We start from the raw sequence: 57671 nt of genomic DNA, 5'->3' as shown, positions 1-57671 counted from the left end.
GTCACGAAGCCGATCGAGGGCGCGGGCGACCGCGCGCCGGAGATCGCCGGCGCCTACATGCGCGCGATCCGCGACATCGTGCGCGCGCTCAACATCTCGCACGCCCGCATGGAGCAGGGCAACATGCGCGCCGACGTCAACGTGTCGCTGCGCCGCGACCCGTCCGACCCCTTCGGCACGCGTTCCGAGACGAAGAACGTCAACTCGTTCCGCGGCATCGAACGCACGATCCAGTACGAGATCCGCCGTCAGGCCGCGATCCTCGAGGACGGCGGCGAGATCCTGCAGGAGACGCGCCACTGGGACGAGGCCTCGCAGTCGACGGCCGGCGGCCGCGTCAAGTCCGACGCCGACGACTACCGCTACTTCCCGGATCCGGACCTTGTCATGCTCCACATCACGCCGGAGCACGTCGAGGAGATCCGCAAGGTCATGCCGGAGATGCCGCGCGAGCGCCGCAACCGCCTCAAGGGCGAATGGAAGTTCTCCGACACCGAGATGCGCGACGTCATCAACGCCGACGCGCTCGACCTGATCGAGGAGACCGTCAAGCTCGGCGCGACGCCGTCGGGCGCGAAGAAGTGGTGGCTCGGCGAGCTCTCGCGCGAGGCGAACGCCAAGGGCGTCAGCCTCGAGGAGCTGCCGATCGACGCGCAGGCGGTCGCCGACGTCGAACAGCTCATCGCCGACGGCAAGCTCAACGACAAGCTCGCCAAGCAGACGGTGAGCCTCGTGCTCGCCGGCGAGGGCACGCCGGCCGAGATCGTCGAGAAGCACGGCTTCAAGGTCGTCTCCGACGACGGCGCGCTGCAGGCGGCCGTCCAGGAGGCGCTTGACGCGAATCCGGACGTCGTCGAGAAGCTCAAGGGCGGCAACATGAAGCCGATGGGCGCGATCATCGGCGCCGTCATGCGCGCGACGAAGGGCCAGGCCGACGCGAAGGCGGTCACGAAGATCGTCATGGAGAAGATCAAGGGCTGACCGGACCCACGGTCATCGGCGATACCGGGGCGGCGGACGCGCATCGACGCGTCCGCCGCCCCGGCTCGTATTTGGACGCGCCGGCGCCAAGGACGACGGCGTACACTACAATGGCAAGACTGGAGAGAATAGGGAGAACGCTCCAGTCGCCAAACAAAGAGGAACAACATGACGCACAGTGACGAACGTCGCGAGGAGGAACGGGAACGGCCGCGCGTGCTGCCCACGCGCATCACGATTCCCGATATTCTGGGGGAGATGGTGTATCTGCGGCCGGCCACATCGCAGGATCTGCCGCTGATGGACGAGCTTGACGCCTACGTGAACGCGTCGGGCATCACCGGCAAGGACCGCGTGGCGGAACGTGCGGCCGTGCACGCATGGGTGCGCCGCTCCGAGGCGTGGACGCAGGGCTCCGACGTCGGCGAGGGCGTCGACGACCCCGAGCGCCGCCGCACGATCGCATGGGCGCTGATGACGACGCCCGACGACAACGACGAATCCGTCAACGCGGACAACGCGACCGAGTTCCTCGGCATGATCTTCCTGATCGACATCGACGGATGGGCGCGTTCGGCGCGCATCCAGGTCGTGCTCGGCAAGGACTTCCGCGGCCGCGGCTATTCACGCGACGCGATGCCGCGCGTCATGACCTACGGCTTCGCCGACCAGCCGGAAGGGCTCGGGCTGCACCGCATCTGGGTGGCCGTTCCTGAGAAGAACACGCGCACCTTCTCCGTCTACCAGTCGCTCGGCTTCGTGCCGTCCGGCACATCGCGCGACGCGTTGTGGGACAACCGCCTCGGCAAGTACCAGGACCTCAACGTCCTTGACACGCTCGTCGACGAATTCGACCCGGTGCGCGCGATGGACGCCTTCGGCATGCACGTCATCACGTCGAACCCGGGCATGGAGAAGGCGATGTCGCTGCACCAGCATTCGATGGCGATCAAGAAGCAGGAGCTGCGCGAGGCCGGGCTGATGAAGGACCTCGACGACGAACGCCAGCGCGTCGCCGGCGCCGTGCGCCAGGCCGTGCAGGACGACGCGCAGGCGCCGACGCTCGGCGAGACATTGCACCGCGATGCCGAACGCATCGCCGGCGACGACGTCGACGCCGAGAACGCATGGCCGTACAACAACGCCGAACGCAACACGTCGAAGAAGGCGTGGTGGCGCACGTTGGGCAGCGACCGCAACCGCCACGGCGCGGCCGCGCGCGGCGACCAGTGAGCATGCGGACCACGGACACGAAGGACAGGAGCACAAGCGAGCAACCATGAGCGCCGAAGACCTCGACAACTATGAGACCGACGCCGAACTGGCGTTGTACAAGGAGTACCGCGACGTCATCAAACTGTTCACCTACGTCGTCGAGACGGAACGACGGTTCTATCTGGCGAACAAGGTGGACTTCAACGTCCGCTCGGCCGGGCAGGACGTCTACTTCGACGTGCGGCTCTCCGACGCGTGGGTGTGGGACGTCTACCGTTCGAACCGCTTCGTCAAGAACGTGCGCATCGTGACCTTCAAGGACGTCAACGTCGAAGAGGTGCAGAAGAGCGACATCGACATCCCCGACGGCATCTGACGGCGGGGAAGCGCGGTGCCCCCCGTGGCCGCTATGGCCATGGGGAGCATTAGACTTGCTGCGAAGTGCGACATATCAATGCGCACACCAATCCCATGTCCTGCGCGGTACCGGCGCGAGGATGCGCGATGCGAATGTTTCAGCAGCGATCGATCGGCAGAACCAGTGTTGAAGGAGAACGTGAACGTGTCTGACAAGGAAACCGTAGTCATCATCGGCGGCGGCCCCGCCGGTCTCACGGCCGCCTGGGAGCTCGTCAAGGACGGCGGCGCCGACCGGTACGACGTCACACTGCTCGAGGAGTCGCAGGAGTTCGGCGGCATCGCCCGCACCGTCAAGCACGACGGCAACCGCATGGACATCGGCGGCCACCGCTTCTTCTCGAAGGACGACCGCATCATGCGCTGGTGGGAGGAGACACTGCCGCTGCAGGGCGCCCCGTCCTACGACGACAAGAAGCTCGGCCGCGTGCACGAGCTCGAACCGGGCGGCCCCGATCCGGAGAAGACCGACAAGGTCATGCTCAAGCGCCACCGCGTCTCGCGCATCTTCTGGAACAAGCATTTCTTCGACTATCCGATTTCGCTGTCGATGAACACGTTGAAGGCGATGGGTCCGCGCCTCACCGTCGTGGCCGGCTGCTCGTACCTCAAGTCGGTGTTCCACAAGCTGCCCGAGGACAACCTCGAGAACTTCTACATCAACCGCTTCGGCCGCAAGCTGTATTCGATGTTCTTCGAAGGCTACACCGAGAAGCTCTGGGGCCGCCATCCGTCGGTCATCTCGGCCGACTGGGGATCGCAGCGCGTCAAGGGCCTGAGCATCATGGGCGTGCTCAAGAACGCGTTCCGCAAGCTGCTGCCGAAGAAGCGCGACGACGAGGAGGTCGAGACCTCGCTCATCGAGGAGTTCTGGTACCCGAAGCTCGGCCCCGGCCAGCTGTGGGAGACGGTCGCGAAGAACGCCGAGGACGCCGGCGCCACGATCATCAAGGGCGCGAAGGTCGTCGAACTCGACCAGCGCGACGGCAGGATCGCCTCGCTCGTCTACGAGGACGAGCACGGCGTGCGCACGACGATGGAGGCCGACGAGTTCATCTCGTCGATGCCGATCAAGGACCTCGTCGACGCGATCGACGACGGCACCGAGCGCGCGCCGAAGAACATCGTGCGCATCGCCGACGGCCTGCCGTACCGCGATTTCGTCACCGTCGGCCTGCTCGTCAAGCATCTCAAGCTCCGGAACACGACCGACGTCCCGACGCTTGGCAACCCGCCGATCGTGCCGGACTGCTGGATCTACGTGCAGGATCCGGGCTACAAGGTCGGCCGTCTGCAGATCTTCAACAACTGGAGCCCCTACCTCGTCCAGGACGTCGACGACACCGTCTGGATCGGCCTCGAGTACTTCTGCGAGGAAGGCGACGACTTCTGGAACATGACCGACGACGAGGCGACGCGCTTCGCGATCAGCGAGCTGACGCGCATGGGCGTCATCAACGGCTCGCACGAGGTGCTCGACTCGCACCGCGAACGCGTCAAGAAGGCGTATCCGGCGTACTTCGACACCTACGACGAGATGCCGAGCATCGTCGACTACCTCGACTCCTTCGGCAACCTGTACTGCGTCGGCCGCAACGGCCAGCACCGCTACAACAACATGGACCATTCGATGGCGACGGCAATCGAGGCCGTCGGCAACATCAAGTCCGGCAAGCCGACGAAGGAGAACATCTGGTCGGTCAACACCGACAAGTCCTATCACGAATCCAAGTGACGCCGACCGTTCCGGGCGGCTCCCATGCACGGCGCATGGGAGCCGCCCGGAACCATATCGGCTCTCCTCGCCGGCGCGGGAAGGGCGACGGAGACGCCGCCCGGCCGCCGTTGCGCATGGTTTCGTCGCGCACTTCGGCTAAGGTGTGTCCTGTCCGATATGAATTCGGACGTTTCCTTGCGCGAAGATATGACGCGACCTAGCTGCTTCGTATCCGTTCATATATTCGCAAAACCCTGTGTTAAGCCATCGTGCCGTATCTGGGCGCATGGCCGAAGAAAGGCACAACCAAGTGGTTACAACCTCGAAACTAGAAGACATGAAGCTTCCCGAGCTCAAGGAACTCGCCAAGCAGATGGGCCTGCGCGGCGTCTCGACGATGCGCAAGGGCGCATTGCTTGCAACGTTGCAGGCCGCGCGCAACGGCGAGGCCGCGCCGGCGGGGGTCACCGTGCGCGCGCCGAAGCCGGCCAAGCAGGACCGTGCGCAGGAGGCTCCGGCCGAATCCGCGGCGTCGTCCGCGGCGGCCGCACCGGCCGTGCCCGCCGTCGAGGAGCGCCCGAAGGCGCCGATCCGCGCCGTGCGCGTGCAGAGCGCGCCGCAGTCGTCGTCGTCGTCATCGATGAAGATCGTCATCGACGAGCCGAAGCCGGAAAGCAACATGGAGATGCATGTCACCGCGCGCCGCGTGCGCAAGCGCCACGACGAATCGCAGGCCGCGCAGCCCGAACAGCAGCAGTCCTCCTTCGACTTCGACAAGCAGCCGAAGCGCCGCACGCGCCGCGGCCATGACGAACAGCGCGGCGAGCAGCGCGGCGAACGCCGCCGCCGTATGCCGGCGCAGCCCACCGGCGAGAACGTCAACCTCGACGAGATCCTCGACGCGCTGCCGGGCGTGCCGTCGCACAGCCACGACGAGCCGCGCGAGACGCGCCGCGGACGCAGCGAGCGCGATCACAACGAACGCAACGATCGCAACGAACGCGGCAACCGCAATGATCGCAACGAGCGCGGCGGCCGCCGCGGACGCGGCCGCGACAACGAGAACCGCCACGACGAGTCGAATGCGCAGCGCGACGACCTCGTGCCGGTCGCCGGCATCGTCGACGTGCTCGACTCCTACGCGTTCATCCGCACCTCCGGTTATCTGCCGGGTCCGAACGACGTCTACGTGAGCATGGGCCAGGTCAAGAAGTACGGGCTGCGCAAGGGCGACGCCGTCAAGGGGTCGATCCGCGCGCCGCATGAGGGCGACCGCCGCAACCAGCGGCAGAAGTTCGTGCCGCTGCAGTCGATCGATTCGATTAATGGCATGAGCGTCGAGGAGGCCGCGCGCCGCCCGCAGTTCAGCAAGCTCACGCCGCTCTACCCGAACGAGCGCCTCAAGATGGAGACGACGGCGAACCGTCTGACCGGCCGTCTCATCGACATCGTCTCGCCGATCGGCAAGGGCCAGCGCGGCCTGATCGTCTCGCCGCCGAAGGCCGGCAAGACGATCACGCTGCAGAACATCGCGAACGCGATCGCGACGAACAACCCCGAGGTCTATCTGATGGTCGTGCTCGTCGACGAACGACCCGAAGAGGTCACCGACATGGAGCGCACCGTGCAGGGCGAGGTCATCTCGTCGACCTTCGACCGTCCCGCCTCCGACCACACGACCGTCGCCGAACTCGCGATCGAACGCGCGAAGCGCCTCGTCGAACTCGGCCAGGACGTCGTCGTGCTGCTCGATTCGATGACGCGACTGGCGCGCGCCTACAACATCGCCGCACCGGCGTCGGGACGCATCCTGTCCGGCGGCGTCGATGCGCAGGCGCTCTATCCGCCGAAGAAGTTCTTCGGCGCCGCGCGCAACATCGAGAACGGCGGCTCGCTGACGATCATCTCGTCGGCGCTCGTCGAGACCGGTTCGAAGATGGACGAGGTCATCTTCGAGGAGTTCAAGGGCACCGGCAACATGGAGCTGCGTCTGAGCCGCGAGCTCGCCGACAAGCGCATGTTCCCGGCCGTCGACATCAACGCATCCGGCACGCGCCGCGAGGAGCTCATCACCGATCCGCAGACGCTGCCGATCATCTACCGTCTGCGCCGTCTGCTCGGCGGACTCGAGCCGGAGCAGGCCTACCAGACGCTCGTGCCGCGCCTGAAGAAGACGATGACGAACCGCGACTTCTTCGCGGCGCTCGTGCAGCAGGGCGGCGGCTCGCTCAACGGCAACTGATCCGCGGCCCGCACGGGCTCGCAACGACCGCATATATGTTGGGCGGGGACGAACGGCACGACGCCGTCCGTCCCCGCCCAACGTCGTATTCATGGCCGTCACTGAGCGCCGCGCTAGCCACACCGCACGCTAAGGTGGAACCCATGACTACCACGGAGGATGGCTGGCGCGCCGACGCGCGCGAGGAGGCGACCGACATCGACGCCTTCGCACAATCGGACGACCCGCAGATGCAGCGCATCGTCGAACATATCGACGCGTTGCGCGCATCGATCGACAACATCGACATGGCGATCGTCGCGCTGCTCGCCGAACGCTTCAAGGCGACCGCGCAGGTGGGGGCGCTCAAGGCGCGCGCCGGATTCGCACCCGCCGACTACACGCGCGAGGAGCAGCAGATGCAGCGGCTGCGTCGCGTCGCGCAGGGCGCCGGGCTCGACGTCGAGATCGCCGAACAGTACCGCGAGTTCGTCGTGACCGAGGCGAAGCGGCGGCACCGCCGCATCGCCGAGGAGGACGGCGACGCCGGCGTCCTTGACGTCTTCGCCTGACGGTGCGCCGCTTCGCCGACGGAGGAGATTCCGCCGGGGCGGCGACTAGGGTGGAGACGGACGGCGGCGCACGACGGCGCCTCCAATCGGACTTTGCGGCGATCGGATGGACGATCAGGACGACGAAGGGAATGGGATGCGACGAGCGTGGATACAGCTGTGCGCGGCGGCGACGGTGGCGGCATGCACGGCGGCGCCGTGCGCCGTCGCGATCGCCGGAGCGGCCGAACAGGCCGCCGCCGGCATCGTCTCGGCCGCCGCGGCCGCGACGCGCTTCGCACGCCACGACGTGTTCACGATGGCCTCCGGCGCCGGCGCGCACCGCTACTATCTGATGACGCCCTCCGGCGGCGACGTGACGACGATGACGGCGCGCGGACGACTGCCGTGGACCGTCGACGTCGACTACGCGCTCAACGGCCCGAACGTCGACATGTCCGCGCTCGACGGCGCCGACGGCACCGTGCAGATCCATCTGCACATCGCGCCGGACCAGCAGGCCGACGGCGCCGCGCGCCGCTATGCGCGGCAGCTGCGCCTGTTCGCGGCGTTCACGATGCCGGCGAACGGCGCGAAGGACGTCAGCGCCGACGACGGCGCAGCCGTCGAGCGGCACGGCGACACGATCGTCGTCTCGTCGACGGCCGCGCCCGGCAAGCCGCTCGACATGCGCGTCTTCGTCGAGGCGACGAAGTTCTCGATGGGCGACATCGCCGTCGCCGCACTGTCCGCGGATTCGCCTGCCGCCTACGGCGACGGGCTGCGCGCGCTCGGCGCGCAGTCGGCGACGCTCACCGAGGCGGTCAACAAGGCCGGCCGATCCTCCGATGGCTCCGACGACGGCGCGAACGCCGCGTTCCTCGCGACGCTGACGCAGCTGCGCGATCAGGAGCGCACGCTCGCCAAGCAGCGGATCGCCGAACTCACGAAGGCGCATCAGCGGGCCTTCCACGACTACATGGCCGCCTACGTCGGCTCTTACACGAACCATCTGTCCGGCTCGATCGGCACGAAGACGCAGATGACGGCGCTGATGGGCACCGCCGGCGAACTCAAGGGGGACACGCCGCTCGCGCGCGCCGTCACCGGGCTCGCGACGGCCGTCAACAACGTCTCCGACGCTTACCAGCACGTCGGCGCCGCCGACGAGGTCGACCGCATCATCACGCGCATCCGCCAGCAGGGCACGAGCGGACTGACGGAGGACCTCAGACAAACGGCCGGCGAACAGGCGCGCATCGGCGCGCAGATGTACTCGGACGGGCAAGGTCAGCTGTCGCGCGCGATGATCCCGTATTCGATGGCGTACACCGATGTCTACACCTCCGAACTCAACGACCTGACCGGCGGCGACCTCGCGCGCGCCGGCGCGTGCAAGGCCGAGGCGATCGCGGCGACGAACGCGCGCAACGGCAGCGGCACGCTCGGCGACGACATGGCCGGCGTCGACGCGGCGATGGCGACGCTCGCCTCGGCGCGCGAGCACACCGGCGCGGCGAACGCGGCCGAACAGATCCTGCAGCGTTTCCCCGGCGAACTCGGCGGCGACGACGCCTCCGGTTCCGGCGCGGACATACGCATGCAGCTGCAGCCGGTGCTGCGCGACTCGCCGCTGATGCGCGCGGCCTATGAACAATGGTTGGACGACCCGCTTGGCGGGCAGGCGCGGGCGCGGCGCGCGGCGCGCATCGCCGACGCCGAGAAGCGGCAGCAGGCGGCGCACGGTCCGAAGGACATGTCGACGCTCGTGACGCCGTCGTCCAACGACGCGTCCGCCGAGATCTCGAAATACGCCGGATCGGTGACCAAATCGATCGGCGGGGGAGGATCGTCGGACGCCGAGGATTCCGGCAAATCCGGGAAAACCGGCGGCGACGCGCAGCGGCAGGTGTCGAAGGAGATCTCCGAGGACGGATGGATGGCGCTCGTCGATGCGAACCCCTGGGAGCGTGCGTTCATCGCCGCCGACACGCAGCCGTTCATCGACGAGGCGGTGCGCATCGCGTCGGCCAGGACGGCGCTCGATTTGACGGCCGACGGTCTGGCGAAGGGCGGTGCGCTCGCCGACGAGGTCGCGAAGGCGCCGATGCGCGCCGGCACCGGCGACGTCCTCGACACGCGTTTCCTGATCGTGCACGGCACGCGCTGAGCTCCGACCGTTTCGGGTGTGGATGGCGTCCGTCGCGGTCGCTGGAAACGGGACTTGCAATCATGTTCGGTGTCTATCGCACCGCTTGCGTTCGCAGAGGGGCATCCTTCCGACCGTTCTGGGTGCGGATGGCGGCCGGAACGGTCGCGGACGGTGCGGTTGGCGAACATTCCGGGTGCAGTGCGCGCTCGTAACGGTCGCATAAGGGGATGGCCCCCGGAACCGATTCGTGGTTCCGGGGGCCATCCCCTTACGCGACTGGGCGTTCGGCTCAGTGCTTCGGCTTCTTGGCCGGCGGCTCGCCGAGCTCGCTGTCGGCGACGACGATCGTCTCCTCCTCGGTCGCTTCGGCCGGGGCGGTCTCGTCGGAGTCGTCCTTCGGTCGGGCGTACTTCTCCATCAGGTCGCTCGCCTTGCGCAGCGTGATCCGGCCGGTCACGCGCGCCGCCTCGGCGATGTCGCCGAGCGCCGGCTTGAGCGCGTCGCGCATCTCGTCGCTGACGTTGAGCATGACGGACAGGATCGGCGTTTTCATCGAGACCTTCGCCTTCGACTTGATGCCGCGCAGCGCCGTGAGCGCATGGCCGGCCTGCGCGAGCAGATCCGGCGACGCCTTGAACGCGGCCGCCGCGTAGGTCAGCGGCTTCGGCCACGGCGCGCGGTGCACCGAGCCTTCGCCGGCGTGCATCCAGCTCCACACCTCTTCGGTCGTGTACGGCAGGAACGGCGCGAGCAGACGTGCGAAGGCGTCCAGGCCGAGGCCGAGCGTCGTGCGGGCCGACTTGACGGCCTGCGGGCTCGGCGCGGCGCCGGTCGATTCGGCGGTGCCGTAGGCGCGGTTCTTGACGAGTTCGATGTAGTCGTCGCAGAACTGCCAGAAGAAGTCCTCGATCGTCTCGAGCGCCTTCGAATGCTCGTAGTTCTCGAGCGATTCGGTCGCGTCCAGCACGACCTTCGCCATCTTCGCCATCGCGGCGCGGTCGAGCGGCTCTGTGACGTCCTTCGGATCCCACGTGGCGCTCGCCGGCTCGCCGACGTGATGGTTCTCGTCCTCACGGCCGATCGCGAGCGCGAACTTCGTCGCGTTGAGCAGCTTGATCGCGAGCCTGCGGCCGATCTTCATCTGGCCTTCGTCGTAGGTCGCGTCGAGGCCGAGGCGAGCCGAGGCGGCCCAGTAGCGCACCGCGTCGGCGCCGAACTTCTCGATCGGCTCGTTCGGGACGACGACATTGCCCTTCGACTTCGACATCTTCTTGTGGTCGGGGTCGAGGATCCAGCCGGAGAGCGTCGCGTTCGCCCACGGCAGGCAGTGGTTCTCGAGGTCGGCGCGGTCGATCGAGCTGAACAGCCACGTGCGGATGATGTCCTGTCCCTGCGGGCGCAGATCCATCGGGAACGTCGACTTGAAGAACTTTTCGTTCTCCTCGCCTGGCTCGGCCCACTTCGTGACAATCTGCGGCGTCAGCGACGACGTCGCCCACGTGTCCATGATGTCCGGCTCGGCCATGAAGCCGTTCGGCTGGTTGCGCTGATCCTCGGTGTAGCCTTCCGGCACGTCGATTGACGGGTCGATCGGCAGACGGTCCTCGCTCGGCGTCAGCGGGTTCGCGTAGTCCGGCTCGCCATGCTCGTCGAGCGCATACCACAGCGGGAACGGGACGCCGAAGAAGCGCTGGCGCGAGATCAGCCAGTCGCCGTTGAGGCCGTGCACCCAGTTCTCGTAGCGCACACGCATGAAGTCGGGGTAGAAGTTGAGCTCCTTGCCGCGCTCGATCAGCTCGGCGTTGAGGCGCTTGTTCGTGCCGCCGTTCTCGAGGTACCACTGGCGGGACGTGACGATCTCGAGCGGCTTGTCACCCTTCTCGTAGAAGTTCGTCATACGCATCGTCGGCTTCGGCTCGCCGTCCATCTCGCCGGCCGCCTGCAGCTGCTCGACGACCTCCTTGCGTGCCGAGAACGTCGTCTTGCCCTCGATCGCCTGGAAGTACTCGCGGCCCTGCCCATCATGGATCCAGTCCGGCGTGTCCATGATGATGCGGCCGTTGCGTTGGATGACCGGGCGGGTCGGCAGATGCAGGTCGCGCCACCATTCGACGTCGGTCATGTCGCCGAAGGTGCAGCACATCGCGATGCCGGCACCCTTGTCCATCTCGGCGGCCGGATGGGCGAGGACCGGGACTTCGACGTGATAGAGCGGCGACGTCACCATCTTGCCGAAGTACGGCTTGTAGCGTTCGTCGTCCGGATGCGCGATCAGCGCGACGCATGCGGAGAGCAGCTCGGGACGCGTCGTCTCGATGTAGATCGGCGTGCCGTCCTCGAAGCGGAACGCGATGCGGTGGTAGAAGCCCGGATATTCGCGCGATTCGAGCTCCGCCTGCGCGACGGCCGTCTGGAACGTGACGTCCCACAGGCCCGGCGCGTCCTTCTGATAGGCTTCGCCGCGCGCGAGGTTGCGCAGGAACGCCTTCTGCGCGACGCGGCGCGGATGCTCGCCGATCGTGTGGTAGGTCTGCGACCAGTCGATCGACAGGCCGAGACGGCGCCACAGGTTCTCGAAGAGCTTCTCGTCCTGCGCGGTCAGGCGCTCGCACAGCTCGATGAAGTTGCGACGCGAGCACGGCACCTGGTCCTTCGCCTGGATCTTCTTGCCTTCGGTGCCTTCGAACGGCGGCTTGAAGTCGGGGTCATAGGGCAGCGACGTGTCGACGCGCACGCCGTAGTAGTTCTGCACGCGGCGTTCGGTCGGCAGGCCGTTGTCGTCCCAGCCCATCGGGTAGAGGACCTCGAAGCCGTTCATGCGCTTGTAGCGCGCGATGATGTCGGTGTGCGTGTACGAGAACACGTGGCCGACGTGCAGATGGCCGGAGACGGTGGGCGGCGGCGTGTCGATCGAATAGACGGCGCTGCGCTCGCCGGGGTTGTGGAATGTGTAGGTGCCGTCTTCGTCCCAGACGCTGCGCCACTTGTCCTCGAGACCGTCCACGCCTACGCGGTCGGGGAGGGGGGTGAGATTGGCGCTGATGGAGATGTCTTCGCTATCAGTCATAACCGCCAGTCTAAAAAGCGTCTATGACATCATCGCCGCCGCGCACACGGCTCGCCGCGCGCGTTTCGCGGTGTGCTGAACCCGCGGCGCACGCCGCGTTTTCAGCTGCGCGGCGCGAGGCCTGCGAGACGCAGCCTCCACGACGAATTCTCGGCAGGCACGCCGCCGACCGACGTCTTCGTGACGACGAAGTCCTTGTTCTCGTACAGCCACGCGCTCGCCGCGTCCTGGCTGACGACGCGGTCGAAGTCGCGCATGCGCTCGCGGTATCCGTTGTAGTCGGGCTTGGCGAGCGCGTCCTCGTAGATGCGCTGCGCCTCGCCGTTCTGGTAGTGGAACATCGGCGATCCGTCGACGAATCGCCGGTAGTCGTCGACGCCTTCGAGCGTGACGAGCGCGCAGACGTAGTCGCCGTCGGCGACGCGCCTCGCCAGCTCGCGCGTGTCGACGACCTCGAGCGTCGCCGGCATCGACAGCACGTCGTTGAACGTCGTCGTGATCCGCTCGGCGACCGCGCGGTGCGTCTCGTCGGTGAGCACCGTGAACTCGTGGAAGTAGGCGTAGGGGAAGTAGGCGCGCATCGACGCCGCCTTCGCCTCGTCGTAGGGGAACAGGTCGTCGAGGTCGACGTAGCCCGGCTGCAGCCGTCCGATCGGCCCCGACAGCTGCGCCGCCGACTCCGGCTGCGTCTTCGCGATGCCGGCCGCGTCGATCGCGTAGCGCGTCAGCTGACGCACCTGCACGTCCGAGAACGGGCTCTCCTGCGCGTTGTTGAGCGCGAGCATCGTCTGGCGCATGCCGTCGCCGTCGCCGACATGCAGCCCGTCGTGCTTCGCGAGCCGCTGCGCCGTCGCCGCCTCGCGCGGCAGCGCCACGTCGAGGTCGCCGGCCTCGGCGGCGTCGGCGAGCGCCGCCTCGTCCTTGTAGTAGGCGAGGCGGATCCGTGAGGCCGCCGCCTTGCGCCCCCAGTAGTGGTCGTTGCGCGTGAGCGTGATCGACGAGCCGTCGCTGCCGGCGACGTCGAAGGGGCCCGAACCGTAGGTGTGGCGCGCGTAGTCGTCGCCGGCGCGCTGCGCCGCGGCGACGTTGTATATGATGCCGGCGCGGCCGGTGAGCGCCCACAGCAGCCGCGGGTTCGGCTTGCGCAACGTGATCGTGAACTGCGAGGCGTCGGTGTTGCGCACCTCGGCGACGTCGCCGAGCTCCTCGTAGCCGACGCGACGGTCGGTGATCGTGCGCTGCAGCGACGCGACGACGGCGCTCGCGTCGAGCGCGCTGCCGTCGGCGAAGGTCAGCCCGTCGCGCAATACGAAGGAGTAGCGCAGGCCGTCGGTCGACGGGATCCAGCGAGCGACGAGGTTCGCGGCGACCGAGACGTCGTCGCCGCTCGTCAGCAGCGTCTCGTAGACGTTGCCGACGAGCGCCTGCTCGACGCCGCGCTCGTCGTTCGTGCGGATGTCGAGCGACGTCGGCTGGTCGGTCAGGCCGACCGTGTATTCACGCGAACGGTCGCCGCCCCATGGCAGTTCGCCGTCATGTCCGCGCAGCAGCAGGAAGGCCGCGACGATCGCGGCGACGGCGACGATCGCGCCGAAGACGATCCATGGCGCGACGCGTGCGCCGCGAGATTCCTGGGTATGCATGACTGTGCAGTATACCGGCAGACGACTACCGTGCGCCGGTGCCGTCCGCGCGGATCTCGCGTCTACCGGGACGCCGATGCCGATGTCGATCGCTTCGCCGCCGTCGTCGATTTCGACGTCGTTTTCTTCGCCGTCGCCGTTTTCCCTGTCTTCGCCGATGCCGCCGTCCTGCGCGTCGCCGCCGCGCGCTTCGCCGGGTGGCGCGTGCCGGTGCGCGCCGACGGCAGGTCGAGGAAATCGCCGGCGCTCGGGCACGAGTCGGCCAGCGGGCACCATGCGCACTGCGGCGCGCGCGCCGTGCACAATGTGCGGCCGAAGATGATGAGGCGGTGCGACAGGTCGGTCCACTCCTCGGGCGGGAACGCGGCCGTCACGTCGTGTTCGATGTCCTCGGGGGCGATCTCGTCGGCGTCGCGCCAGCCGAGGCGCCCGGTGACGCGGATGACATGCGTGTCCACCGGGAATCCCGGAATGTGGAACGCGTTGCCGAGCACGACGTTCGCCGTCTTGCGTCCGACGCCGGGCAGCGACGTCAGCTCCGCCATCGTATGCGGCACGACGCCGCCGAAGCGCGTCGCGAGCGCCTGCGCGAGCTCGATGATGTGCTTGCTTTTCATCCGGTAGAAGCCGAGCGTGCGGATGATCGACTCGACGTCGCTGATGTTCGCCTTCGCGAGCGCGTCGGCGTTCGGATAGCAGGAGAACAGCTCGGGCGTGACGCCGTTGACGCGCCGGTCGGTCGTCTGCGCGCTGAGCACCGTTGCGACGATCAGTTCGAAGGGCGTGCGGTAGTCGAGCTGGCATTTCGTGACCGGGATGAATTCGCGCAGCCGATCGTATTCGCGGTGCATGCGTGTGACGCGCGCCCGCTTCGATTCCCGTTTCGCGGCCATCGCCGCACCTCCCATCCGTCATGCCGCCGTAGCGCGGTCGTCGGCTGCGACGCCGACATCCCCGAGTCTACTCCCGATGCCGGGTACGCGGGGAAGAAAAAAAGAGGAGAGGGGAACGTCAGTCCTTCTTCGGCTTCGCCTTGCCGGCGGCCTGCTGCGCCTGCGCGCGCTCCTCGTCCTCCTCGGGCGGGTCGAAGCGGTAGCCGACGTTGCGCACGGTGCCGATGACGTGCTCATATTCGCCGCCGAGCTTCGCGCGCAGGCGGCGGATGTGCACGTCGACGGTGCGCGTGCCGCCGTAGTAGTCGTATCCCCACACCTCCTGCAGCAGCTGCGCGCGCGTGAACACACGCCCCGGATGCTGCACGAGGTACTTGAGCAGCTCGAACTCCTTGTAGGCGAGATCGATCGGGATGCCGCGCAGGTTCGCCGTGTATCCGTTCGTGTCGACGACGAGGTCGCCGCAGCGGATCAGACCGTCCTCCTGCTCGTCGTTCGCCGGCGCGCCGGAGGAGGCGGCGACGACGTTCGCGGCGCCGCGCTCGGCGACGAGCCGCAGCCTGCCCTCGACCTCGGCGGGCGACGCGGAGGCGACGACGACGTCGGTGACGCCCCATTCGGCGTTGACGACGGTGAAGCCGCCCTCGGTCAGGACCAGCACGATCGGCGTCGACAGTCCGGAGGCGTGGATGAGGCGGCACAGCGTCTTCGCGGTGGCGAGGTCGTCGCGGCCATCGAGGAACAGAATCGTGTTCTCCGGCATCTTGACGAGGCTCGCGGCGTCCATCGGCAGCACGCGCACGCGGTGGGAGAGCAGCGCGAGCGAGGGCAATACGGAAGCCGGATCGTGGGAGAAGGTCATCAGTGTCAGATCCGTCACAATGTGCCCCTTTTCGGATGTCTCATGCGGTCGCGCGCATTCGGCGCTGCCTTATATTGTACCGACAAGCACGGTCCCGGCGACTGAAGCGTTCCAGTATGAGAGCGCCGGCCACGCGCGCCGGCGGCCGTATGGTACCTGCATCGTCGTGGGCGCGCACGGCCTTGCACGGCGCGAATGTGCGCGGCGGCGACTAGATTGGTCATCGACTGACGACAGATGCGAGCCCGTCGCGCCGAAGCGGACGCGGCGTGCGGACGAGACGACCCGAGGTGAATGCCATGACCGATATGAAGAACGCCGACGTCCCCGAAGGCGGCGCGCCGCTGATGCAGCCGTCGCGCTCCGTGACCCGGCCGCTGCTCGTGCAGATCGTCGCGTACGTCGTCCTCGTCGCGCTCGCCTGCATCCCCGGCAGCGCGAACGTCGGCGGCGTCGTCTACTCGCTGCTGCTGTCCGTCGTCGGCGTCCTCATCATGCTGTCCGCGTTCTTCACGCCGCTGCGCGACGGGCTGCCCGGCCGCATCACCGCGTGCGTGCTCGGCTTCTGCTCGATGATCTGCGCGGCGACGCCGTTCCTCGGCGAACTCGTCTTCGGCGTGCACCCCGACGGCGTCGAACGTTCGGAGTCGCTGTCCGTGTCCGCATGGCTCGCCGGCTGCGCGACGTTGCTCGTCATGCTGCTCGTCGTCTCCTTCGCCCGGCAGATGGCACGCAACCCGCGCACGGACATGATCGTGCAGATGTCGCATATGGTCATGGACGGCGTCAGCTGCATCGCCGCGGCCGGCTGGTGCTTCCTGCCGATGCTGATGCACGCCGACGGCGTGCGGCCCGTCGTGCGTGCGCTCACGCTCGCCGCCGTCGCGCTCGTCGCGCTTGCGCTCGCGGCGATGTCGTGCCTGTGGACGCGCGACGTGCGGCCGCTCGACGACGCGCGCTCGCCATGGATCGGCATGGGGATGATGCCGCTGATGCTCACCGGCGCCGCCGTTGGTATCGCGGTGTTGGTAATGTTGCTCGTGTGATGGCGGACAGGGCGCCGTCGCTCTCTCTAGAATTAGGAACGATGAACCCCCGCCATGACGGCGGGGGTTCATCGTTCCGTGTCGCCGCTGACGGGGGTGACGGCCGTGATCAGTTGCGATCAGTCGTTGAGATCGGCGTCGTGCTCGGCCTTCTGCTGGGCCGCAAGACGCTCGCGCGCCTCCTTGATCTCCTTGTCGGCCGTGGCGGCGTCCGCCCAGTAGTCTCCCGGCATGACCTCCTTGCCCGGCTCAAGCGCCTTGTACTGCTCGAAGAAGTGCTTGATCTCGGCCTTGTGGAACTCGGAGACGTCGGCGATGTCCTTGATGTTGTCGTAGCGCACGTCGTTCGGCACGCACAGCACCTTGTCGTCGCCGCCCTCTTCGTCCACCATGTGGTACAGGCCGACGGCGCGGCACTCGACGACGCAGCCCGGGAACACCGAATCCGGGATCATGACGAGCGCGTCGAGCGGATCGCCGTCCTCGCCGAGCGTGCCGTCGATGTAGCCGTAGTCGTCCGGATAGCCCATCGCCGTGAACAGCGTGCGGTCGAGGAAGACGCGGCCCGAGGCCTGGTCGACTTCGTACTTGTTCTTCGATCCGCGCGGGATCTCCACAACGACGTTGAAAGTTTCTGCCATGGTAGTTCTCCTTGGTTGATGAGTGTTGAAACCCGCTACCACCATACACCGCGCGCGTCCGGGCGACGGGCGTGCACGCCGTGCATGAACAGGCGGCGCATGGGCGCGGATGCGACGATGGGGAGGGCGGGGTTCAGCTCAGGCTGAACCCCGCCCTCCCCATCGGCATCGTCAGGTCGATGCGGCTATGCCGTCGGCGCTCAGTATTCGACGCTGAGGATGTGCGCGACGTCCGCCCACGGCGCGAGCGCGACGAAGTTGTCCCAGCTCCAGTCGAATTCGCGGCCGGTCAGCTGGTCCTTGACGCGGTAGGTGCCGTCGGTCGGCAGGCCGAGCGCGTTGAGGTCGACATGCACGTTCGACTGCTGCTCGTGGTAGCCGTCGAGGTTGACGACGACGATCAGCGTGTCCGGCTTGCCGGTGCCGGTGTATTCGGCCGGAGTCTGGCGCGCGAAGGCGAGGATGCTCGGGTTCGCGCTCGGCAGCACTGTGAGGTTGTGGTAGCTGCGCGTGGCCGGATGCGCGTTGCGGATCGCGTTGAGCGAGGCGACGAGTTTGGCGATGCCGTAGTCGTCGCTCTTGTCCCAGTCGCGCACGCGGATCGTGTCGAGCTCGCTGACGGCCGGCTGCTCGGCGCCGTCGCGCTGTGTGTTCTCGACGAGCTCGTAGCCGTTGTAGACGCCCCACGTCGGCGAACCCATCGCGGCGAGCACGGCGCGCACCGCGTAACCGGCGATGCCGTTGTCGCGCAGGTAGTTGCTCAGCGAATCCGGCGTCGTCGGCCAGAACGCGTTGTGCTGCCAGAACGCGGTGTCCGAGTTCGTGGCCGTCAGGAACGCGTCGACCTCCTCCTTCGTGTTGCGCCACGCGAAGGTGCCGTAGGACTGCGTGAAGCCGGCGCAGGCGAGCGCGCGCGTCATCGACGGACGGTCGCTGTCCTCGGCGAGGAACAGCACCTGCGGGTGCGCCTTGACGACCTCGGCGATGACGTCCTGCCAGAAGCGCACCGGCGTCGCCTCGGGCGCGCCGACGCGGAAGGCGGTGACGCCCAGGTCGATCCAGACGCCGAGCGCGGCCACGGCCGCCTTCTCGATACCGGCGAAGTCGTTGTCGTAGTCGATCGTGCCGTCGGCGCGGAACCACTGCGGGTGCGCGGCCTTCCACGCATGGTCGGCGGCGAAGGCGAGCGTGAAGTCGAGCGCGACCTCGAGGCCGAGCTCATGGGCGCGGCCGACGAATGCGCGCAAGTCGTCGACGGAGCCGAGCGCCGGGTCGACCGACTCGTGGTCGGTGACGGCGCCGGCGTCGTCGGTCGGGAGGATCTGCGGCAGGTAGACGATGCCGAAACCTTCGTCCTTCGCGCGTTCGAGGCCGCTCATCGCCGTATGCAGGTCGCCCGGCGTGATGGTGCCGTCCTCGTGCCTGACGGCGCCTTCGGAACGCGGGAAGAACTGGTACCAGGCGCCGAAGCTCGACTTCGGGCGCTCGACGCGCAGCGGACGGTCGGCGCTCGCCGTCAGGCCGTCGCGCAGCGGATTCGTCCGATGCAGCGCGAGGATCTCGTCGGCATGCGCGATCGCGATGCGGTCGGCGGCGTCGACGGTCTCGTCGAGCATCTCCTTGGCGGTGTCGCGCAGCATCCTGCGCTGCTGCGCGTCGAGTGCGGCGTCGCGCGTGCCGGCCCAGCGACCGAGGATCTCGGAGCCCTCCTTAGCGATCGCGTCCGAGGCCGGTTCCTCGTCGGCGCGCTGCAGCCAGTCGGCGAAGGTGTCGGCCCAGCCTTCGACGGCGAACTTCCAGTTGCCCAGCTGCTTGGCCGTCTCGGCGAAGGACTCGTCCCACGGGGCGACGTCGGTGTGCTCGCCGGCCTGCAATGTGACGGCGTACGATTCGAGGTCGGTGTTCGTGAGCGTCATCGGCTTGCGCGCCATGATGCGGCCGCGCTGGCCCTTGAGGACGCCGGTGGCGCCGACGTGGCCGGTCCCCTCCATGAAGACGCGGGCCGTCACCGTGAACGGCTCGCCGAGTTCGACGCGCGGCATGAAGGCGCCGTCCTCGCTCGCCGGGGTGACGTTCGTGATCGCGACGCGGCCGAACTGGCCGGGTTCCTTGGCCGCGATCGGCAGTGCAGGCGCATCCCCCGTGAACTGCGGTTGCTTCTTCGCGCGCGGCTTGCGCGTGCGTGCGGTCGTGCTGGTTGCTGTTTCCTGAGTGTGTTGTGCTTCTCTCATGCCCCTCATTGTATGGATACGCTGTGAACATGGGGCGGATTTGGTCACATCGGTGAAACATCCTGTATCACGGGCGTCCAAAGCACAATCACGGCGCATTGTCATATCGGGCGTGATCCGATGTGGGAATGTGGATGGATTCGCGCGCGCATGCACCGATGTGGATGGCATGTGGATAAAGCACAGTGTGGATAACAGTCCGTGTCGTCCCCAAATGGCCGCCGAGCCTGCCTTCCGGTCACAACGCCCGGTTGTGCTTGCGCCTCCGAAGCGGCCGGTGCCAAGCTCGAGCCAGCCGTCGCAACGGCGGCGATCAGCATGCACCAACGGAAGGAACTGCAATGACGCGATTCACATCGATCCTGCATCGCGCGGCCGCCACCGTGGCGGCCTGCGCGGCGGTCCTCGCGCCGGTCGCGGTCGCTGACGCGGCCGAAGGCGAGAAGCTCACCGAGGCGAGCCCCTACAACTTCACGTATTTCAACGGAGGCGTCCTGTACGAGATCGGCCCCGTGGGCCATGACGGCGCGGGACTCGACTACTACTGCATCCAGCAGGACAAGAACACGAACTACACGGTCGGCGCGGCGACGACGATGCAGGATTCGCTCAACGCGCGCAAGGCGGCCGTGCTCATCAGCCGCTACCCGCACACCGAGGTCAAGCAGGACGTCACGCACGCGGCGATCGCCGTCATCCTGCATGATTTCTTCGACACGAGCACCGGACCGCAGGGGTGGCCGTCGTCGCGCGCGAGCCTCAAAAAGCGCTATCCGCAGATCTTCACGCGCGTCGACGAACTGCTTGCTGAAGCCGACGCGCTGACGCCGGCGAAGCTCAACACGAAGCTGTCCTATGACGAAGGACGGCGCAACGGCGACGTGACCGTCTCAATCGACAACGCGCGCGGCGCGCCGGTGTCCGGCATCGGCTACACGCTGACACTCGACGGGCCGGCCGTGTTCGCCGACGGCTCGCGCACCTGGCGTGGCGTCTCCAGCGACAAGGCCGCCGTCATCCGATGGGTGTCGACCGGCGACGGCGACGTGCGCGTCTCCGGATCGGCGAAGGTGCCGTCGGTCGACGTCATCACGTCGTCGCAGCGACTCGTCCGCGTCGGCGAAGGACAGGCGAAGGCCTTCGACGGAATCCGATTCCCGGCGAAGAAGACCTTCACGCCGACGATCCGCACCGTGACGACGCCGACGCTCATCGAAGCGGGCGTTCGCGTCACCGACGCCGTCGCCGTCGGCATGGCCGGCCCCGACGACGTCTGGCCGCGTGGCGAGACGCTCACCGTCGACGGCTGGTACTTCGACGGCCTGAACGCCGACGCCGTCACGCGGCGCATCGAACGGCACGACGGCGAGCGCGCCGACGACTTCGTCAAGCGCGTCGCGACGACGCTCGGCCATCAACCCGTCGCGACCGCGCGGCTGAGCTTCGACGCCCCCGGCGAACAGACGGCCGTCGCGCGCGACGCCGACGGCGACTACCATGCCACGGCCACAAGCGGCTTCGGCACCTGGCTGTGGGCGGCGCGCCGCGACCGGCAGCACGGATCGATGGGCGACTACCTCGCGCAGGACATCGTCACGGCGATCGTCGACGGCGCCGAGACGAACGTCACACGACGCGACACCGTCGACGTGCGCTCCGAGGCGCACGAGCACACGGCGCACGTCGGATCGCAGCTCATGGACACAATCTGGGTCTCCGGATTCCCCGACGACCACGGGCAGTGGAAGGGCGACGAGACGATCGGCGTCGGCGCCGACGAACCGTACGCGCAGGTGAGCGTATGGTGGTCCGGCGGCGACGGCGACGACACCATATGGCGGCCCGAAGGGGAGGGACAGCCGCAGCCCGACGACCACCACCGCCTCATCGGCAGCTGGGACTACAAGGCCGTCAACGGCGGGCTGCGCGTCGGCGGCGGCGCCCCGGACGCGCACGGCGAGCCGGTTGAGATCATCGCCGAGACGCCCGGCTGGTACGTCTTCGTCTGGAGCTTCGCCGGCGACGACCGCGTCGCGCCGGCGGCGAGCTCGTACGCCGACAGCTGGGAACGCGTGCACGTGACCGAGGAGCCGGCCGAACCGCCGACGCTGACGACGCAGGTCGACCGTGCGAAGGTCAACATCGGCGAAGCGTTCCGTGACGTCGCGACCGTGCAGGGCACGGTGCCCGAAGGCGCCGTCGTCGTCTTCGAGGCCTACGAGGCCATCGACGAGGACGACGCCACGCGGCCCGGGACGAACCGCCTGCTGCTGTCCGGCGGCGCCCACCCGCTCGACCCGACGCGCACGTCGCAGCAGGTGGAGAGTGAACAGACGCGTTCGCCGACGGCCGGCCTCGTGTACTGGAAGGCGACGGTGCTGAGCCGCGACGGCGACGTCCTCGCGACGCACGAAATCGGCGTGCCCGGCGAGGTCGTCGAAGTCGTCGAGGCACCGAAGCCGAAACAGACACCGAAGCCAAGCACGCAGCCGAAACAGGCGCCGAAGCCGGCGCTCGCGGCGACCGGCGTGGCCGCGGCGGCGCCGCTGACGGTGACATGCCTTGCCTGCGCGGCGGCCGGCATCGCCGCGGTCAGGCTGCGTCGCGGAGCGAGGCGGCCACGCAGGCACTGAGCGGCAGGCACTGAGCGACGTGCGGCGGGCGGAAAAGGACATGTGCCGGCGGCCACGGCATAGCGCGATGGCCGGCGGTGCATGTCTGCACGCTGTCGGATGGAATCGCCTTTGCGCCGCGGCGCGCGGCTGTACGATACCGGTGTAGACGGCGGCCGCGCCGCACGCGGCCATCGACGTGCAAGGAGAGCGGATCGTGAGCACAGGGCAGGCGCAACCGAAGACGGACGACGACGCGCAGCCGGCCCCGGCGAAGTGGATCCTGCGCTTCAATGCCGGACAGGCGGCCCAGCATCTGCTCTATGCGCTCGTCTGCGGCGTGCTGTGTGGATTCGGTTCGATCGTGCTGTGCCTCGTCGTCGACGGCGCGCGACACGTCTTCGTGCGCGCGCCGTGGCTCGTCTGGCTGCTGCCGGTTATCGGCGTCGTGCAGCTGCTGCTGTACCGCTGGTGGAGGCTGCCGCTCAACCTGACGACTGACGGCGTCATCGAACGGATGCGCGCCGGCCACCGGATCAGTGGACTGCTCGCGCCGGGCATCCTCATCGCGAACGCGATGACGATCCTCGCCGGCGGCAGCGTCGGCAAGGAGGCCGGCGCGATGCAGCTGGGCGCGAGCCTCGGCACGACGATCGGACGGCCGTTCAGGCTGCACAACGTCGTGCGCCGCCCGAACCACGACGACACGCAGGACATGCATCTGTACGTCGCCGCGACCGGCATGGCGGCCACGTTCTCCGCATTGTTCTTTGCGCCGCTCGGCGCATGCATGCTCGTCCTCGAGTTGATGCGCTTCGCCGGGCTGCGCTACGTGTGTTCGATGCTCGTCGCCTGCTTCGCCGGATTCGTCGTCGCGAGGCATTTCGGCATCGGCGACGTCATCACGAAGGTCGGCGTGCCGCAGCTCGACTGGCACGGCGTCGGCATGTGCGTCGTCATCGGCATCGCCGCAGCGCTCTTCGGCAGTCTCTTCGCGATCGCGATCCGCCTCGTGCAGGGCGTGACGACCCGCATCCGGCGCAACTACTATCTGTGGGTCGTCGTCGGCGGCCTCGTCGTCGCCGTGCTCGTGACGGCCTGCGGGTGGACACGCTTCACCGGCTCGGGCGGCGTCCTGCTCAACGACGTGCTGCGGACGCCGAACGTGTCCTTCGATTTCCTCATCAAGATGCTGCTGACAATCCTGTGCCTCGGATTCTGGTTCAAGGGCGGCGAGATTATGCCGTCGCTGTGCCTCGGCGGCATGATCGGCTCGGCGTCGTTCGCGATGACCGGCGGTGATGCATTGTTCGGCGCGGCGGTCGGTTCGATCTGCTTCCTCGCGGCCTTCAACCGCTGCCCGCTCTCCGCGTTCCTGCTCGGCTGCGAGATCTTCGGCTGGGCCGCCGCGCCGTTCCTTGCGATCGGCGTGTGCGTCGCGTTCATGTTCGGCTATCCGGTCGGCATCTACGGTTCGGGCATCGACGTGCTCGCCCGGTCCGGATGGAAGCAGTTCTTCCATGGGCTTCGCCGTAGCGCGCTGCTTGACGAGCGCGAGGGGGACGCCGGCCTTGCCGACTTCGCCGTGGCGGCGGGGTCGGCGATCCAGCAGGTCGCATCGACGACGCAGCAGGCGGCGCTCAAGGAGGGCGAGCAGTGGCGGCGCGACCTCGAACGGCAGCGCAGGGAGCGCGGCTCCGGGCGCTGGTGGCATCGCAATGGCAGCGACGGGCGGCGCATACGATAGCCGAGGGCGAATAAATACGCTGAACGCTTTCCCTCTCGGTATATGAGACGAGCGACCTAGAATCGGTGATAACGACATTCCGAATGGAGGAAGTTATGACGGATTCTACAACGCAGAGCACGTCGACGACGGCACAGAACCTGACCGATTCGCCGCATTACCTCGCCGAGGCACTGATGAAGAACGGCATCAAGAACATGTACGGCGTCGTCGGCATCCCGGTCACCGACTTCGCGCGCATCGCGCAGGGCATGGGCATGCGGTTCATCGGCATGCGCCATGAGGAGGACGCCGTGAACGCGGCCGCCGCGGAGGGCTTCCTGACTGGTCGGCCGGCCGTCGCGCTGACCGTTTCGGCGCCTGGATTCCTCAACGGCCTCGCCGCGCTGCTCGAAGCCACTGAGAACGGCTATCCGGTCATCATGATCGGCGGCTCCTCGACGCGTCACGTCGTGGATATGCACGAAGGCGAATACGAAGGCCTCGACCAGATGAACTACGCGAAGGCGTTCTGCAAGGAATCGTTCCGTATCGACCGTATCGAGGACATTCCGCTCGCCGTCGCCCGTGCGATGCACATCGCGTGCTCGGGCCGTCCGGGCGCCGTCTACATCGACTTCCCGGACGACGCCGTCGCCCAGACGATGGACAAGGCGGATGCCGACGCCAAGCTGTGGGTCGCGAATGACCCGGCCCCGGCGATGCCGCCGGCGCAGGCGTCGATCGACAACGCGCTCAAGCTGCTGAGTGAGGCGAAGAACCCGCTGATGATCGTCGGCAAGGGCGCGGCGCTCGCGCAGGCCGAGGACGAGCTGCGCGCCTTCGTCGCGAAGACCGACATCCCGTTCCAGCCGATGTCGATGGCGAAGGGCGTCATCCCGGACGACGATCCGCACTGCACGGCAAGCTGCCGTGGGCTCGCGCTGCGCACGGCCGACGTCGTGCTCGTCGTCGGCGCACGCCTCAACTGGATGCTCAACTTCGGCGAGGGCAAGGAATGGAACCCGGACGTCAAGTTCATCCAGATCGACATCGATCCGGCTGAGATCGAGAACGCGCGCCCGATCGCGTGCCCGGTCGTCGGCGACATCAAGTCCGCGATGACGATGCTCAACGAGGGTCTCGAGAAGACGCCGTTCAAGGCTTCCTCCGAATGGCTCGGCATGTTGCAGGCCGACGCGCAGAAGAACGACGAGAAGTTCGCCGCGCGCATCAACTCCGGCAAGGTGCCGATGGGCCACTATGACGCGCTCGGCGCGATCAAGAAGGTCTACGACCAGCACAAGGACCTCATCCTGACGAACGAGGGTGCGAACACGCTCGACGACTGCCGCAACATCATCGACATCTATCAGCCGCGCCACCGTCTTGACTGCGGTACCTGGGGCGTCATGGGCTGCGCGGTCGGCTATTCGATCGGCGCCGCCGTCGCCACCGGCAAGCCGGTGCTCTACATCGGCGGCGACTCCGGCTTCGGCTTCGACGGCATGGAGGTCGAGGTCGCATGCCGCTACCATCTGCCGATCACCTTCGTCGTGCTCAACAACGGCGGCATCTACCGCGGCGACTTCAAGAACCTCGGCGACGACGGCGATCCGTCGCCGCTGACGCTCACCTATGAGGCGCATTACGAGAAGATGATCGAGGCCTTCGGCGGCACCGGCTACTACGCGACGACGCCGGCCGAGGTCGAGCAGATGGTCGGCGAGGCCGTCGCCTCCGGCAAGCCGAGCTTCGTGCATGTGCAGCTCGCCGACTACGCCGGCAAGGAGTCGGGCCACATCACCAACCTGAATCCGAAGCCGGTCGTCGGCCCGCTGGCGACCTCCGAGGTGACGGAGCATCCGTACATCGAAGGCGCCCGCATGTGATCTGACGCCTTGGCCGGACGGGCCGGCCGTACGTCGTCCCCATCGGGGGCGACCGACCGGCCCGTCCGGCCTCCGGCGCCCGTCACACGGCTCACCAACCGCCGTCGCAGCGGTTTTTCGGCATCGCGGCGACAGCCTCAAGAGAAGGAAGCATCCATCATGGGAAAAATACTTATCGATGACATCGTCCCGATCATCGTCATCATGGCGTTGGGCTATGTCTGCGGCAAACTCAGCTACTTCGACGACGACCAGCGTCAGGGCCTCAACAAGCTCGTGCTCAACATCGCGCTGCCGGCCGCATTGTTCATCTCGATCGTCAAGGCGACGCGCGAGATGCTCGCGCAGGACGCCGTCCTGACCGCCATCGGCTTCGTGGGCATCATCGTGATGTTCATGATCAGCTACTATCTGTGCCGTCTGATGTTCCACCACAGCATCCAGGAGGCGGCGATCTGCGCGTTGATCGCAGGCTCGCCTACGATCGGCTTCCTCGGATTCGCCGTGCTCGACCCGATCTATGGCGACACCGTCTCGACGAACCTCGTCATCGCGATCATCTCGATCGTCGTCAACGCCATCACGATCCCGATCGGTATGTATCTGATCAACGTCGGACAGGCGAAGGACCGCGCACGGCTGTCGGCCGCGACCGTCACGAATTCGAAGGGCGAAGTCAAGGTCGCCGACAAGGCCGTGAAGACGCCGGCCATCGTCGCCACGAAGGACGACGAAGCCGTCGACCCGTCGAAGGATGCGAAGCAGGATCGCAACGCCGAGGTCATGGTCGCGAAGTCCTCGAACAAGGGCAAGAAGAAGAACCAGAACCTCGAGGCGCTCATCAACGCGCTCAAGCAGCCGGTCTGCTGGGCCCCGCTGCTCGCCATCGTGCTCGTGCTCATCGGCGTGCGTGTGCCGGCCAGCTTCGCGCCGACCTTCGACCTCATCGCGAAGGCCAACTCCGGCGTCGCCGTGCTCGCCGCAGGCCTCGCACTGTCCACCGTGAAGTTCTCGCTCGGCTGGGAGACGCTGTGGAACACCTTCTACCGCCTGATCCTGACCCCTGCCGCGTTCCTCGGCGTGGGTCTGCTGTGCGGCATGGGCTCCGACGTCAACAAGCTCTCGATGCTCGTGCTCGCCGTCGCGCTGCCGCCGGCCTTCTCCGGCATCATCATCTCGAGCCGCTACAACATCTACGTCAAGGAAGGCGCGTCGACGACGGCGGTCTCCACCGTCGCCTTCGCCGTCACCTGCCTGCTGTGGATCTGGCTCGTGCCGCTGTGCGCCCACTGAGTCGCTGATTCGGATCGCTGCATAAGGACCCCGACCATGCCCGATGGTCGGGGTCCTTATGTTCCACGGCATGAGGCATTACCTGAGGACATGATCGGCTGAGGATTGCGCTTGAGGATTCGTTTGGTGCGCGCCTTGGTGTTGCAGATGATAGATGCCTTAGGCCGCAGGTGTATGGATGGCACGGATATGAGTGCCCCCCTATTGTTGTTGCGGCAATACTGCGCGTCGCCGTCGTCGTGCCATGCGGGCCATGGAGGGGATCAGTCCGCGCCGGGCAATGAAGAAGGGGAGGGCCCACGGCATCGATATGATGCCGTGGGCCCTCCCCTGGATTTGCCATCCATGACCAGCGGTCGGGCGCGGCTATGGATGGAATCTGGAAATCAGGCCTGTGCCGGGGCGGCCGTCAGGTCGGCCTTGACGCCGTCGTTGGAGCCGATGATGCCCTTCGTCGCGAGGTCCTTGATCTGGTCTTCGGTGTAGCCGAGGGACTCGAGGATCTCCTCGTTGTTCTCGCCGAGCTTCGGCGCGCGCTGGTAGTCGGGCGCGTAGTTGCTCATCGTGAACGGCAGGCCGATCGTCTTGAACTTGCCGCGGGCGTCGCCCTGATCGATCGTGATCAATGTGCCGTCCTCGTTGAGGTCCGGATCGTTCTCGAGCTCGTTCCAGTCGAGCACCGGGCCGACCGGGACGCCCTTGGCGCCGAGTTCCTTCGTCAGCGTGTACTTGTCGTACTGCATCGTGTATTCCTCGACGCGCTTGTACACTTCCTGCTTGTGCTCGTCACGGGCCTGCGCGGTGTTGAAGCGCGGATCGGTGAGCCAATCCTGGAAGCCCATCGCGTTGCAGAACTCCTCGAAGCCCTTCTGGGACTGCTGGATGACGATGTACACGTAGGCGTTCGGGTCGGTCTCCCAGCCCTTCGCACGGTAGCACCAGCCAAGCACGAGGCCGCCTTCGGCGTTGGCCGCACGCGGAATCGCCTTGCCGAACTTGTAGCCCGGGTAGCAGTCGTAGTAGGACAGCTGATGCAGATGGTCGAGGATGAGCTGGTCGCGCAGCTTGATGCGGCACAGGTTGAGCACGGCGTTCTGCATCGACTGGTAGACGAAGACGCCTTCGCCGGTGCGTTCGCGCTGCAGCAGCGCGGTGAGGATCGCGATCGTCAGATGCATGCCGGTGTTCGAATCGCCAAGCGCGGCGCCGGACTGCGTCGGGATGTTCTCGTCGCCTTCCCACCAGCCGGTCGTCGAGGCGGCGCCGCCCGCGCACTGCGCGACCGGCTCGAAGGCCTTGACATGCTCGAAGCGGCTGCCCTGATTGAAGCCCTTGAGGGAGGCCATGATGCACTTCGGGTTGATCTTGTGGACCTCGTCCCAGCCGAAGCCGAGCTTCTCGACGTCGCCCGGGCCGATGTTCTCGACGAAGACGTCGGCGTCCTTGAGCAGGTCGGTGAGGACCTGCTTGCCCTCCGGGGTCTTCATGTCGAGTGTGAGCGACTTCTTGTTGGCGTTGAGCTGCAGGAAGTACAGCGAATAGGAGCCATCGACGTCGTTCATCTCGTTACGGGTCGGATCGCCGCCGTGGACCTTCTCCAGCTTGATGACCTCCGCACCGAGCCATGCGAGGATCTGCGTGCAGGACGGACCCGACTGCACCTGCGTCCAGTCGATGACCTTGATTCCCGCGAGTGGTGCGGTATTGGTTGCCTCTGCCATATGGCCTCCTTGTTTACAGAGCCGATAGTGCCTTCAATATACGCATCGACGACCGAGCCGCTCCATCGATTCAGCTACTGGTCACAAGGTTTCCGCCACGGGAGTGATTTTGCTAGGGAAGCCGCCGGCGGCAGAGACGATGCCGGCGGTTTGCGCGCCGAAACGCAGAAGGCCGGAGATCCGCAGATCTCCGGCCTTCGTGGTTGGTAGCGGGGCATGGATTTGAACCTTGGACCTCTGGCGATACGGCCAGAGGTCCAAGGTTCAAATCCATGATTTTTCCCAAAAGCTCCCGCTTCATCTTAACGGCGTAAGCGGGCATGAGGTGAGTACCGTGTGGAATGGCTATAAAAACAAGCGCCCCGCCGGCGTGGCGCAATCTCATGGAAGAGTGGCGTGAGACACTCATAGCTGCCGGCCTATCCACCGAAACGGTCAAGTGCCGTCAATACAAGCTGACGCACATTGCTTCGCTGCTCGATACAAGTCCCAATGACGTGACCACAGAGCAGATCATTCACACCTGCGCTTCGCAGGACTGGCGGCCAGAGACACGCAAGGCGTACCGGGCTACAATCGTGAGCTTCTTCCGATGGCTACAATCATCCGGTCACCGTGCAGACGATCCAAGCGCACAGTTACCGAGCGTCCGCAAGCCACAACCGCACCCGCACCCTTGCCCGGACGCGTCTATTTCCCGCGCACTCCGTGCGGCTCGTGGCACGGATGTCGTTATGCTGCGCTTGGCAGCGGAGTGCGGTCTACGCCGTGGCGAGATCGCGCGAGTGAAGTCTGACGATCTCGTGCGCGACGCTCGCGGTTGGATGCTGATAGTCAGAGGCAAGGGCGACAAACAGAGGCTAGTGCCATTACCCGACGACCTGGCTCATGCAATCGACGCCGCCCACGGCTGGCTACTGCCCGGCAGATGGTCGGGGCACGTCGAAGAGAGCTACGTCGGCAAACACCTAAGCCGTCTGCTACCAGATGGATACGGCGCACACAGTCTACGTCATCGTTTCGCGACGACGGTCTACGCGGACACGAGCGATCTACTCGTGGTCTCACGGTTACTCGGTCATGCAAGCACCGAGACCACAGAGCGTTATGTGGCAATGCCTGACGGACGGCTGCACGATGCAGTCGCCGGCGTGGCGATCCGGTGATACGGTTTTGGCCAAAACGGTTGTACATGCAACTGTTTTGGCCAAACCTTATTCCTTGTCGGGCTTCTGTGGCGGGTCCGTAGGCTCGTCTGATGGATGGGCCGGGAACCTGTTGAGCACGCCGCCGATATCGGGGTTGATGTCGCGCAGGTTTTCGAGCACTGAGACGATCTCGGTCAAAATGATGTACGCGCAGATGCCTCCGGTGATGGGCACGTCGAGCTCTATCTGCGGGATCTTGTCCGCCGCGAGTTCGGTCAGCTGTGCGATGCCGATGACTCCCAAGAAGGCGGCCTTATGGAAGAGGCCGGCGCGTAGTGCGCGTGATTGGATGTCGTGTGCCTGCCAGGCTTTTAGGAATCCGGTCACGATGTCGGCGCACATGAAGGCGCATGTGATGCCGATGACATACACGTTCGTCACGCTATCACCTATCCCAGCATCTGGTTGACGCGGCGCTGGACGGCGTCGTAGTTGGATCCGAGGCGTCGGCGGCGCTCGTCACCGTTGCCGTAGTCGCCGCGGATGACGGCGCGCGCAAGCGCGTCGATGTCCACGGACGGCGCTGGCGTGGGACGCGCTCCCAGCATCTGGTTGACGCGTGCCTGTACGGCGTCGGCGTCGTATCCGGCCGCGCGCAGTTTCGCGGCGCGCTCGGGGTTGTTGCCCCATTGTCCGGCGATGACCTCGCGAGCCACGGTGTCGAGGTCCTTGCGTGCCGGCGCTGGATTCGCGGCCGGGCGTGCCGGCGTGCTCGCGGCCGGTTTCTTGCCGGACTTGGTGCGGGCGAGGCGGTCGAGACGTGCGAGGTCGTAGGTGCCGGGGCATCCGGTCGAGCTCCAGTGACGGTGCGGGTAGAGCGGCAGGTCGCCGTAGGTGGCGCGCAGATCGGCGATCAGCTGTGCGATGGTGTCGTAGTCGCCGTCCGACTGTCGTGGGTTGCATTCGATCGAGATGCTGCGGTCATTGCCGCCGCTGTTGACGTTCACGTCGTCGCCGCACGCCCATGCGCGGTCGCCGGGGGCGACGAGGCACGCGACCTTGCCGGCTTCGGCCACGTAATGGGCGCTTGTCTGCCGTGCGCCGGTGACGAACGTGTTCACGACGCCGTCGAAGGTTGGGTGCTTGGCCGGGTCGTCCCACCAATGGATCGTGATGGAGTCGATGCCGTAGGGGCGGCCAGGCGTGTAGCACGCGGCGTCGTACTGGGTCAGATACTGGTATCCCATTTGTCTCTCCTTTGTTTAGTAGGTGCGTTTGGTGTAGCCGGCCGATGTGCACGGCCACGTGATGGTGCCGAACACGATGGTGCCGGCCTTGACGGTTGGTGACGCGAATGACTCGATGATGACGTCGCCGTTCGTGGAGATCTGGATGCCGTATTGGTTGGCGGCGTCATTCGAGGTCATGGTTAGGTGGATCCATGACGGCGGTTTGTACATGTCATTGCTGAGCGCGGCGATCGTGGCCTGGTAGAAGCCCTTGATTTCCTTTTTCGCCTTTGCTCGTGCGTAGATGTATGGGGCGCCCATGATGACCCATGAGTAGATCTCGATGTCCCAATCATCGTGCGGCCTGTCGTAGGTGATGCCGGGCGTGTGGGCGCCTCGTGTCCACTTCGTGACTTTGTTTTGGTAGAAGTACAGGCCGTTTTTGTCCGAGGCGTCGTTGGTGACGTACCCGATTTGTCCGGGTACGCCGGTGATCGCCTGTAGGGCGGTGAGGGTCTTGGCCGAGACGGGTCCGGTGTCCGGACGCATGTTGTCCAGCGCGTGCTCGACGGTCTCGGCGAGTGTTTTCAGGTGTGCGGGCGTGTCGATGATCTTGTCGGTCGCCGTTGGGTAGGTGATGTGGTGGTTTGGGGTTGATGCGCTCATTATGCTGCCGCCTTGTAGGTCAGGAACTCGTCGGTGCGGGTCAGATCGGTGTAGGTGATATGGGATGCGTGTTCGTAGGTTGCCGTCCAGCCGGTTGGCACCTGCTGCCATGTCCATGTCTCACGTTTGGTCGAATCGCATGGCAGCGGCCATAAGGTGACCTCGTTGCGCGCATGGGGCTGGCCCGCTTTCCAGTCGATCGTCAGGGTGCCGCCGATCGCCGCATAGGGGCCGGTCGCGTCGAACGGCATGTGACTCGGCTGTCCGTCGAATGCGAGATATGGGATCGGCTGCGGGAAGAACAGACGCCGCTTGTTCGAGTTAGCAACGTCGATGTCCTCGGTGTCGAAGACGACACGTGTCGGCGTGAATCGCAGGCACAGGTTGCGCAGCAGCAGGCGGCACGCCGCCGTGGTGCTCGTGTCGAGGGCGAATGACGCCCAATGCGTGTAGATGGGCGTCTTGAAGTGCCGTGTTTTGATGATGATGCTTTTCTGCACGGTCTTGAGTGCGGCCGGCACGTCCTGCACGCTGAGACTCATTTCCGCGTCGCTGAACGATGGTTTGCCGTCGTTGATGGTCGTGTTGAGCAACTGGAACGTCAGCACCGTGTACGGCTCGTACAGTTCGTACACCGCGCCGTCCGATTGGACGGTGGAAGCCTCCAGTGTGAGTTCCTGGCTGGAGCGGTTTGCGCCGTCCCACACGATCTTGCGGCATTCGGTGTCGATCGCGATGCGTTTGTCGGACGCTGTGAGTTCGAGGGCGCGCAGTATCGCGGACGATGATACGTAGTGTGAGTCTTCGTACCAGATCGGCAGGTGGCCGTCCTCGCCGAACTCGTGGAGCACGGTCAGCTGTGACGGCAGTTCGCTGTTCTCGTACGGTGCGGATCCCTGTTTGTTGAAATCGAACGCGCCGTGGGGTGCGATGACGGTCGGCCCCTCCACGGCCTTCGCGCGGCGGTTCATTTCCGACAGGATGCTCGCACTCGTGTCGAGCCAATGATAATTGTCGCGCAGCGTCTTGTCGTATGTGGTGGACGTGCTGACCGGCCCCCTGTCGCGCAATCGTTTCCACAGGATCATGGTGCTGGACGCGGTCAGTGTGATGCGCCACGAGCCGTTAGGGTCGCGTCGCACGCGCAGCCCTGAGGTGATGATGCCCCAGAACGCGGGTGTGGAATCATAGGTGAGCTTCACACGGCGGCCCGCGAGGTTCGCGGCGTCGCGCACCGTATCGCCGGTGCGGTCGATCAGCGTGAACGTCATGACTGACGGGTCGGGCTGTTTCGTCCCGTCTGTCGTGCCCCATGTGATGCTGATGCCGGACAGCGCGCACACGTCGGCGCGCGGCGTCAGGTCGGTCCAGCCTCCCGAATCGTTGCGGATCCACAATTGCGGCGTGAACATGTCAGCTCCTTCGTGTCGCGTAGTCGTCGAGGATGCGGCGCAGCTCGGCGGCGGTGCCTTCCTCGTCGAGGATCCTGCCGTTGATGTTGACGGTGATGTTCGGCCGTTCATCCTTCGCATACCCGGCACCGGTCATGCTCATGTTCAACGGCATGTTCGCGAGACGCGCGTTCGCCTTGGATATGGCGGTCCGCACGTCCGCGTCAAAGCCCTGTCTGAGGCCCTTGGCGAAGCCCTGCATGATGTATTTGCCATTGTTGACGAGCAGGATCTTGTCGTAGGCGGGCGGCCCCTTGTGCGCGGCGATCCAGTCGCCGAGGCCGCCGACCCATCCGGTCACGTTGCCCCATGCGCTTTTAAGGCCGTCCCACAAGCCGTTGATGATGTTCGCGCCCGCGTTCCACAGCCAGCTGCCGGCGTTCGCGAAGATATTCATGATCGACTGCGGCAGGTTCCTGAACCAGTTGAGCACGCCGTTCCACGCGTTCTTGACGCCCCCGCCGGCGTTTGCGAAGATCGTGCGGATGCCGTTGCCGAGGCCGTTGAACGCGTTCCTCACGCCGTTGCACAGTCCGGTGAAGAAATTCTGCACGGCCTGCCAGATGGCGCGCACGCCGTTGGCGCAGCCGTCCCACGCGCCTCGGATGATGCCGACGACGTTCTGGAACATGGTTGCGATGCGTTGCCCGGTGCGTTCGAAGAAGCCGCGCACGGCGTCCCAGATGCCTTTGACGGCGTCTCCGGCGGCCGACCAGTCGCCGCGCACGACCGCGCACACGACGTCGAAGATGCCGCGGATGACCTCGACGACGGTGCCGATGTAGTCCTTGACGGTCTCCCAGACCATGCGCACGTATTCGCCGGCCACGTCCCATGCGGCCGTGATCGCGGTGCACACGACCTCGAACATGGCCTTGAGGCCGTCGAGTATCGGCTGGATCCAGTCCATGAACGTCTGCCATGCGGCCGTCACCCACTGGCATACCGCATCCCACGCCGTCTTGATCGCGTCGCACACGACTTGGAAGACTCCGGCGACGGCGTTCCACGCGTCCGTGAGGAACTGAGTGAAAGACGCCCACGCGGCCTTGCCGCTCTCGGTCTGCGTGAAGAAATACGTCAGACCGGCCACAAGCGCCGCAAGCGCAGTGACCACGATACCGATCGGATTCGCGTTGAGCACGACATTATAGGCGGCCTGGGCGAGTTCCGCCGCCTTCGTCGCCAACCGCACGCCCTTCATGGCCTGTACGAACGAATTGATCAATGTGTATGCCTTGAACGCGCCCAGGCCAGCACCTATGCCCACCAACGCGCCGATGATGAGCTCGGCATGGTCGGTCGCCCAGTCGGCGATCTTCCCGAGCGCGCCGGCCACTGCGTCGATGATTCCCAGTGCGCCATTGAACGCATTGCCAAGCATTTCACCGACACTCGCGCCGCTGCTCATGTTCGAAAAAAGCGAGCCAATCTTGTCGGCGATGGTCTGCGCGGTCTGCCACAAGCGTCGCCCGGTATCGCATACGGTGTCCCACACCTGACGCGCTCTGTCGAACGCGCCGGTCTTACCGATCTGCCCAGCCGTCTCCATAATCCATTTGCCGGCGGCCTGCAATCCGGCGACGGCATGCTTGGAAAAGTCGGTAATGAGGTCGCCGGCCGCACCTATCGCATTCGTGACTGTCGGTTTTATCAGGTCGAACGCGTCGGTCAGTCCGCCGACGATCGCGGCTTCGAGGTTGCCGAAGGCACCCTCCATCGTCGCGGTAGACGCGGCGGCCTCCTTGGCTGCGTCACTCATGCCGAGCTGCATGATCGCCTCGTTGAACTCGTCGGCGGTAATCATGCCTTTCGACATGGCTTCGCGGAAATCACCCGTATACGCGCCGTTTTTCAGCAACGCTTCCTGGAGTTTGCCGCTCGCGCCCGGAATGGCGTCGGAAAGCTGATTCCAGTTTTCGGTGGTCAACTTGCCGGCTCCGGCGGTCTGGGTCATGACCATCGCCACGGATTTGAAGGTCTCGGCATTGCCGCCAGCTACGGCATTCAAGTTGCCAGCCGCTTCGGTGAGTCCCACATAGTCTTTGATGCCGTTCGCGGCCAGCTGCGCGCACGTGTTCTGGATGTCGCCGAGCTCGTACACGGTCACGTCAGCGTACTTGCGGGTCGCTTTCGTGGCGCGGTCTATGGCGCTCGTGTCCAGTCCGGCGAATTTCATGGTGGACTTAAACTTGTCCGTGGCGTCGGACATGTCGAACACGTCCTTGGTGAATCCCTTCACCGTGTCCCACACCTTCGTGACGCCCTTGGTGGCGAGGTTGCCGAGCACGGTACCGAGCGCGGCAGCCTTCGTCGCCGTTTTCTGGAATGCCTTCTGGGCGTCGTTCGCGTTGCCGGTGATACGCACCGACAGGATCGCGCTATGTGCCATATCCGGCCTCCTTCATTCGTTCCGCCTCGTCGATCAGGTCGGCGAGACAGGTGCCCCAGTCCATTTCATCGGCGTGTTCGCGCCATTGCCACGGCGTGCCGCCATACCGTGCGGCGAGCAGGCAACTCAGCCGGCCCAATGATTCAGCCGGCCACGCCGCTATACCGTAGGGTTTGCCTCGGCGGTCTCTTCCTCGGTCACATCGGTTGACGCGACACGATCGAGCCATGCATCGAACGGTTCGTCGAGCTTGCCGCTGAGACGCAATGCCACATACGCCATGTACAGGTTGATGCGAATCGGGCTGTCGTTGACACTGCCCCATTTCTCCTTGATGGCGTGCTCTTCGGCCATGCACATCGCGCGCATGGTCGGCCGGACGGTCTCGCTCGTGCCGTCCGTGTATTCGATATGGATCATGGTCGCCATGTCAGGCTCCTTTCACTTGCTTCATGGTCTTTTCCACATATTGCTCGTACACGCGCATCCACGCGCTTTCGCTCGTGGCGACGCCGTTGTTCACGAACAGGCGCGGCCGGATATGGTGCGCGGGCCATCCGTAGTTGATGGGGCCGGCGTAGGGGACCGCCTTGCTTCCGGCGCGGATGACGCCCGCGCGGCGGGTCGCGCCCACGCGAATGCTGCGCTTGAGCTTGCCGGTCCGTACGGGCGCGCGGCCGGTGACGGCCGGCAACGCGATCTGCGCGGCCTGCCGGTTGACCGATTTAAGGTCGTCGAGGTCGGCGCCGGCCTTGCGCATCGTCTGCACAAACCGGCGCTGACCGACGATATATAGCGCCGTGGTGGTCACGATACGGTGCGCGTCTTGTGTGTTAGGCCTGTGACTGGGAAGCTCAGGTCCTGTGTGTTCTTCGCCTTCACGTCGCCGCCGATGCCAATGGGGGTGACGGTGACTTTGAAGTCCCATTCACTGGTTGCCTTGTTCGCCGGGATGAACACCGCGTCGAGGGTTTTACCTGCGTTGTCAAACAGCCATTCCGCGAGGCCGCCGGCGGTGAAATCATCCATCACGGTGCCCTCAAACGTCCAATTCGTGGTCGTGGACGTCAGTTCGCTGCCGTCCAGGAATGTCGTCGGGTCATCGGTGGAATTGGACGGCACAAGCTGCGCCTTGATCAGATCGGCAGACAAATCCTTGTCCGTGGAGCCGCTGCCTGAACCCGTCTTGATCTTGAATGAGCCGGGGCCGAGCGTACGAATTTTCTCAGTAGTTGCCATGATGTTCCTTTCAGTTGAGTTCGAGTGGGTTGAGTCTGACCTGATAGGCGGCGAGCGAGCCGGCGGCGGCCAAGTTGAACGTGATGGGAGTGGCGCGTTCGATGTTCAGGCCGCGTTCGGCGAGCAGTTCGATCGCGTCGGTGAGCAGTTCGAGGCTGGAGGCCTGTGTGGTCTGCGTGCCGGCGAGCAGGTCGAGTGTCCAGCGGATCTCGATCGTGCGCCATGTGGGGTAGGTGACCTCGGGCGGTTCAATGACGATGGCAACGCGGCCGGTGGTCGGCCTGGCATCGGCGGGGTCGATGCTCACCGATTGCACGATGTCTCCGAGCATGTCGGTCAGTGTGGCCGTGAGCGCGTCGCGTTCGGCGCTGATGCGGTTCATATGATCACGCTCCGTCCGGTGAGTACGCCGGCGGCGTTGAGTTTGGGCCATACGCTGCGCAGGGGGTCGAGCGGGATGCGGTAGGGTTCCATGCCGTCCATGCCGGTGCTCATGACACCCAGCTGCGCGCTTTTGCGGTTGTACAGATCGGCGGCGCAGCCCACCACGCAGTCGTCATACACGCTTTGCGGTATGGTCGCGTCGCCGAGCGCGCTGTCCACATAGGCGACGGCAGTCGAGATCTTCTCGGTGAGTATGTCGTCCTCGCCGGCCGGGATGTTCAATTCGTTGCGCAGCGCCGCCATGACAGTGTTCAATACGATGTCCATCGTGGTCACTTCGTCGCGAATTCCACGGGCTGGATGCCGTTGGGTTCGGTCACGCCGACGGCCATGTAGCCGTATACCGAGTACGCCTCGGTCAGGGTGATCGGGTCGCCGTCCGTGAGCTGGGTGGGTCCGCCGGACTCCCACACGGTGATCGCGGCCGGGTCGACGAACGCGGCGGTGCCGTCTGCGGCGTTGGGCAGGACCTGCACCGGTACGCGCAGCAGGTTGCCCACGATGCCGGTCACGTCGAAATCGCCGAGTGTGTCGCGGCCCTTGCCGGAGATGTCGAGGAAGCGGGCCCCGGTGTCGGTGAGTGACGTGATGGCGAGGGCGACGTCCTTGGAGACTGCGAGGGTGCCGAGCTGCACGTTGTTCGTGTCGGCCGCTTCGGCGGCGTCGAAGATGATCTTCACCCAGTCGTTCGGAGTCATGGCCGCGAGCGTCTTGGTGGCGGTGAGCTTGTTCGTGGCCTTCGCCGCGGTGATCTGCGCGTACAGGGCGGTGCGGACCGCCTTCTCGGTCGCCGCCGCGTATTCGAGCAGCAGGGCGCGCAGCGTGGTGTCCAGCGTCGGCACGGTGCTGCGTTCGATGTACTGCCGTGACAGTTTCGTGTAGCCGCCGTAGGTCTTCACCGGCACGCTCTTGGTGCCGAATTCGATCTTTCCGAACTGGAGCGCGCTTCCCTCGGTGGTCTGTTCGCCGACCTGCATCGCCTGCGAGGTGATCACGTTGTATTCCAGGCTCATGCCGGACGCGGGCAGCGCGGCGTGCGAGAGCAGGTTCGTCACCTTGCGGCGCTGCTCGATGAGCTTGAGCTGGTCGGCGATCCATGTGACGTTGTCGCCGCTCTGCGCCGTGGTGATGAGGTCGCTCGATTCGCGCATGAGTTCCACCGCAGCCTTGTCGCCGGCGGCGAGGGCCTTGAGGTAGGCGCCGGCGCTGCGGTACTGCGAGCCCGTCTTGTCCGCCGTGTCGGTGTCGCGTCGGGCGAGCATTGTCTTGATGTCGCGCATTTCCGTGGTGAGCGATTCGATGGTGTCGCCCATCTCCTTGATCTCGGTGCCGTCCATGTCGGTTGTCCTTTCCTTGCTGTTGATCGTGCGTTGTGATTCGATGCCCGCGTCCGGGTAGGCGGGCAGGCCGGTGACGCTCACTTCGAGCAGTTCGACCGCGCGTCGGTGGATGATCGTGCGCCCTCCGGCGTTCTCGATCTCATGCCGGATGGGCCTGAATCCCACGCTGAACGCGTCGTATACGCCGTCGCGCACCAATTGCGCGGCCTCGCGTCCTGCCGGCGTGTCCGACAGGCGGGCTGTGATGTGCAGTCCGTCGTCGCGCGCGTCGAGGCTGAGGACGCGGCCTATGAGGTCGCCGTGCTCCCTTGCGATCTTCACGCTGCGGGACCCGAAATCGCAGTCGGGGTCGAACTGCTCGCTCACGTCGTCGAACAGGTCGTAGCGCTTGCCGAACGGCACGGCCACGCCCTCCAGGGTGAGCCCGTCGCCGGCTCCGTCCTCGCGCAGTTCGAGCGGCGCGTCCATGCGCCGGACCTGCCTGTCATTGTTCAATGCCGTCAGATTGTTCACGGCCTCCGTCCTTTCTCGGTGCGAGTCCTTCCTTCGCGCGCACCTCGTCGATCGTGTAGATGCCCGCGTCGATCGCGGTCCGGTACGCCGCCAGCCGGTCGCTCATATCGGTGCGGCGGGACGAATCCCAGTCGAACGACGCCGTCCTGCCTCTGGGCAGAAGCCGGTTGAACAGTTCCTCAATCTCGCCCGCGTACGCCGCCAGCGTGTAATCCGCAAACTCGATCCACGACTGCTCCACATTGGAATAGGTGAGGTTGCTGCCCTCGACCGAGGCGAGCATGATGCTCGCCGGGATGCCCAGCAGGCGGGCTATCTGGGTCGTGTCGAACTTCTGCGCCTGCAGGAACATGAGGTCGTCGGCCTTGAACGACGGGAACTTCATCTCGTACCCGTTGCCGATGAACTTCGTGCCGTTGACGTCGCCGGCGGCCTCCCACGCCTTCTTGGCCTCGCGCGCCTGCGCCTCTGACATCGGCTGCGAGCTGACCATGTACGCCTTGATGTTGCTTGAGTCCTTGTAGTACTTGGACTTGCATTCCTTCGCGGCCTGCGCGGACTCGATCTCCCTGCGCGCGGCCGAGATGGGGCCCATGCCGAGGATCTCGCCCGGCACGTTCAGGAACTTCAGATGCACGATGCGGTCGGCGGTGTAGGTCTTGCCCAGATACGAGTAGCGCAGGTCGGGCTCGGCCCAATCGCCGTTGCGCATCGTCACGGTCACGTATTGGGGCGGCAGCACCGCGCACGCCACGATGTCGGGGCCGAACGTGTCCAGGCGGACGAACGCGTTGCCGTGCAGCACCAGTGAGGCCACGATGTCCGCGAGGAAATCACGGCGGCTGCGCGCCGGGTCGGGTTGCAGGATCAGGCGGCTCGTCGCCGGTTGCCGCACGCCGCCCTTCATCTCATAGATCGGCAGGCCGCAGATGGCCGTCTGCAGGATCTGGACGCCGCGAAACACCGTCGAGAGCGTCAACGGGTCGGTGTCCATGCCCGTGCGCGCCGGCGGCACCACGCCCTCCGGTATGGCGTCGCCGCCCGTGTCGCGCGCATCGCGCCTGAACAGCCTCGTGAGAAAACCCATGCCCGTATCATGCCGCGCCGTGGCCGGCGTGCGGAAAACGAATGCGGGCAAACACCGGCAAACGGCGGCAAGGGCGTGCAGATACGGGTGTCAGAGGATGAAGGGCGTGTATTCCACCGGCGTGTGTTCGACGCCCCATGCGGCGAGGAAGCACGATTCGAGCGGCGAGGTCATGCCTGTGGAACCGCGACGTGTGATGCGCCACGCGTCGCCGCTCCATGTGCGCGCCGACGTGGCCACGCTCTGGTCGAGCGTGTCGTCGGCCGCGTGGCGTATCAGCCCGTTTTCCAGACCGCTCACGTACGCCTGCCCCACGGTCAGGTAATCGGACTGCGGCAGGTCGCACATGCGCACCGCGTCCGAGATGGCGTCGCGCAGCGAGGCCCCCGGCCCTTTGGGATCCATGCACACGGCCGCGTTGTACCGTTGCGCGAGCCGGCGGATCTCGGCGGGCGCGTCGCCCGTGCCGTCGAGCACCGAGATCAGTTGCGTGCTGACGCCCGTATCCGACTTGATCGCGGCGCTGATGCTCGTATGGGTCGCGTCCACGTCCACCGCCACGCCGAAGCACACCGTCCCGTCGATCATGTCCGGGCCCACAGGGGCGCAGTACGTCGCGTTCCACAGATCCTCGCCGATGATACGCTCGCTCAGGCCGGTGTCGCGCAGGTTGCCGAACGCTCTGGCGAAGCCCCTGCGGTTGTCGCCGAACTGCAGGCTGAAGTCGTTCAGCTGCGGCTCGTACCACAGCATCCCCGCCGCCGGGTGCCAGCGCATGATGTTGGACAAATCCTCGGGGTCGGAGTCGAACGGCACGCCGAAATCGAACCAGCATGTGCGCGGGTCGCCATCGCCGGCCCGCAACTCGTCCAGCACGTCGTTGAAGAACGTGCTGTCGGCGGTCCCCTCGGTCGAGGTGATCCACAGCTGCGCGTTCACGCCGGTGCGTTTGAGCCGCGTGTTCATCGTCGGCACCACGGCGTCGAGGATCGTGTCGCCCTGCTCCTTGGTGAGGCTGAACGCCTCGTCGATCGTCATCTTGTCGAGCTGCTTGCCGTGGCCGGCCACCTTGGTCATCGCCATCGGGCTGATCGTGCTGCCGTTGACGAACCTCGCGCTCATGTTGCCGTTGGACAGGCGGAACCGGTCCACCACCTGCTTCAGCCGCGACTTCATGATGCGGTCGCGGAACTCCTTGAAATGATCCTCGCTGTCCTTGCCGGTCTGCGCCGCGTACACGATGCGCCGGTTCATGCCCAACGACGCCGAATAGGTGTCGTCCACATCCACGAGTGCGCTCTTCCCGCACTGGCGCGGCGTGGATATGACCACGCGATTGTAATAGTACGAGCCGGTGTCCGGGTCGATCTCGGTGGCCACGTCCATCACGTACGCCTGCCACGGCAGCAGGGGCGTGCCCAGCATCCGCGCGACCGCCGCCGCCCGCGCGCCGTCGTTGCGCCGCGACGGGTCGGGCTCAGTGCCGCCGCGCATCCTCATGCGTCGTCGTCCCCGATGCCGGTGCCGCTCCACACGGCGGCCACGTCGTCGTCGATCGCCGCTTCGGACGGATGCAGCGCGGCGAGCCGTTCCAGCGTGGCGAGCCACTGCGCCATGTTGCGGCTGATCTCCCTGCCGCGCTCGTTCTGCCGGTCGATGTTCTGCGCGAGCGTGCGCAGCGCCTGCAGCAGGCCGTCCTGTATCGCGTCCGGCTCCGCCCACTGCTCGCGGTAGGCGGCGATGATCTTCAACGCGGTGGCCTCCATCGGCCCTATCTCGCGGCCGGTGTCGTAACCGAGCCCGTCAAGTGTGTCCTGCATGTGTTTCTCCAGCCGTTGCGGTATCGTCCAACTCGTGCCGGTAATCAGTCACGTCCTTACCGGAGCAAAATTCTCACAAGGTCGCGAAACCCGAGCAATCCCAACGGTTTCGCGGCTTTTTTCTTCGTTTTCGGGGGGAAAGAAAACTGGGCGCGGGGTCTGCTGGCGGCCGCATCGTTTAAAAAACGAGCGCGTATTATAGCGAGTCGCGCAGAACTGTCAATGTGCTAGCGATTGGCCGCGAACGGTTTCGTCTCACCATTCGATACGATTCGAGGCGGCGGCCTCGGCCGAGCGCAGTCCGAGACGCACGAGCTCGGCGCGGCGCGCGGCGAGCCGGGCATCCACAGCGTCCTGCGTCAGATGCAGCGCATACCACTGCCTCGCCACCCTGAGCGCGTCCGCGTCCAGCCGCGCGCGGTCGAACACATAATCGGCCCCCGGGTCGATCACCCGGATGTCGTAGTCCAGCGCCACCCACTCGTCGAGCATCCTAGGATGCGTGCGGCTCATGGGCAGCGTGCGCAGCAGCCACACATCCACCGGTGCCCGACTTTTAGCCAGGCGGCGGTAGGCCGCGTCCCACGCGCTGCCGGCCGCCGCCCGCAACGCCGCCGGCGGCGCCGGGTACAGGCCCTCGGGGCACAACGCCCGCATGAGATCCGCGTGGCTGACCACGATGCTGTCACGGGACAGGCGCGGTTCTGCCGCGCCCATGAGGTCGGCGCCGGGCGGGCCCATCACCACATGCATGTTCGGCCCATAGCCGCTCAGCACCCTGTCCTGCCGGCTCGCGTTGCAGTGCTTGCACGCCCTGCGGATATTGTCCACGCTGTCGCGCCCGCTGTGGCTCCACGGCACGATGTGGTCGTCCTCCTCGCCGACACGCGTGCAGCCCGGCAGATGCAGCCAGCAGTCGTTGCCCCACCTGCGGATGACCTCGCGCCGGATCGCCGGCGGCACCGTCTGTCTACGCATTGCGCCTCCTCCTCATATACGATTCCAGCTCGGAATGCTCGTACTTGTACCGGCTCCCGACAAGGATGTACGCCGGCCCTCGCCCCGCGTCACGCCACCGGCGCAACGTGTCCGGCGATATGCCGAGGATCCGCGCGGCCTCGCTGCTCGAATACAGTCGCCACGCCATGCCTAGCCGATCTTCCCGGATGCGAACAGGCCCAGCGTACGCACCGTGTCGGCCGCGTCGAAGAACTTCACGCCGTGGTCGCTGACCGGCTCCATGCCGCACTTGCTCTGGATTCGCTGCATGTCATTGTCCGCGCTGGCATCGCGGCTGCGGTCCGTCGTGCACCTGCTCGGCGCCACCGCACGCAGCTTGAGCAACACGATCAGGTCGTCACGGCTGATACGCGACGTGCCCACGACATGCTGGCGCACCGCGTCGAGGTTGTACCGCACCTGTTCGCGCAATGTCTTCAACCTACGTTTGCTCGACCTCGACTCCTTCGTGCTCGGCTTCCTTCTGCGTGCCGTGCCGTGCTGCCTGTAATCAATGACCATGTGAACCTCCCGTACCTTCTGGTGGATAAGTGGAAAACGATGTGGATAGATGTGACTTCGATGGTGAGGGTCGGAGCGGGGATGCCTACAGCAGACGACCGGAAATTCCCTCGGCCGAGAAGGTGTTCTTCTCGGCCGAGGGAATCGGTCACATGTCTGCTATAGGCATCCCTAAGAGACTCTTCGCCTGGAGCCGGGCCGTCGCTTATGAGATGGCGGGGCGTGGCCCCGCACGGTTGGTCTGCCACAAGGCCCGCGCCCGAAAGCGCCGAAGTCGCCCGTCACGTCCTTACACGACGAACCCCATGGCATACGGTTTCAATACACCCGCGACCCACCGCCCTCAACGGTGATGCTTATATCGCGCTAGGCAAGGCGCGCCCGGATGATCTTCAACGGCCGGCACGGGCAGCCGGAGGGAACCCGCACCATATGGCATTCAATTACAAGTTGCCTGCATCACGACGCCTGCGAACGGCCTCGGTATCCAGCCGAGCACCCCTCGCCGACGCCACGAGCGCCTGCAACTGCGCATCGTTCAGGACGGCGCGCGACTGGCAATCACCCGATTCCACACACAAACGGTAGAATCCCGGATAACCGTCAATCGGCTCCACCCACACCCGCGTCTCACTCACGGTCAACCACCCCCGTCTCGGTATCGAATATCGGCACGTCCTCGAACTCCGCACGCGGCCGCACCGCGACCACAAGCTGATAACCGTCCCACTGCGGGATACGGCCATCAGCCAGCACCGCATAACGGCCCGCGCCATCATGCGCGGGAACCGTGTACGTCGCGAAACGGCCACACTTGTACTTCACGCTGCCGGTTTTCGACGTGTACACAAACATGCACAGGTCGCCTGGCTGCAAATCAGCATTCGATTCAAGAATTTCGTATTTCACAACGACCTCCCCACGGCATACCCGAACTCATATGCGGTCGCAGTATGCTGATTCCCGTAATCATCGATGAAGCGATACGCCATTACGAACGCCTCCCACTGCGGGTCTGTGACATATGCATATTCGTCGCCAACAGAGAGCACGACGCGCCCGTAATGGTCTGACGGCCCCAACAACTTAAGCCCCTCGTTCCGTACGTCAATGTCAATGCACGCGTGATCTGCTGCGCTATCCGCGGCGGCAAGCACCATCAAACAGAGCCGTGGCTTCATGTCAGACGGATGTGCGTACACAGCCACGTCGCCCTCAAGTAGATCTGACTCGTCCTTGATGATTCGATACCTCATTTCACAGCCTCCTCGCCGCTACGGCCCAATAGGGCATCGGTGGTCGTCCCGAACAGGTCAGCGAGGATCAGCAACTCTGCTGAGCTGAAGCGAATCTTTCCGGCGCATTTTTGCGATACCGCCGACCGCGAGCAACCTATTGCAGCCGCCACGTCTTTCTGGCTCATGCGGTGATACCCCATGAGCCGCGCCACCATATCGCCGGTGTTCTGCTGAACTGTTCTACTGTTAGACACGCTAACATTAAAACACAGCTTCTGTATTCATGGTCTAACTCGGCGTGTCGAAGTATTACAAAATGCAAGTTTTGCTAAACTTCTGTAATATGACAGCAACAACAATAAGCCCACTGACTGAAGCGCAGTCTGGTGGTATGAGTCTGCAAGATGTGGTGACTCGTAATATAAAAATCGCTATGGTAATTAAAGGTGCGAAGCAGAAGGATCTAGCCGACGCTCTTGGCGTTAACCGGTCTGCGATCTCTCAGAAGATGACGCGCCGTGTCAACTGGAATCTAGAAGATATAGAAAAAGCCTCAGGCTTCTTTCATGTAAAGCCTGAGGCGTTAGTAGCGGGGCAAGGATTTGAACCTTGGACCTCTGGGTTATGAGCCCAGCGAGCTACCGAGCTGCTCCACCCCGCGTCGGCTGTTTTGCACAGCTCTCACCAATATACACGAGCGAATCCGAAAGTCAACCATCGGCGTGTCGTGACGTTCATGCATCGCAGTCGACGATGCCGGATCGGCGATGTGCGGCGCTTTTGCGCGGCCGTCGTCGTACATGCACCGTCGTTTGTTATGCCGTGCGCACATAATAGGAAACCATGCCTATCAAAATTCCCGGAGGCCTTCCGGCGCGTGACATCCTCGACTCCGAACGCATCTTCGCGCTCGAGAAGCCCGAGGCGGAGCGGCAGCGCGTGCGCCCGCTCAAGATGGTCATCCTCAACCTGATGCCGAAGAAGATCGAGACGGAGACGCAGCTGCTGCGGCTGATTTCGAAATCGCCGCTGCAGGTGGACATCGACTTCATGAAGACGGGCACGCACGAGTCGACGCATGTGAGCGCCGACCACCTCGTCAAGTTCTACGAGCCGCCGGAGTCCTTCGCCGACAACTACTACGACGGCCTCATCGTCACCGGTGCGCCCGTCGAGCATCTGCCCTTCGAGCAGGTCGACTACTGGGACGAGTTCAAGCGCATTCTCGACTGGGCGGCGAGCCATGTGTTCTCGACGATGTATCTGTGCTGGGGTGCGATGGGCGCGCTCAACTACCGCTACGGCGTGCGCAAGATCGATCTTCCCGAGAAGATCTTCGGCGTCTTCCCGCAGTATCTGCAGGACGAATACTGCTTCCTGACGAACGGCTTCGACGAGATCGCGCTGCAGCCGCATTCGCGCGTCGCCGCCGTCAGCGAGGAGGACATCGCCGCGAATCCGGACCTGCAGGTGCTCACCTGGGGACCGCAGTCCGGTCCGGGCCTCATCGCGACGCGCGACTTCTCCGAGGTGTTCGCGCTCGGCCATTGGGAGTATGGCAAGTACACGCTCGCCGAGGAGTACCGCCGCGACATGGATCGCGGACTCGACAACGTGCCGTTCCCGACCAACTACTTCCCGAACGACGACCCGACGATCGAGCCGCTGTTCTCGTGGCGTGCGCATGCGAACCTGCTGTGGCGCAACTGGCTCAACTGGGTCTACCAGATGACGCCGTACGACCTGACCGAGGTGCCGCAGCTGCGTGCGCAGCGCCGTCCCGGCACCGACCATGTCGTGCGCCATGCGCCGAGCTCGCCGCGCGAGGACGGCTTCCGCCCGTTCCTCGACGACGGCTACGGCCTCATCGTTCCGCGCGACTGAGGCGTTCCGGTCGTCCGACCGTGCGGCCGGCCATGTCCGTCGGCCTGCCGTGTTCGCTGTCGCATGAATTGCGACTGTGATATGGCATACAACGTGTTCCCCCGCGTGTCGCCTCGGCGGCGCGCGGGGTGCTCTCAATCGCTTAAGCCTTACGAAATGTTGATGATTCGGCATATGGATGCCATTGGGTACTTCCCGTCATCGATGTCCACTATCGGGCCAATAATCGCGTCTCAGTGGAAATCAAGGTCCAATACGCCCGCCCCGGCCGAGGTGATCGCCACCCCGGCGCGTGGGCGCAGACATATGAGGAAGACGAGGAGAGAGGACGCTGCAGAGCGCGCGTGATAGTGCATCCCGCACATGTTCGCACGCTGCTGAATCAACGCCGGCACATCGGTGGAACACCGCCGTTGCGGTAATCTTGCCGTCACATACGCGGTACGTAGTGGACATCAGTCGGATTAGACTGTCATCAGACAATTCGTAACATCAGGAGGCATGAATGGTTGATGCATTCGCCGCAGGCATCGTCACGCTTGCAGAAGAAGAGCCATCGATGCATATGCCGGGCATTGGCGATTTCCTTCCTCCGGAGATCCTGTTCCAGGGCACGCCGTTCGCGATCAACCGCATCATCTTCGTGCGCATCCTCGCCACGATCATCCTGATGCTCGTGCTGGGCATCACGGCGGCGCGCGCGAAGCTCGTGCCGGGCCGTTGGCAGGGCGCCGTCGAATGGATCGTCAACTTCACGAAGACGGACATCGTCTACCAGGTCATGGGCGAGGAGCGCGGCAAGCGCTACGTTCCGATGATCACGACCGTGTTCCTGACGCTGCTCGTCTTCAACTTGTGCGGCGAGGTCCCGGGCATGAACATCGCGGCGAGCGCGACGATCACGCTGCCGCTCGTCTTCGCGATGTGGTGCTTCTGCCAGTACTGGATCGCCGGCATCCGCGAAAAGGGCCTCGGTCATTTCCTGCGCGACGAGCTGTTCCCGAAGGGCGTCCCGTGGCCGATCTACATCCTGCTGTCCCCGATCCAGCTGCTCGAGCTGCTCATCATCCGACCGTTCTCGCTGACGATCCGACTCTTCGCCAACATGATCTCGGGGCATCTGATCCTCGCGCTGTGCCTGTCGGCGACGCAGTACTTCCTCGTCGACGTCGTGAACAAGGTGATGATGCCTTTCGGCGTGATCACCTTCGCCGCCGGCATGTTCATGTATCTCTTCGAGATGCTCGTCGCGGCGCTGCAGGCCTACATCTTCGCGATCCTGACGACCGCGTACATCAATATGAGCTATCCGGAGATCGACTGACCGCCGGCACAATTTTGTTGCATCAAGCAATGAACCAGAAAGGAAACAACCATGGATATCGTTACCCTCGCTGAGGTTGCGGGCAACCTGAACGTCGTCGGCTACGGTCTTGCCGCCATCGGACCTGGCATCGGTCTGGGCATCCTGATTGGCAAGACGATCGAAAGCACCGCGCGCCAGCCCGAGCTGGGTGGCCGTCTGCAGACGCTGATGTTCCTGGGTCTGGCGTTCGTCGAGGTCCTCGCGCTGCTCGGCTTCGTCGCGGCGTTCATCTTCCAGTGATCCGAATCGAGTAGCAACCCGAATCATCACTCGAGGACATGAAAGGAGGAGAACGAATCATGGACATGGCGGAAAACAATGGCGTCAAGCTGTTCCTTCCTGAGACCTACGACATCGTCTGGTCATTGATCATCCTGATCATCCTGGCCGCGTTCTTCTACAAGTTCTTCCTGCCGAAGTTCCAGTCGATATTCGATGAGCGCACCGCGAAGATCGAGGGTGGCCTCGCCAAGGCGGAACAGGCTCAGAAAGACGCCGAGGAAGCCAAGAAGAAGTATCAGGCGCAGCTGAGCACCGCACGCGTCGAGGCGTCGAAGATCCGCGACGACGCGCGAGCCGAGGCGTCGCACATCATCTCCGACGCGCGTTCGCGCGCCGAGACCGAGGCCGCGCAGATCACCGCCAACGCCGAACGCTCGCTCGAATCACAGCAGCAGAAGGCGATGGTCAGCCTCAAGGGCGAAGTCGGCACGATCGCCACGTCGCTCGCCGGCAAGATCCTGCAGACGCAACTTCAGGATTCGACGGTCCAGTCGGACATGCTCGACAAGATGATCGCCGATCTGGAACAGTCCGAAGACAACAAGTAGCACGTATCTGCAAGGAGGGAGGTGACAGTTGCAAGGAGAAGCATCACGAGTAGCCGATCGCGAATCGCGTGACTCGTTCGCCAAGAGGCTCAGCGCGTCGGGAGACGACGCGTGGGAGATCGGCAACGAACTGTTCACGATCACGTTCGTGCTCGACAAGAACCCGCGCCTGCAGCGCGCGCTGACCGATCCGGGCCGTCCGACCGAGGACAAGGTCCGGCTGCTCAACGAGCTGCTCGGCGGCAAGGTCCTTGACATGACGATGGCGATCCTCGTCGATCTCGTCGGCCGCAGCTGGAGCCGCGCCCATGACATCGACAACGCCGTGGAGGACTTCGCGGTGGACGCCATGATGTATCAGGCGGACAAGGACGGCAAGACGCTGCAGGTGTCGATCGAACTCGCGCAGCTGCAGTCGGCCCTGCTCAACCTGCCCGTCGTGCGCGCGGACCTTTCCGACGACGACGGACCGCTCGAGGCGCGCTACGAACTGCTGCACGCCCTCATCGACGACGCCCACTTCGACCGCATCACCGTGCGTCTCGCCGAGCACAGCACGCGCAATCCGCGCAACCGCCGGTATCTCGAGACGATCCAGTGGCTCATCAACAAGTTCTCCCGCCATATGGGGGAGTCGATGGTCACGGTGACGGCGGCGACCGAACTGAGCGACGCGCAGATCGAACGGCTCACGAAGATCTACACGAAGAAGGTCGGCCGGCCGGTGCACATCCACCTCGTCGTGGACAAGAACGTCATCGGCGGCATGCGCGTGCAGGTCGGCGACGAGGTGACCGACAACACCGTCGTCGCGCAGCTGCAGGCGCTCAGGCGCAAGGTGAAGGCAGGCACCGCCGAGTGACGCGGACGGCGCACGCCCCCGCGTCCCACGGGTCCGTTGTGGGGACCCACACGAATGTATACACAACAATAAGGAGTGATCATGGCAGAACTGACCATTGATCCCGCCACGATACGCAAGGCGCTCGATGATTTCGTCGAGGCGTACACGCCGTCGGAGACGCCGACCCAGGAGGTCGGCCACGTCGCGACGGCCGGCGACGGCATTGCGCATGTGACGGGACTGCCTGGTTGCATGGCCAACGAGCTGCTGACCTTCGAGGACGGCACCCTTGGTCTGGCGTTCAACCTTGACGCCCGCGAGATCGGCGTGGTTATCCTCGGCGATTTCGTCGGCATCGAGGAGGGCCAGGAGGTCCGTCGCACCGGAGAGGTGCTTTCCGTGCCGGTCGGTGACGGATTCCTCGGCCGTGTCGTGGACCCGCTGGGCAACCCGATCGACGGTCTGGGCGAGATCAAGAGCGAAGGACGCCGTATTCTCGAGGCGCAGGCCCCCGACGTCATGCACCGCCACCCGGTCGACGAGCCTATGTCCACCGGCCTCAAGGCGATCGACGCGATGACGCCGATTGGCCGCGGCCAGCGCCAGCTCATCATCGGCGACCGCCAGACCGGCAAGACGGCCATCGCGATCGACACGATCATCAACCAGAAGGCGAACTGGGAGTCCGGCGACCCGAAGAAGCAGGTGCGCTGCATCTACGTGGCCATCGGCCAAAAGGGTTCGACGATCGCCTCCGTCAAGCAGAGCCTCGAAGAGGCCGGCGCGATGGAGTACACGACGATCGTCGCGTCCCCGGCATCGGATTCCGCGGGCTTCAAGTACATCGCGCCGTACACCGGCTCGGCCATCGGCCAGCACTGGATGTACAACGGCAAGGACGTCCTCATCGTCTTCGACGACCTGTCGAAGCAGGCCGAGGCCTACCGCTCGATCTCGCTGCTGCTGCGCCGCCCGCCGGGACGTGAAGCGTATCCTGGCGACGTCTTCTACCTCCACTCCCGCCTGCTCGAACGCTGCGCACGCGTCTCCGACGACCTGGGCGGCGGCTCGATGACCGGTCTGCCGATCGTCGAGACGAAGGCGAACGACGTCTCCGCGTACATTCCGACGAACGTGATCTCGATCACCGACGGACAGATCTTCCTGCAGTCCGACCTCTTCAACGCCGGTCAGCGTCCCGCCGTGGACGTCGGCATCTCCGTCTCCCGCGTCGGCGGCGCGGCGCAGACGAAGGCGCTCAAGAAGGTCTCCGGCACGCTGAAGATCTCGCTGGCGCGCTACCGCTCGCTCGAATCCTTCGCGATGTTCGCGTCCGATCTGGACGCCGCGTCGAAGGCCCAGCTCAACCGTGGCGCACGCCTGACCGAGCTGCTCAAGCAGCCGCAGTTCTCCCCGTTCTCGATGGAGCAGGAGGTCGTCTCCGTGTGGGCCGGCACCCATGGCAAGCTCGACGACCTCGAGGTCGTCGACGTGCTGCCCTTCGAGAAGGGGCTGCTCGAGTATCTCGACCGCAACACCGACATCCTCAAGACGATCCGCGACACCGGCGACTTCACCTCGGACACCGAGGCGGCGCTCGACAAGGCCGTGGACGCCTTCCGTGAGACCTATGTGACGAAGGCCGGCAAGCCGCTCATCGACAAGAAGCCGACGCCGAAGGGCGTCACTCCGGTCGACCAGGAGCAGATCAAGGCCCAGGGCCGCAAGGCCAAGGACGCCGAAGCGCAGGAAAAGAAGTAACCTATGGGATCGCAACTCGCATTAAAGGGCAGGATCGCCTCCACAGGTTCGTTGGAGAAGATCTTCAACGCCCAGGAGATGATCGCGGCTTCGCACATCGCGCAGGCCCGTGAGGTGGCGCTCAACGCGAAGCCATACACCGATGCGATTTTCGATGCCGTCCAGACACTGGTATCCCACTCCCATATCTCACATCCGATCGTCAAGAAGGAGGGCGACAACCCCCGTGTTGCCGTCCTCGCCTTGACGGCGGACCGTGGCATGGCCGGAGCGTACACTTCATCGATCATCCGCGAAACCGAGGATCTGCTGGCGCGTCTCGACGAGGCCGGCAAGGAACCGGAGCTGTTCGTCTATGGTCGCCGCGGTGTTTCGTACTACAAGTACCGCAACCGCCTGCTCGCACAGACCTGGGAAGGCGATACCGAGAGGCCTGGCGTCGAAGTCGCCGACGCGATCTCCCGCGCGCTGCTGGACGCGTATATGCTTTCCGCCGACCAGGGCGGCGTATCCGAGCTGTACATCGTCTACACCGAGTTCATCAACATGGTCGTGCAGAAGGTGCGCGTGCTGCGCATGCTGCCGGTCGAGATTATCGAGGACAAGGACGCGCAGCGTCCCGACCCGACGGCAACGACGGCGATGCCGCTGTACGCCTTCGAGCCGAGCCTCGACGAGGTGCTCGACGCCGTGCTGCCGAAGTACGTGCGTTCGCGCATCCACGAATGCCTGCTCGAGGCGGCCGCCTCCGAGGTGGCGTGCCGGCAGAACGCGATGCACACGGCCACCGAGAACGCACGCGAACTGATTAACGACCTGACCCGCAAGCTCAACGCATCGCGCCAGGCATCGATCACCCAGGAACTTACCGAAATCATCGGCAGCGCCGATGCATTGAACAAGAAGGAAGAGTAGGAACGCGAAATGGCTGAGAAACAGACCACTGCGGCCACCGACACCGCCGCGGAGCCAATCGTCGGTCATGTGACGCGTATTCAGGGATCGGTTATCGACGTTGAGTTCCCTGTCGGTCACATGCCGGACATCTACAACGCTCTGAAGGTCGAGATCAAGCAGATGGGCCAGCAGGAGGAGGGCGAGTCGAAGGACGTCGTCATCACCCTCGAGGTCGAGCAGCATCTGGGCGATTCGACGGCGCGCTGCGTGGCGCTCAAGTCGACCGACGGCCTCGTGCGCGGCGCCGAAGTGCGTGACACCGGCGGCCCGATCGAGGTGCCGGTCGGCGACGTGACGAAGGGCCATGTCTTCGACGTCGCAGGCAACATCCTCAACAAGAAGCCGGGCGAGAAGATCGTCATCAAGGAGCGTTGGCCGATCCACCGCAACCCGCCGGCCTTCGACCAGCTGGAATCGAAGACGCAGATGTTCGAAACGGGCATCAAGGTCATCGATCTGCTCACGCCGTACGTGCAGGGCGGCAAGATCGGCCTGTTCGGCGGCGCGGGCGTCGGCAAGACCGTCCTCATTCAGGAGATGATCCAGCGCGTGGCACAGAACCACGGCGGCGTCTCCGTGTTCGCCGGCGTCGGCGAACGCACCCGTGAGGGCAACGACCTGATCGGCGAGATGGACGAGGCCGGCGTGCTCGAGAAGACCGCGCTCGTCTTCGGCCAGATGGACGAGCAGCCGGGCACGCGTCTTCGCGTCCCGCTGACGGCGCTGACGATGGCGGAGTACTTCCGCGACGTCGAGAACCAGGACGTGCTGCTGTTCATCGACAACATCTTCCGCTTCACACAGGCGGGCTCCGAGGTCTCGACGCTGCTTGGCCGCATGCCTTCCGCCGTCGGCTACCAGCCGAACCTCGCCGACGAGATGGGCGCGCTCCAGGAGCGCATCACGTCGACGCGCGGCCATTCGATCACGTCGCTGCAGGCGATCTACGTCCCCGCCGACGACTACACTGACCCGGCCCCGGCGACGACCTTCGCCCACCTCGACGCGACGACCGAGCTGTCGCGCGACATCGCGTCGAAGGGCATCTACCCGGCCGTCGACCCGCTGTCGTCGACCTCCCGCATCCTCGATCCGCGCTATGTCGGCCAGGCGCACTACGACTGCGCGAACCGCGTCAAGGCGATCCTGCAGCGCAACAAGGAACTGCAGGACATCATCGCCCTGATCGGCATCGACGAGCTCGGCGAAGAGGACAAGATGACCGTCAACCGCGCGCGCAAGATCGAGCAGTTCCTCGGCCAGAACTTCTACGTCGCTGAAAAGTTCACCGGCGTCCCGGGTTCCTATGTGCCGGCGGAGGAGACGATCGAGGCGTTCACGCGCATCTGCGACGGCGTCTACGACAACGTCCCGGAGCAGGCGTTCTCGGGCATCGGCGGCATCGACGACCTCGAGAAGAAGTGGCACAAGATGCAGAAGGAATACGGTGAGTGATCATGGCCGGCGCGACGATGGACGTGAATATCGTCTCCGCTGACCATCCGGTCTGGAGCGGCGTGGCGAAGTCCGTGCTCGTGCCCGCCTATGCGGGCAGCATGGGCATCCTGCCGGGACACGAACCGGTGCTCTCCGTCATCCAGGAGGGTCCGCTCGTCATCACCGAGCCGGACGGCACGAAGCATTCCTTCGAGGTGACCGACGGATTCATCTCCTTCGACTCGAACAAGCTGACCGTCGTCGTCGAAAACGGCCGCACGATGGCGAACCAGCCGATCGACGAGACCGGCATCCAGTGACCGGCCGACGACCTTCACGTCGATAAGGGCCCGGATTCCCATACGGGAATCCGGGCCCTTCCATATCCACCGGACGCCGCGTGCGCCATCATGCCGTTGTGCCGTGCCGTGTGTTGTGCCATGGCACGGCGCGCGGTATCGTGGTACCTCATGCGAATCATTGTTGCCGACTGCAGCGCCGAATACACCGGACGACTTCAGGCGACGCTGCCGCTCGCGCGCCGCGTCCTGCTGATCAAGGCGGACAACAGTCTGCTCATCTTCTCCGAACTGGGCTCGTACAAGCCGCTCAACTGGATGGCGGCGCCGTGCACGATCAAGGACATCACGCCGAAGGACGCCGACGACGACGCCGCGACGCCGGCGCCGCAGAAGGTCATCCGCGCCTGCGCGACGAAGTCGAACGACGTCCTCGAAGTCACGCTGCAGCACATCTACTCCGACGAAAGCTACGATCTCGGCGAGGACCCGGGGCTGAAGAAGGACGGCGTCGAAGACCATCTGCAGCGCTATCTCGCCGAGCAGATCGAACGCATCGGCAAAGGCGCCAAGCTCGTGCGCCGCGAATACCCGACGGCGATCGGCCCGGTCGACATCATGGCCGTCGACGCCGACGGCACTCATGTGGCGATCGAGATCAAACGACACGGCGGCATCGACGGCGTCGAACAGCTCACGCGCTACTGCGAATTGCTCAACCGCGACCCGCTCATCGCGCCGGTGCGCGGCATCTTCGCGGCGCAGACGATCGCCCCGCAGGCGCGCACGCTCGCGACCGACCGCGGATTCGAATGCCTGATCCTCGACTACGACGACATGCGCGGCGCCGACGACGATTCGCTGCGGCTGTTCTGAACCGCCGATATCGCGGCATGTGCCCGCGAATACGACGACGAACGGCGGCGGCCGCCTCCCGCTGATGGGGGAGGCGGCCGCCGCCGTTTTGCTGTGATATATCAGTATCGACTGTGCGTCAGTACTTCGCGAGGATGTCGACGACGAAGACGAGCGTCGAGTTCGCCGGGATCGAGCTGTTCCCCTGATCGCCGTAACCGAGGTCCGGAGGTACGACGAGCATCACCTGCGAGCCGACCGTCTGGCCGACGAGACCTTCCTGCCAGCCCTTGATCATGTTGCTGAGCACGGCGTCGAAGGTCTGGTTGCGGTCCCACGACGAATCGAACTGCTTGCCGTCGAGCAGCCAACCGGTGTAGTTGACGACGGCCGCGTAGGTGTTCTTGTCGATCTTCGGACCGTCGCCCTTGATGAGCGGCTGCACGACGAGCTTGTCCGAGCCCTTGTAGCCGTTCATGTCGATCGACGGCTTGCCGGCGGCGTCCAACGTGACCTTCGGCAGATCGGACGGAATGTCCTTGACCTTCTCGCCCTGCGCCTTCGTGTAGTCCTTCGACTGCGAGACCGGCGTCATGATCAGCATATACGCGTTGTCGTCGCCGGAGCCGTCGTTGATGCCGATGCCGATCGTCGTGTTGAGCTTCCTGCCGTTGAACGCCGTGTTCGCGACCTGCGCGAGCGTCGCGCTCTCCACATTGGTGACGACGTTCTCCGGATTGAAGACGAGCGAGCAGTCGGGCACGTTCTGCTCCCACGTCGTGGCGACCTCCTCGCCCGACTTCGCGCTGTACTGGGTGAGCTGCGCGCAGATGCGGGAGCCGCTCTTCATCGCGGCGCCGTCGCCGTCCTGCAGGATGGCGAGGCTGTTGTTCTCGAATTTGAGTCCCTTCTTGAACTCGACCTTCGGCTTCTCGCCCGGTTTGCCGGTCACCTTGACGCCTTCGAGTTTCGGCAGCGTCGCGCTCGACGAGGCGCTTGCGGAGCCTTCCGACGACCCCGAACCGCAGGCCGCCATGCTTACGCATAGAGCGAGCGCGCTGACGACTGATGCGGCGCGTGTGATAGAAGTTACTAGAGAAGTATGTTGCATAGCCACCAACAGTAACGCCTCTGCCCGATTTATCCGTCCGGAAGGTAATGGAGTTGTGAAGGGCCGCGACTTGTAGAATGGGATACGTGATGAACGACGGTCAAGAAGAAGAAACGCATGTGCCGCGCAGACATCCGGCGCCGTCCAGGCACGCGAAGATCATGCGCGGCATCGTGACGCCGATTTTCGGGCTGCTCGCCGTGACCTGCATCGTGTTCGGCATCCTCAACCAGACGATCTGGGAGCCGAGTCGGGACGTCACGGCTGTTGCGCACATGGACGGCATACAGTACGCGGTCATCGACCCCGGTGTGCTCGATCTGGTCGACAAGAGCGTGCAGGTCCGTGTCGAAGCCGCCTCCGTCGAGCCGGCATCCGGCACGACGGCATCATCGGACGATGCGCATGATGCGAACACGACCGACGGAGCGACGGCCGATACGGTCAAGGAACCGGCGACCTGCATCGCGATCGGCAGTCCGAAGGACGCCTCCGGCTGGCTCGCCGGCGAATCGTACACGCGCGTGACCGGACTTGACAGCTGGAGCGCGCTGTCGACGACGAATGAGCAGGCGCGCGGCAACGCCTCCACCTCCGATCAGCAGGTCGCCTTCGCCGATTCGGACATGTGGACGAGCACATCGTGCGGCAAGACGAGCGCATCGCTGCGGCTGCCCGACGCGAAGGCGACGCAGGTCGCGATCGTCGACTTCGGCGGCAAGGCTTCGGACGCGACGATCAGCATGCACTGGGTGCGTCAGAGCGTGCCGAACTTCGCATTGCCGTGGTATTTCGCGGGCGGTCTGTGCATCATTCTGGCGGTCCTGTCGGCGTCGGTCTTCGCGATGGATCCGGCCACGCGCCGCAACCGCTTCGCCAAGGTGGTCAAGCCGCGCAAGAAGAAGGAACAAGTCGAGGAGACGACGACGATCGCGGCCGCCGTCGCCGGCACTTTCGCCAGCATGAAGCCGCGCCGCCGTCCGAAGGGCGCCGACGGCAAGCCGCGCGGACGCCACGGACGCCATGCGGGCACCGCCGCGCAGGAGACGGAGCCGCCGCAGATCATCGATCCGACGTCACGCAACCTCGTCGCCGAGCAGACGCATCGTGTGGACGCCTCCGGGCAGCCGCAGGACACGTCGCCGCGCAGCACGACATCGGCGACCACATCCGACGAGGCGACGTCGGTCATCACGCCGGAGGAGCTGCAGGCCTACTTCGCGCGCCTCGTGCGTGAGGAGACCGGCTCGATTCCGGTCGTGACGACCGATGAACCGACGGGGACAGTCACGGAGGCGACGACGATGCAGTCCGACGATGCGGCGCAAGCCTCGGTGACCGTCGAAACGGCCGTCACC

General features: G+C 65.2%; 51 protein-coding genes, 2 tRNA genes and 1 pseudogene (2 of these 54 running past the window's edge). 24 read left to right on the top strand and 30 right to left on the bottom strand.

What is annotated here, in order from left to right; translation table 11 throughout:
• The 7 genes from gatB to BcFMB_RS01530 form a co-directional block, all read left to right on the top strand.
• Positions 1-981, top strand: the 3' portion of a protein-coding gene (gene gatB, locus BcFMB_RS01560; RefSeq protein WP_024540233.1) for an Asp-tRNA(Asn)/Glu-tRNA(Gln) amidotransferase subunit GatB. The gene continues 519 nt to the left of window position 1, outside the view; 981 of the gene's 1500 nt are visible here — the last part of the coding sequence; the start codon falls outside the window, past its left edge; the stop codon is at positions 979-981.
• 168 nt (positions 982-1149) lie between these two features.
• On the top strand, positions 1150-2214 hold the full coding sequence (locus tag BcFMB_RS01555) for a GNAT family N-acetyltransferase (protein WP_024540234.1): 1065 nt from the start codon (positions 1150-1152) through the stop codon (positions 2212-2214).
• A 46-nt stretch (positions 2215-2260) separates the two neighbouring features.
• Entirely contained in the window at positions 2261-2572 is a 312-nt protein-coding gene (locus BcFMB_RS01550) for a DUF2469 domain-containing protein (RefSeq protein WP_024540235.1), read from the top strand.
• 186 nt (positions 2573-2758) lie between these two features.
• The gene (locus tag BcFMB_RS01545; RefSeq protein ID WP_099721679.1) at positions 2759-4348 is read left to right on the top strand and encodes an NAD(P)/FAD-dependent oxidoreductase; all 1590 of its coding nucleotides are present in this window, start codon (positions 2759-2761) and stop codon (positions 4346-4348) included.
• A gap of 319 nt (positions 4349-4667) precedes the next feature.
• Complete coding sequence (rho, locus tag BcFMB_RS01540) at positions 4668-6572, top strand: transcription termination factor Rho (protein ID WP_232513836.1); 1905 nt, start codon at positions 4668-4670, stop codon at positions 6570-6572.
• A 143-nt stretch (positions 6573-6715) separates the two neighbouring features.
• Positions 6716-7123: a chorismate mutase gene (locus BcFMB_RS01535; protein ID WP_024540238.1), complete on the top strand. Its 408-nt coding sequence runs from the start codon at positions 6716-6718 to the stop codon at positions 7121-7123.
• A gap of 136 nt (positions 7124-7259) precedes the next feature.
• Positions 7260-9272, top strand: coding sequence for a tubuliform spidroin (locus tag BcFMB_RS01530; RefSeq protein ID WP_157775015.1), 2013 nt, complete (start codon positions 7260-7262; stop codon positions 9270-9272).
• Between the two features lie 271 nt (positions 9273-9543).
• Here BcFMB_RS01530 and valS read toward each other — a convergent pair whose 3' ends face one another.
• The 4 genes and pseudogenes from valS to BcFMB_RS01510 all read right to left on the bottom strand — a co-directional run bounded on the left by valS (position 9544) and on the right by BcFMB_RS01510 (position 15737).
• Complete coding sequence (gene valS, locus BcFMB_RS01525; protein WP_024540240.1) at positions 9544-12321, bottom strand: valine--tRNA ligase; 2778 nt, start codon at positions 12319-12321, stop codon at positions 9544-9546.
• A 101-nt stretch (positions 12322-12422) separates the two neighbouring features.
• The gene (locus BcFMB_RS01520) at positions 12423-13964 is read right to left on the bottom strand and encodes an ABC transporter substrate-binding protein (protein WP_099720857.1); all 1542 of its coding nucleotides are present in this window, start codon (positions 13962-13964) and stop codon (positions 12423-12425) included.
• A 245-nt stretch (positions 13965-14209) separates the two neighbouring features.
• Positions 14210-14857 (bottom strand): annotated as a pseudogene (gene nth / locus BcFMB_RS01515) (endonuclease III); the annotation flags it as partial.
• Between the two features lie 118 nt (positions 14858-14975).
• Entirely contained in the window at positions 14976-15737 is a 762-nt protein-coding gene (locus BcFMB_RS01510; RefSeq protein ID WP_099720856.1) for a winged helix-turn-helix transcriptional regulator, read from the bottom strand.
• A 281-nt stretch (positions 15738-16018) separates the two neighbouring features.
• Here BcFMB_RS01510 and BcFMB_RS01505 point away from each other — a divergent pair, with 281 nt between their 5' ends.
• A complete protein-coding gene (locus BcFMB_RS01505) occupies positions 16019-16765 on the top strand; it encodes a transporter (RefSeq protein WP_099720855.1) in 747 nt (248 codons plus the stop codon).
• Positions 16766-16884: 119 nt separating this feature from the next.
• On the opposite strand, the gene BcFMB_RS01500 is transcribed toward BcFMB_RS01505, so the two are convergent.
• Both BcFMB_RS01500 and BcFMB_RS01495 read right to left on the bottom strand, forming a co-directional pair.
• Entirely contained in the window at positions 16885-17406 is a 522-nt protein-coding gene (locus BcFMB_RS01500) for an inorganic diphosphatase (protein ID WP_024540245.1), read from the bottom strand.
• 200 nt (positions 17407-17606) lie between these two features.
• Positions 17607-19637 carry a maltotransferase domain-containing protein gene (locus BcFMB_RS01495; protein WP_232513835.1) on the bottom strand — a complete coding sequence of 677 codons (2031 nt, stop codon included), beginning with the start codon at positions 19635-19637 and terminating at the stop codon, positions 17607-17609.
• A gap of 341 nt (positions 19638-19978) precedes the next feature.
• Here BcFMB_RS01495 and BcFMB_RS01490 point away from each other — a divergent pair, with 341 nt between their 5' ends.
• The 4 genes from BcFMB_RS01490 (at position 19979) to BcFMB_RS01475 (ending at position 27160) form a co-directional block, all read left to right on the top strand.
• The gene (locus BcFMB_RS01490; protein WP_099720853.1) at positions 19979-22270 is read left to right on the top strand and encodes a peptidase; all 2292 of its coding nucleotides are present in this window, start codon (positions 19979-19981) and stop codon (positions 22268-22270) included.
• Positions 22271-22466: 196 nt separating this feature from the next.
• Complete coding sequence (locus tag BcFMB_RS01485) at positions 22467-23996, top strand: chloride channel protein (protein ID WP_232513834.1); 1530 nt, start codon at positions 22467-22469, stop codon at positions 23994-23996.
• 95 nt (positions 23997-24091) lie between these two features.
• Entirely contained in the window at positions 24092-25867 is a 1776-nt protein-coding gene (oxc, locus tag BcFMB_RS01480; protein WP_099720851.1) for an oxalyl-CoA decarboxylase, read from the top strand.
• A 159-nt stretch (positions 25868-26026) separates the two neighbouring features.
• Entirely contained in the window at positions 26027-27160 is a 1134-nt protein-coding gene (locus BcFMB_RS01475; protein WP_099720850.1) for an AEC family transporter, read from the top strand.
• Positions 27161-27546: 386 nt separating this feature from the next.
• Here BcFMB_RS01475 and frc read toward each other — a convergent pair whose 3' ends face one another.
• Positions 27547-28881 (bottom strand): formyl-CoA transferase, encoded by a 1335-nt coding sequence (frc, locus tag BcFMB_RS01470; protein WP_099720849.1) that lies wholly within the window; start codon positions 28879-28881, stop codon positions 27547-27549.
• Positions 28882-29085: 204 nt separating this feature from the next.
• Positions 29086-29178, bottom strand: a tRNA-Gln gene (locus tag BcFMB_RS09455).
• 44 nt (positions 29179-29222) lie between these two features.
• Between BcFMB_RS09455 and BcFMB_RS01465 the strand changes: the two genes are divergently transcribed.
• A complete protein-coding gene (locus tag BcFMB_RS01465) occupies positions 29223-30047 on the top strand; it encodes a tyrosine-type recombinase/integrase (protein WP_099720848.1) in 825 nt (274 codons plus the stop codon).
• Positions 30048-30095: 48 nt separating this feature from the next.
• Here BcFMB_RS01465 and BcFMB_RS01460 read toward each other — a convergent pair whose 3' ends face one another.
• From BcFMB_RS01460 to BcFMB_RS01355, 21 genes are all read right to left on the bottom strand, one after another.
• On the bottom strand, positions 30096-30470 hold the full coding sequence (locus BcFMB_RS01460; protein ID WP_099720847.1) for a phage holin family protein: 375 nt from the start codon (positions 30468-30470) through the stop codon (positions 30096-30098).
• 8 nt (positions 30471-30478) lie between these two features.
• Positions 30479-31276, bottom strand: a complete 798-nt coding sequence (locus BcFMB_RS01455) for an N-acetylmuramoyl-L-alanine amidase (protein ID WP_099720846.1) — start codon at positions 31274-31276, stop codon at positions 30479-30481.
• A 15-nt stretch (positions 31277-31291) separates the two neighbouring features.
• The gene (locus BcFMB_RS01450; RefSeq protein WP_099720845.1) at positions 31292-31924 is read right to left on the bottom strand and encodes a hypothetical protein; all 633 of its coding nucleotides are present in this window, start codon (positions 31922-31924) and stop codon (positions 31292-31294) included.
• Positions 31924-33336 carry a hypothetical protein gene (locus BcFMB_RS01445; protein WP_099720844.1) on the bottom strand — a complete coding sequence of 471 codons (1413 nt, stop codon included), beginning with the start codon at positions 33334-33336 and terminating at the stop codon, positions 31924-31926. Before BcFMB_RS01445 ends, BcFMB_RS01450 begins: the two co-directional genes overlap by 1 nt.
• 1 nt (position 33337) lies before the next feature.
• Positions 33338-35767 carry a phage tail protein gene (locus BcFMB_RS01440; protein WP_099720843.1) on the bottom strand — a complete coding sequence of 810 codons (2430 nt, stop codon included), beginning with the start codon at positions 35765-35767 and terminating at the stop codon, positions 33338-33340.
• A 159-nt stretch (positions 35768-35926) separates the two neighbouring features.
• The gene (locus BcFMB_RS01435) at positions 35927-36196 is read right to left on the bottom strand and encodes a hypothetical protein (protein WP_099720842.1); all 270 of its coding nucleotides are present in this window, start codon (positions 36194-36196) and stop codon (positions 35927-35929) included.
• Between the two features lies 1 nt (position 36197).
• Positions 36198-36578 carry an HK97 gp10 family phage protein gene (locus tag BcFMB_RS01430; RefSeq protein WP_099720841.1) on the bottom strand — a complete coding sequence of 127 codons (381 nt, stop codon included), beginning with the start codon at positions 36576-36578 and terminating at the stop codon, positions 36198-36200.
• On the bottom strand, positions 36575-37006 hold the full coding sequence (locus BcFMB_RS01425) for a hypothetical protein (RefSeq protein ID WP_099720840.1): 432 nt from the start codon (positions 37004-37006) through the stop codon (positions 36575-36577). Before BcFMB_RS01425 ends, BcFMB_RS01430 begins: the two co-directional genes overlap by 4 nt.
• 10 nt (positions 37007-37016) lie before the next feature.
• Positions 37017-37388, bottom strand: a complete 372-nt coding sequence (locus BcFMB_RS01420; RefSeq protein ID WP_232513833.1) for a hypothetical protein — start codon at positions 37386-37388, stop codon at positions 37017-37019.
• Positions 37385-37693 carry a hypothetical protein gene (locus tag BcFMB_RS01415; RefSeq protein WP_232513832.1) on the bottom strand — a complete coding sequence of 103 codons (309 nt, stop codon included), beginning with the start codon at positions 37691-37693 and terminating at the stop codon, positions 37385-37387. The genes BcFMB_RS01420 and BcFMB_RS01415 overlap by 4 nt, the downstream gene beginning before the upstream one ends.
• A gap of 29 nt (positions 37694-37722) precedes the next feature.
• The gene (locus BcFMB_RS01410) at positions 37723-39303 is read right to left on the bottom strand and encodes an HK97 family phage prohead protease (RefSeq protein ID WP_232513831.1); all 1581 of its coding nucleotides are present in this window, start codon (positions 39301-39303) and stop codon (positions 37723-37725) included.
• Positions 39275-40390: a phage portal protein gene (locus tag BcFMB_RS01405; RefSeq protein ID WP_099720837.1), complete on the bottom strand. Its 1116-nt coding sequence runs from the start codon at positions 40388-40390 to the stop codon at positions 39275-39277. Before BcFMB_RS01405 ends, BcFMB_RS01410 begins: the two co-directional genes overlap by 29 nt.
• A 90-nt stretch (positions 40391-40480) precedes the next feature.
• On the bottom strand, positions 40481-41884 hold the full coding sequence (locus BcFMB_RS01400) for a hypothetical protein (protein WP_335617950.1): 1404 nt from the start codon (positions 41882-41884) through the stop codon (positions 40481-40483).
• 2 nt (positions 41885-41886) lie between these two features.
• A complete protein-coding gene (locus BcFMB_RS01395; protein WP_099720835.1) occupies positions 41887-42210 on the bottom strand; it encodes a hypothetical protein in 324 nt (107 codons plus the stop codon).
• A 255-nt stretch (positions 42211-42465) separates the two neighbouring features.
• The gene (locus BcFMB_RS01390) at positions 42466-43188 is read right to left on the bottom strand and encodes an HNH endonuclease (RefSeq protein ID WP_099720834.1); all 723 of its coding nucleotides are present in this window, start codon (positions 43186-43188) and stop codon (positions 42466-42468) included.
• Positions 43181-43357, bottom strand: a complete 177-nt coding sequence (locus tag BcFMB_RS10015; protein ID WP_099720833.1) for a helix-turn-helix domain-containing protein — start codon at positions 43355-43357, stop codon at positions 43181-43183. The genes BcFMB_RS01390 and BcFMB_RS10015 overlap by 8 nt, the downstream gene beginning before the upstream one ends.
• 2 nt (positions 43358-43359) lie before the next feature.
• Complete coding sequence (locus tag BcFMB_RS01380) at positions 43360-43731, bottom strand: hypothetical protein (RefSeq protein WP_157775011.1); 372 nt, start codon at positions 43729-43731, stop codon at positions 43360-43362.
• 630 nt (positions 43732-44361) lie between these two features.
• Positions 44362-44640 (bottom strand): response regulator, encoded by a 279-nt coding sequence (locus BcFMB_RS01375; RefSeq protein ID WP_157775009.1) that lies wholly within the window; start codon positions 44638-44640, stop codon positions 44362-44364.
• On the bottom strand, positions 44637-44987 hold the full coding sequence (locus BcFMB_RS01370) for a hypothetical protein (protein WP_099720830.1): 351 nt from the start codon (positions 44985-44987) through the stop codon (positions 44637-44639). Before BcFMB_RS01370 ends, BcFMB_RS01375 begins: the two co-directional genes overlap by 4 nt.
• Positions 44984-45169 carry a helix-turn-helix transcriptional regulator gene (locus BcFMB_RS01365; RefSeq protein ID WP_472255914.1) on the bottom strand — a complete coding sequence of 62 codons (186 nt, stop codon included), beginning with the start codon at positions 45167-45169 and terminating at the stop codon, positions 44984-44986. Before BcFMB_RS01365 ends, BcFMB_RS01370 begins: the two co-directional genes overlap by 4 nt.
• Positions 45170-45556: 387 nt before the next feature.
• Positions 45557-45630: transfer RNA gene (locus BcFMB_RS01355), tRNA-Met, on the bottom strand.
• A 182-nt stretch (positions 45631-45812) separates the two neighbouring features.
• Here BcFMB_RS01355 and BcFMB_RS01350 point away from each other — a divergent pair.
• The 10 genes from BcFMB_RS01350 to nucS all read left to right on the top strand — a co-directional run bounded on the left by BcFMB_RS01350 (position 45813) and on the right by nucS (position 55223).
• Positions 45813-46853, top strand: coding sequence for a homoserine O-succinyltransferase (locus BcFMB_RS01350; protein WP_024540252.1), 1041 nt, complete (start codon positions 45813-45815; stop codon positions 46851-46853).
• Positions 46854-47358: 505 nt separating this feature from the next.
• On the top strand, positions 47359-48177 hold the full coding sequence (gene atpB, locus BcFMB_RS01345) for a F0F1 ATP synthase subunit A (protein WP_024540253.1): 819 nt from the start codon (positions 47359-47361) through the stop codon (positions 48175-48177).
• Between the two features lie 51 nt (positions 48178-48228).
• Positions 48229-48459: an ATP synthase F0 subunit C gene (gene atpE, locus BcFMB_RS01340; protein ID WP_004219171.1), complete on the top strand. Its 231-nt coding sequence runs from the start codon at positions 48229-48231 to the stop codon at positions 48457-48459.
• Positions 48460-48518: 59 nt separating this feature from the next.
• Entirely contained in the window at positions 48519-49049 is a 531-nt protein-coding gene (locus tag BcFMB_RS01335; RefSeq protein ID WP_024540254.1) for a F0F1 ATP synthase subunit B, read from the top strand.
• Between the two features lie 28 nt (positions 49050-49077).
• Complete coding sequence (locus BcFMB_RS01330; RefSeq protein ID WP_024540255.1) at positions 49078-49911, top strand: F0F1 ATP synthase subunit delta; 834 nt, start codon at positions 49078-49080, stop codon at positions 49909-49911.
• Positions 49912-49992: 81 nt separating this feature from the next.
• Positions 49993-51654, top strand: coding sequence for a F0F1 ATP synthase subunit alpha (atpA, locus tag BcFMB_RS01325; RefSeq protein ID WP_024540256.1), 1662 nt, complete (start codon positions 49993-49995; stop codon positions 51652-51654).
• 3 nt (positions 51655-51657) lie between these two features.
• Entirely contained in the window at positions 51658-52569 is a 912-nt protein-coding gene (locus BcFMB_RS01320) for a F0F1 ATP synthase subunit gamma (RefSeq protein ID WP_099720828.1), read from the top strand.
• 9 nt (positions 52570-52578) lie between these two features.
• Positions 52579-54066: a F0F1 ATP synthase subunit beta gene (atpD, locus tag BcFMB_RS01315; RefSeq protein ID WP_099720827.1), complete on the top strand. Its 1488-nt coding sequence runs from the start codon at positions 52579-52581 to the stop codon at positions 54064-54066.
• 2 nt (positions 54067-54068) lie between these two features.
• Positions 54069-54368 (top strand): F0F1 ATP synthase subunit epsilon, encoded by a 300-nt coding sequence (locus BcFMB_RS01310; protein ID WP_099721674.1) that lies wholly within the window; start codon positions 54069-54071, stop codon positions 54366-54368.
• 150 nt (positions 54369-54518) lie between these two features.
• Positions 54519-55223, top strand: a complete 705-nt coding sequence (gene nucS / locus BcFMB_RS01305) for an endonuclease NucS (RefSeq protein WP_024540260.1) — start codon at positions 54519-54521, stop codon at positions 55221-55223.
• Positions 55224-55341: 118 nt separating this feature from the next.
• Here the strand turns inward: nucS and BcFMB_RS01300 are convergent, their stop codons facing one another.
• The gene (locus BcFMB_RS01300) at positions 55342-56313 is read right to left on the bottom strand and encodes an FKBP-type peptidyl-prolyl cis-trans isomerase (RefSeq protein ID WP_099720826.1); all 972 of its coding nucleotides are present in this window, start codon (positions 56311-56313) and stop codon (positions 55342-55344) included.
• An 89-nt stretch (positions 56314-56402) separates the two neighbouring features.
• Between BcFMB_RS01300 and BcFMB_RS01295 the strand changes: the two genes are divergently transcribed.
• Positions 56403-57671 carry the 5' portion of a GTPase gene (locus BcFMB_RS01295; protein ID WP_232513830.1) on the top strand. It continues 90 nt past the right edge of the window, so 1269 of the gene's 1359 nt are visible here — the first part of the coding sequence; it begins with the start codon at positions 56403-56405; its stop codon lies off the right edge, out of view.

It is taken from the genome of Bifidobacterium choerinum (assembly GCF_002761235.1).
Classification (GTDB): Bacteria; Actinomycetota; Actinomycetes; order Actinomycetales; family Bifidobacteriaceae; genus Bifidobacterium; species Bifidobacterium choerinum.
Note: the sequence above shows the minus strand (reverse complement) of the source record. Positions and strands in the feature narration are given on the sequence as shown.

Bases quoted from the DNA above. Each gene is read 5' to 3' on its own strand.
- BcFMB_RS01420 (WP_232513833.1), bottom strand. From the start codon at position 37,388: ATGAACCGCATCAGCGCCGAACGCGACGCGCTCACGGCCACACTGACC.
- BcFMB_RS01535 (WP_024540238.1), top strand. From the start codon at position 6,716: ATGACTACCACGGAGGATGGCTGGCGCGCCGACGCGCGCGAGGAGGCG.
- atpE (WP_004219171.1), top strand. From the start codon at position 48,229: ATGGATATCGTTACCCTCGCTGAGGTTGCGGGCAACCTGAACGTCGTC.
- BcFMB_RS01300 (WP_099720826.1), bottom strand. From the start codon at position 56,313: ATGCAACATACTTCTCTAGTAACTTCTATCACACGCGCCGCATCAGTC.
- BcFMB_RS01550 (WP_024540235.1), top strand. From the start codon at position 2,261: ATGAGCGCCGAAGACCTCGACAACTATGAGACCGACGCCGAACTGGCG.
- atpD (WP_099720827.1), top strand. From the start codon at position 52,579: ATGGCTGAGAAACAGACCACTGCGGCCACCGACACCGCCGCGGAGCCA.
- BcFMB_RS01450 (WP_099720845.1), bottom strand. From the start codon at position 31,924: ATGAGCGCATCAACCCCAAACCACCACATCACCTACCCAACGGCGACC.
- BcFMB_RS01490 (WP_099720853.1), top strand. From the start codon at position 19,979: ATGACGCGATTCACATCGATCCTGCATCGCGCGGCCGCCACCGTGGCG.
- BcFMB_RS01310 (WP_099721674.1), top strand. From the start codon at position 54,069: ATGGCCGGCGCGACGATGGACGTGAATATCGTCTCCGCTGACCATCCG.
- BcFMB_RS01435 (WP_099720842.1), bottom strand. From the start codon at position 36,196: ATGGCGACCATGATCCATATCGAATACACGGACGGCACGAGCGAGACC.
- BcFMB_RS01350 (WP_024540252.1), top strand. From the start codon at position 45,813: ATGCCTATCAAAATTCCCGGAGGCCTTCCGGCGCGTGACATCCTCGAC.
- BcFMB_RS01455 (WP_099720846.1), bottom strand. From the start codon at position 31,276: ATGGGATACCAGTATCTGACCCAGTACGACGCCGCGTGCTACACGCCT.
- BcFMB_RS01445 (WP_099720844.1), bottom strand. From the start codon at position 33,336: ATGTTCACGCCGCAATTGTGGATCCGCAACGATTCGGGAGGCTGGACC.
- BcFMB_RS01395 (WP_099720835.1), bottom strand. From the start codon at position 42,210: ATGCAGGACACACTTGACGGGCTCGGTTACGACACCGGCCGCGAGATA.
- frc (WP_099720849.1), bottom strand. From the start codon at position 28,881: ATGGCAGAGGCAACCAATACCGCACCACTCGCGGGAATCAAGGTCATC.
- BcFMB_RS01530 (WP_157775015.1), top strand. From the start codon at position 7,260: ATGCGACGAGCGTGGATACAGCTGTGCGCGGCGGCGACGGTGGCGGCA.
- BcFMB_RS01370 (WP_099720830.1), bottom strand. From the start codon at position 44,987: ATGAGGTATCGAATCATCAAGGACGAGTCAGATCTACTTGAGGGCGAC.
- rho (WP_232513836.1), top strand. From the start codon at position 4,668: ATGAAGCTTCCCGAGCTCAAGGAACTCGCCAAGCAGATGGGCCTGCGC.
- BcFMB_RS01405 (WP_099720837.1), bottom strand. From the start codon at position 40,390: ATGGGTTTTCTCACGAGGCTGTTCAGGCGCGATGCGCGCGACACGGGC.
- BcFMB_RS01465 (WP_099720848.1), top strand. From the start codon at position 29,223: ATGGCTATAAAAACAAGCGCCCCGCCGGCGTGGCGCAATCTCATGGAA.
- BcFMB_RS01335 (WP_024540254.1), top strand. From the start codon at position 48,519: ATGGACATGGCGGAAAACAATGGCGTCAAGCTGTTCCTTCCTGAGACC.
- BcFMB_RS01495 (WP_232513835.1), bottom strand. From the start codon at position 19,637: ATGAGAGAAGCACAACACACTCAGGAAACAGCAACCAGCACGACCGCA.
- BcFMB_RS01440 (WP_099720843.1), bottom strand. From the start codon at position 35,767: ATGGCACATAGCGCGATCCTGTCGGTGCGTATCACCGGCAACGCGAAC.
- BcFMB_RS01320 (WP_099720828.1), top strand. From the start codon at position 51,658: ATGGGATCGCAACTCGCATTAAAGGGCAGGATCGCCTCCACAGGTTCG.
- BcFMB_RS01400 (WP_335617950.1), bottom strand. From the start codon at position 41,884: ATGCGCGGCGGCACTGAGCCCGACCCGTCGCGGCGCAACGACGGCGCG.
- BcFMB_RS01555 (WP_024540234.1), top strand. From the start codon at position 1,150: ATGACGCACAGTGACGAACGTCGCGAGGAGGAACGGGAACGGCCGCGC.
- BcFMB_RS01500 (WP_024540245.1), bottom strand. From the start codon at position 17,406: ATGGCAGAAACTTTCAACGTCGTTGTGGAGATCCCGCGCGGATCGAAG.
- BcFMB_RS01505 (WP_099720855.1), top strand. From the start codon at position 16,019: ATGACCGATATGAAGAACGCCGACGTCCCCGAAGGCGGCGCGCCGCTG.
- valS (WP_024540240.1), bottom strand. From the start codon at position 12,321: ATGACTGATAGCGAAGACATCTCCATCAGCGCCAATCTCACCCCCCTC.
- nucS (WP_024540260.1), top strand. From the start codon at position 54,519: ATGCGAATCATTGTTGCCGACTGCAGCGCCGAATACACCGGACGACTT.
- oxc (WP_099720851.1), top strand. From the start codon at position 24,092: ATGACGGATTCTACAACGCAGAGCACGTCGACGACGGCACAGAACCTG.
- BcFMB_RS01415 (WP_232513832.1), bottom strand. From the start codon at position 37,693: ATGGCGGCGCTGCGCAACGAATTGAACATCCCGGCCGGCGAGGACGAC.
- atpB (WP_024540253.1), top strand. From the start codon at position 47,359: ATGGTTGATGCATTCGCCGCAGGCATCGTCACGCTTGCAGAAGAAGAG.
- BcFMB_RS01365 (WP_472255914.1), bottom strand. From the start codon at position 45,169: ATGGGGTATCACCGCATGAGCCAGAAAGACGTGGCGGCTGCAATAGGT.
- BcFMB_RS01520 (WP_099720857.1), bottom strand. From the start codon at position 13,964: ATGCATACCCAGGAATCTCGCGGCGCACGCGTCGCGCCATGGATCGTC.
- BcFMB_RS01390 (WP_099720834.1), bottom strand. From the start codon at position 43,188: ATGCGTAGACAGACGGTGCCGCCGGCGATCCGGCGCGAGGTCATCCGC.
- BcFMB_RS10015 (WP_099720833.1), bottom strand. From the start codon at position 43,357: ATGGCGTGGCGACTGTATTCGAGCAGCGAGGCCGCGCGGATCCTCGGC.
- BcFMB_RS01425 (WP_099720840.1), bottom strand. From the start codon at position 37,006: ATGGCAACTACTGAGAAAATTCGTACGCTCGGCCCCGGCTCATTCAAG.
- atpA (WP_024540256.1), top strand. From the start codon at position 49,993: ATGGCAGAACTGACCATTGATCCCGCCACGATACGCAAGGCGCTCGAT.
- BcFMB_RS01380 (WP_157775011.1), bottom strand. From the start codon at position 43,731: ATGGTCATTGATTACAGGCAGCACGGCACGGCACGCAGAAGGAAGCCG.
- BcFMB_RS01475 (WP_099720850.1), top strand. From the start codon at position 26,027: ATGGGAAAAATACTTATCGATGACATCGTCCCGATCATCGTCATCATG.